The organism is Rhodobacter sp. 4.3.4 (genome assembly GCF_058724655.1).
On the sequence record NZ_CM178967.1, the window covers coordinates 1,468,165 to 1,521,310 of the forward strand.

64 protein-coding genes and 3 tRNA genes (1 of these 67 cut by a window edge) are annotated in these 53,146 nt (G+C 66.1%); 27 read left to right on the forward strand and 40 right to left on the reverse strand.

Translation table 11 applies throughout. The features are described from left to right. Positions 1-60 precede the first annotated feature (60 nt). Together AC4PTB_RS07075 and AC4PTB_RS07080 are read left to right on the forward strand one after the other, a co-directional pair. On the forward strand, positions 61-1,140 hold the full coding sequence (locus AC4PTB_RS07075; protein WP_492192323.1) for an ABC transporter ATP-binding protein: 1,080 nt from the start codon (positions 61-63) through the stop codon (positions 1,138-1,140). Between the two features lie 169 nt (positions 1,141-1,309). Beyond that, the gene (locus AC4PTB_RS07080) at positions 1,310-3,214 is read left to right on the forward strand and encodes an FkbM family methyltransferase (RefSeq protein ID WP_492192324.1); all 1,905 of its coding nucleotides are present in this window, start codon (positions 1,310-1,312) and stop codon (positions 3,212-3,214) included. 386 nt (positions 3,215-3,600) lie between these two features. Here the strand turns inward: AC4PTB_RS07080 and AC4PTB_RS07085 are convergent, their stop codons facing one another. Next, positions 3,601-4,020 carry a VOC family protein gene (locus tag AC4PTB_RS07085; RefSeq protein ID WP_492192325.1) on the reverse strand — a complete coding sequence of 140 codons (420 nt, stop codon included), beginning with the start codon at positions 4,018-4,020 and terminating at the stop codon, positions 3,601-3,603. 300 nt (positions 4,021-4,320) lie between these two features. Here AC4PTB_RS07085 and AC4PTB_RS07090 point away from each other — a divergent pair, with 300 nt between their 5' ends. After that, positions 4,321-4,677, forward strand: coding sequence for a hypothetical protein (locus AC4PTB_RS07090; RefSeq protein ID WP_492192326.1), 357 nt, complete (start codon positions 4,321-4,323; stop codon positions 4,675-4,677). A gap of 37 nt (positions 4,678-4,714) precedes the next feature. Beyond that, complete coding sequence (locus tag AC4PTB_RS07095; RefSeq protein ID WP_492192327.1) at positions 4,715-5,179, forward strand: DUF411 domain-containing protein; 465 nt, start codon at positions 4,715-4,717, stop codon at positions 5,177-5,179. 398 nt (positions 5,180-5,577) lie between these two features. On the opposite strand, the gene AC4PTB_RS07100 is transcribed toward AC4PTB_RS07095, so the two are convergent. Beyond that, positions 5,578-6,582, reverse strand: a complete 1,005-nt coding sequence (locus tag AC4PTB_RS07100) for a ParA family protein (protein ID WP_492192328.1) — start codon at positions 6,580-6,582, stop codon at positions 5,578-5,580. A gap of 463 nt (positions 6,583-7,045) precedes the next feature. Here AC4PTB_RS07100 and AC4PTB_RS07105 point away from each other — a divergent pair, with 463 nt between their 5' ends. Beyond that, complete coding sequence (locus AC4PTB_RS07105) at positions 7,046-7,423, forward strand: hypothetical protein (protein WP_492192329.1); 378 nt, start codon at positions 7,046-7,048, stop codon at positions 7,421-7,423. Positions 7,424-7,944: 521 nt separating this feature from the next. Beyond that, the gene (locus AC4PTB_RS07110; RefSeq protein WP_492192330.1) at positions 7,945-10,026 is read left to right on the forward strand and encodes a hypothetical protein; all 2,082 of its coding nucleotides are present in this window, start codon (positions 7,945-7,947) and stop codon (positions 10,024-10,026) included. A 41-nt stretch (positions 10,027-10,067) separates the two neighbouring features. On the opposite strand, the gene AC4PTB_RS07115 is transcribed toward AC4PTB_RS07110, so the two are convergent. Next, a tRNA-Ile gene (locus AC4PTB_RS07115) sits at positions 10,068-10,137 on the reverse strand. Between the two features lie 403 nt (positions 10,138-10,540). After that, the gene (locus AC4PTB_RS07120) at positions 10,541-10,795 is read right to left on the reverse strand and encodes a HigA family addiction module antitoxin (RefSeq protein WP_492192331.1); all 255 of its coding nucleotides are present in this window, start codon (positions 10,793-10,795) and stop codon (positions 10,541-10,543) included. Positions 10,796-11,177: 382 nt separating this feature from the next. Here AC4PTB_RS07120 and AC4PTB_RS07125 point away from each other — a divergent pair, with 382 nt between their 5' ends. Both AC4PTB_RS07125 and AC4PTB_RS07130 read left to right on the forward strand, forming a co-directional pair. After that, the gene (locus tag AC4PTB_RS07125; RefSeq protein WP_492192332.1) at positions 11,178-11,399 is read left to right on the forward strand and encodes a hypothetical protein; all 222 of its coding nucleotides are present in this window, start codon (positions 11,178-11,180) and stop codon (positions 11,397-11,399) included. Next, entirely contained in the window at positions 11,399-11,815 is a 417-nt protein-coding gene (locus AC4PTB_RS07130; RefSeq protein ID WP_492192333.1) for a type II toxin-antitoxin system death-on-curing family toxin, read from the forward strand. Before AC4PTB_RS07125 ends, AC4PTB_RS07130 begins: the two co-directional genes overlap by 1 nt. 157 nt (positions 11,816-11,972) lie before the next feature. On the opposite strand, the gene AC4PTB_RS07135 is transcribed toward AC4PTB_RS07130, so the two are convergent. The 29 genes from AC4PTB_RS07135 to AC4PTB_RS07275 form a co-directional block, all read right to left on the reverse strand. After that, on the reverse strand, positions 11,973-12,770 hold the full coding sequence (locus AC4PTB_RS07135; RefSeq protein ID WP_241772243.1) for a DNA adenine methylase: 798 nt from the start codon (positions 12,768-12,770) through the stop codon (positions 11,973-11,975). A 180-nt stretch (positions 12,771-12,950) separates the two neighbouring features. Further along, entirely contained in the window at positions 12,951-13,298 is a 348-nt protein-coding gene (locus tag AC4PTB_RS07140; RefSeq protein ID WP_492192334.1) for a hypothetical protein, read from the reverse strand. Positions 13,299-13,316: 18 nt separating this feature from the next. Then, complete coding sequence (locus AC4PTB_RS07145; RefSeq protein ID WP_492192335.1) at positions 13,317-13,991, reverse strand: NlpC/P60 family protein; 675 nt, start codon at positions 13,989-13,991, stop codon at positions 13,317-13,319. A gap of 1 nt (position 13,992) precedes the next feature. After that, positions 13,993-14,313 (reverse strand): phage holin family protein, encoded by a 321-nt coding sequence (locus tag AC4PTB_RS07150; RefSeq protein WP_492192336.1) that lies wholly within the window; start codon positions 14,311-14,313, stop codon positions 13,993-13,995. A gap of 61 nt (positions 14,314-14,374) precedes the next feature. Further along, entirely contained in the window at positions 14,375-14,866 is a 492-nt protein-coding gene (locus AC4PTB_RS07155; protein ID WP_492192337.1) for a DUF4376 domain-containing protein, read from the reverse strand. A 7-nt stretch (positions 14,867-14,873) separates the two neighbouring features. Continuing rightward, complete coding sequence (locus AC4PTB_RS07160; protein ID WP_492192338.1) at positions 14,874-15,863, reverse strand: pyocin knob domain-containing protein; 990 nt, start codon at positions 15,861-15,863, stop codon at positions 14,874-14,876. After that, positions 15,863-16,801, reverse strand: coding sequence for a hypothetical protein (locus AC4PTB_RS07165; protein WP_492190249.1), 939 nt, complete (start codon positions 16,799-16,801; stop codon positions 15,863-15,865). Before AC4PTB_RS07165 ends, AC4PTB_RS07160 begins: the two co-directional genes overlap by 1 nt. After that, entirely contained in the window at positions 16,798-19,674 is a 2,877-nt protein-coding gene (locus AC4PTB_RS07170; protein WP_492190248.1) for a hypothetical protein, read from the reverse strand. Before AC4PTB_RS07170 ends, AC4PTB_RS07165 begins: the two co-directional genes overlap by 4 nt. Before the next feature lie 49 nt (positions 19,675-19,723). Then, positions 19,724-19,951 carry a hypothetical protein gene (locus tag AC4PTB_RS07175; RefSeq protein ID WP_492190247.1) on the reverse strand — a complete coding sequence of 76 codons (228 nt, stop codon included), beginning with the start codon at positions 19,949-19,951 and terminating at the stop codon, positions 19,724-19,726. 77 nt (positions 19,952-20,028) lie between these two features. Beyond that, positions 20,029-20,385 (reverse strand): hypothetical protein, encoded by a 357-nt coding sequence (locus AC4PTB_RS07180; protein ID WP_492192600.1) that lies wholly within the window; start codon positions 20,383-20,385, stop codon positions 20,029-20,031. Between the two features lie 5 nt (positions 20,386-20,390). Next, positions 20,391-20,831, reverse strand: a complete 441-nt coding sequence (locus AC4PTB_RS07185) for a phage tail protein (protein ID WP_492190246.1) — start codon at positions 20,829-20,831, stop codon at positions 20,391-20,393. 10 nt (positions 20,832-20,841) lie between these two features. After that, positions 20,842-21,222 carry a DUF3168 domain-containing protein gene (locus AC4PTB_RS07190; RefSeq protein WP_492190245.1) on the reverse strand — a complete coding sequence of 127 codons (381 nt, stop codon included), beginning with the start codon at positions 21,220-21,222 and terminating at the stop codon, positions 20,842-20,844. Positions 21,223-21,225: 3 nt separating this feature from the next. Beyond that, on the reverse strand, positions 21,226-21,375 hold the full coding sequence (locus AC4PTB_RS07195; RefSeq protein WP_013067714.1) for a hypothetical protein: 150 nt from the start codon (positions 21,373-21,375) through the stop codon (positions 21,226-21,228). Continuing rightward, positions 21,375-21,878 carry an HK97-gp10 family putative phage morphogenesis protein gene (locus AC4PTB_RS07200; RefSeq protein ID WP_492190244.1) on the reverse strand — a complete coding sequence of 168 codons (504 nt, stop codon included), beginning with the start codon at positions 21,876-21,878 and terminating at the stop codon, positions 21,375-21,377. The genes AC4PTB_RS07195 and AC4PTB_RS07200 overlap by 1 nt, the downstream gene beginning before the upstream one ends. After that, entirely contained in the window at positions 21,875-22,210 is a 336-nt protein-coding gene (locus AC4PTB_RS07205) for a phage head closure protein (RefSeq protein WP_492190243.1), read from the reverse strand. Before AC4PTB_RS07205 ends, AC4PTB_RS07200 begins: the two co-directional genes overlap by 4 nt. 2 nt (positions 22,211-22,212) lie before the next feature. Next, a complete protein-coding gene (locus tag AC4PTB_RS07210) occupies positions 22,213-22,794 on the reverse strand; it encodes a head-tail connector protein (protein ID WP_492190242.1) in 582 nt (193 codons plus the stop codon). Continuing rightward, a complete protein-coding gene (locus tag AC4PTB_RS07215; RefSeq protein WP_492190241.1) occupies positions 22,794-23,300 on the reverse strand; it encodes a hypothetical protein in 507 nt (168 codons plus the stop codon). The genes AC4PTB_RS07210 and AC4PTB_RS07215 overlap by 1 nt, the downstream gene beginning before the upstream one ends. A 55-nt stretch (positions 23,301-23,355) precedes the next feature. Next, positions 23,356-24,681, reverse strand: a complete 1,326-nt coding sequence (locus tag AC4PTB_RS07220; protein ID WP_492192339.1) for a phage major capsid protein — start codon at positions 24,679-24,681, stop codon at positions 23,356-23,358. Between the two features lie 143 nt (positions 24,682-24,824). Then, positions 24,825-25,733, reverse strand: coding sequence for a S49 family peptidase (locus AC4PTB_RS07225; RefSeq protein ID WP_492192340.1), 909 nt, complete (start codon positions 25,731-25,733; stop codon positions 24,825-24,827). 3 nt (positions 25,734-25,736) lie between these two features. Then, positions 25,737-27,041, reverse strand: coding sequence for a phage portal protein (locus AC4PTB_RS07230; protein WP_492192341.1), 1,305 nt, complete (start codon positions 27,039-27,041; stop codon positions 25,737-25,739). Continuing rightward, positions 27,038-28,711 (reverse strand): terminase large subunit, encoded by a 1,674-nt coding sequence (locus AC4PTB_RS07235; RefSeq protein ID WP_492192342.1) that lies wholly within the window; start codon positions 28,709-28,711, stop codon positions 27,038-27,040. Before AC4PTB_RS07235 ends, AC4PTB_RS07230 begins: the two co-directional genes overlap by 4 nt. Continuing rightward, complete coding sequence (locus AC4PTB_RS07240; RefSeq protein ID WP_492192343.1) at positions 28,695-29,135, reverse strand: phage terminase small subunit P27 family; 441 nt, start codon at positions 29,133-29,135, stop codon at positions 28,695-28,697. Before AC4PTB_RS07240 ends, AC4PTB_RS07235 begins: the two co-directional genes overlap by 17 nt. Before the next feature lie 124 nt (positions 29,136-29,259). Further along, on the reverse strand, positions 29,260-29,634 hold the full coding sequence (locus tag AC4PTB_RS07245) for an HNH endonuclease (protein WP_492192344.1): 375 nt from the start codon (positions 29,632-29,634) through the stop codon (positions 29,260-29,262). 95 nt (positions 29,635-29,729) lie between these two features. Next, positions 29,730-30,641, reverse strand: coding sequence for a hypothetical protein (locus AC4PTB_RS07250; protein WP_492192345.1), 912 nt, complete (start codon positions 30,639-30,641; stop codon positions 29,730-29,732). Beyond that, positions 30,638-31,249: a hypothetical protein gene (locus tag AC4PTB_RS07255; protein ID WP_492192346.1), complete on the reverse strand. Its 612-nt coding sequence runs from the start codon at positions 31,247-31,249 to the stop codon at positions 30,638-30,640. The genes AC4PTB_RS07250 and AC4PTB_RS07255 overlap by 4 nt, the downstream gene beginning before the upstream one ends. A 173-nt stretch (positions 31,250-31,422) precedes the next feature. Further along, positions 31,423-32,088, reverse strand: a complete 666-nt coding sequence (locus tag AC4PTB_RS07260) for a hypothetical protein (protein WP_492192347.1) — start codon at positions 32,086-32,088, stop codon at positions 31,423-31,425. Between the two features lie 111 nt (positions 32,089-32,199). Further along, entirely contained in the window at positions 32,200-32,562 is a 363-nt protein-coding gene (locus tag AC4PTB_RS07265; RefSeq protein WP_492192348.1) for a hypothetical protein, read from the reverse strand. Continuing rightward, a complete protein-coding gene (locus AC4PTB_RS07270) occupies positions 32,559-33,005 on the reverse strand; it encodes a hypothetical protein (protein ID WP_492190230.1) in 447 nt (148 codons plus the stop codon). Before AC4PTB_RS07270 ends, AC4PTB_RS07265 begins: the two co-directional genes overlap by 4 nt. Further along, a complete protein-coding gene (locus tag AC4PTB_RS07275) occupies positions 33,002-33,271 on the reverse strand; it encodes a hypothetical protein (protein ID WP_492192349.1) in 270 nt (89 codons plus the stop codon). The genes AC4PTB_RS07270 and AC4PTB_RS07275 overlap by 4 nt, the downstream gene beginning before the upstream one ends. Positions 33,272-33,358: 87 nt before the next feature. Between AC4PTB_RS07275 and AC4PTB_RS07280 the strand changes: the two genes are divergently transcribed. From AC4PTB_RS07280 to AC4PTB_RS07325, 10 genes are all read left to right on the forward strand, one after another. Next, positions 33,359-34,033: a S24 family peptidase gene (locus AC4PTB_RS07280; protein ID WP_492192350.1), complete on the forward strand. Its 675-nt coding sequence runs from the start codon at positions 33,359-33,361 to the stop codon at positions 34,031-34,033. A 264-nt stretch (positions 34,034-34,297) separates the two neighbouring features. Next, positions 34,298-34,516: a hypothetical protein gene (locus tag AC4PTB_RS07285; RefSeq protein ID WP_492190228.1), complete on the forward strand. Its 219-nt coding sequence runs from the start codon at positions 34,298-34,300 to the stop codon at positions 34,514-34,516. Positions 34,517-34,603: 87 nt separating this feature from the next. Beyond that, positions 34,604-34,879 (forward strand): DUF2312 domain-containing protein, encoded by a 276-nt coding sequence (locus AC4PTB_RS07290; RefSeq protein WP_492192351.1) that lies wholly within the window; start codon positions 34,604-34,606, stop codon positions 34,877-34,879. Positions 34,880-34,964: 85 nt separating this feature from the next. Beyond that, on the forward strand, positions 34,965-35,234 hold the full coding sequence (locus AC4PTB_RS07295) for a hypothetical protein (protein ID WP_492192352.1): 270 nt from the start codon (positions 34,965-34,967) through the stop codon (positions 35,232-35,234). Between the two features lie 10 nt (positions 35,235-35,244). After that, complete coding sequence (locus AC4PTB_RS07300) at positions 35,245-35,451, forward strand: hypothetical protein (RefSeq protein WP_492192353.1); 207 nt, start codon at positions 35,245-35,247, stop codon at positions 35,449-35,451. A gap of 53 nt (positions 35,452-35,504) precedes the next feature. After that, positions 35,505-35,699, forward strand: coding sequence for a hypothetical protein (locus tag AC4PTB_RS07305; RefSeq protein ID WP_492192354.1), 195 nt, complete (start codon positions 35,505-35,507; stop codon positions 35,697-35,699). Further along, entirely contained in the window at positions 35,699-36,418 is a 720-nt protein-coding gene (locus AC4PTB_RS07310) for a hypothetical protein (RefSeq protein WP_492192601.1), read from the forward strand. Before AC4PTB_RS07305 ends, AC4PTB_RS07310 begins: the two co-directional genes overlap by 1 nt. Next, on the forward strand, positions 36,411-37,472 hold the full coding sequence (locus tag AC4PTB_RS07315) for a DUF5131 family protein (protein WP_492192355.1): 1,062 nt from the start codon (positions 36,411-36,413) through the stop codon (positions 37,470-37,472). Before AC4PTB_RS07310 ends, AC4PTB_RS07315 begins: the two co-directional genes overlap by 8 nt. Beyond that, positions 37,465-37,698 (forward strand): helix-turn-helix domain-containing protein, encoded by a 234-nt coding sequence (locus tag AC4PTB_RS07320; RefSeq protein WP_492192356.1) that lies wholly within the window; start codon positions 37,465-37,467, stop codon positions 37,696-37,698. The genes AC4PTB_RS07315 and AC4PTB_RS07320 overlap by 8 nt, the downstream gene beginning before the upstream one ends. After that, positions 37,668-38,765, forward strand: a complete 1,098-nt coding sequence (locus tag AC4PTB_RS07325; protein ID WP_492192357.1) for a tyrosine-type recombinase/integrase — start codon at positions 37,668-37,670, stop codon at positions 38,763-38,765. Before AC4PTB_RS07320 ends, AC4PTB_RS07325 begins: the two co-directional genes overlap by 31 nt. A gap of 26 nt (positions 38,766-38,791) precedes the next feature. Here the strand turns inward: AC4PTB_RS07325 and AC4PTB_RS07330 are convergent. The 6 genes from AC4PTB_RS07330 to AC4PTB_RS07355 form a co-directional block, all read right to left on the reverse strand. Further along, positions 38,792-38,867: transfer RNA gene (locus tag AC4PTB_RS07330), tRNA-Ile, on the reverse strand. A 39-nt stretch (positions 38,868-38,906) separates the two neighbouring features. Continuing rightward, complete coding sequence (locus AC4PTB_RS07335; protein ID WP_492192358.1) at positions 38,907-40,004, reverse strand: threonine aldolase family protein; 1,098 nt, start codon at positions 40,002-40,004, stop codon at positions 38,907-38,909. Next, positions 40,005-40,454, reverse strand: coding sequence for a YcgN family cysteine cluster protein (locus AC4PTB_RS07340; RefSeq protein WP_492192359.1), 450 nt, complete (start codon positions 40,452-40,454; stop codon positions 40,005-40,007). Positions 40,455-40,496: 42 nt separating this feature from the next. Further along, positions 40,497-41,420, reverse strand: a complete 924-nt coding sequence (locus AC4PTB_RS07345) for a bifunctional riboflavin kinase/FAD synthetase (protein WP_492192360.1) — start codon at positions 41,418-41,420, stop codon at positions 40,497-40,499. A 40-nt stretch (positions 41,421-41,460) separates the two neighbouring features. Next, positions 41,461-41,901 (reverse strand): MaoC family dehydratase, encoded by a 441-nt coding sequence (locus AC4PTB_RS07350; RefSeq protein ID WP_492192361.1) that lies wholly within the window; start codon positions 41,899-41,901, stop codon positions 41,461-41,463. A 121-nt stretch (positions 41,902-42,022) separates the two neighbouring features. Next, entirely contained in the window at positions 42,023-42,901 is an 879-nt protein-coding gene (locus AC4PTB_RS07355; RefSeq protein ID WP_492192362.1) for a TIGR01459 family HAD-type hydrolase, read from the reverse strand. Positions 42,902-43,215: 314 nt separating this feature from the next. Between AC4PTB_RS07355 and parE the strand changes: the two genes are divergently transcribed. The 9 genes from parE to AC4PTB_RS07400 all read left to right on the forward strand — a co-directional run bounded on the left by parE (position 43,216) and on the right by AC4PTB_RS07400 (position 52,708). Continuing rightward, positions 43,216-45,174 carry a DNA topoisomerase IV subunit B gene (gene parE, locus AC4PTB_RS07360; protein ID WP_492192363.1) on the forward strand — a complete coding sequence of 653 codons (1,959 nt, stop codon included), beginning with the start codon at positions 43,216-43,218 and terminating at the stop codon, positions 45,172-45,174. Between the two features lie 154 nt (positions 45,175-45,328). Further along, positions 45,329-45,604, forward strand: coding sequence for a BrnT family toxin (locus AC4PTB_RS07365; protein WP_492192364.1), 276 nt, complete (start codon positions 45,329-45,331; stop codon positions 45,602-45,604). Further along, positions 45,567-45,860 (forward strand): hypothetical protein, encoded by a 294-nt coding sequence (locus tag AC4PTB_RS07370; RefSeq protein WP_492192365.1) that lies wholly within the window; start codon positions 45,567-45,569, stop codon positions 45,858-45,860. Before AC4PTB_RS07365 ends, AC4PTB_RS07370 begins: the two co-directional genes overlap by 38 nt. Positions 45,861-46,147: 287 nt before the next feature. Next, complete coding sequence (locus AC4PTB_RS07375) at positions 46,148-46,474, forward strand: hypothetical protein (RefSeq protein ID WP_492192366.1); 327 nt, start codon at positions 46,148-46,150, stop codon at positions 46,472-46,474. A gap of 32 nt (positions 46,475-46,506) precedes the next feature. Then, positions 46,507-46,902, forward strand: a complete 396-nt coding sequence (locus tag AC4PTB_RS07380) for an SET domain-containing protein-lysine N-methyltransferase (RefSeq protein WP_492192367.1) — start codon at positions 46,507-46,509, stop codon at positions 46,900-46,902. Next, positions 46,902-49,058 (forward strand): putative bifunctional diguanylate cyclase/phosphodiesterase, encoded by a 2,157-nt coding sequence (locus AC4PTB_RS07385; protein ID WP_492192368.1) that lies wholly within the window; start codon positions 46,902-46,904, stop codon positions 49,056-49,058. The genes AC4PTB_RS07380 and AC4PTB_RS07385 overlap by 1 nt, the downstream gene beginning before the upstream one ends. Before the next feature lie 123 nt (positions 49,059-49,181). Then, entirely contained in the window at positions 49,182-50,429 is a 1,248-nt protein-coding gene (locus tag AC4PTB_RS07390; protein ID WP_492192369.1) for a PAS domain-containing protein, read from the forward strand. A gap of 131 nt (positions 50,430-50,560) precedes the next feature. Beyond that, positions 50,561-52,600 carry an ASKHA domain-containing protein gene (locus tag AC4PTB_RS07395; RefSeq protein WP_492192370.1) on the forward strand — a complete coding sequence of 680 codons (2,040 nt, stop codon included), beginning with the start codon at positions 50,561-50,563 and terminating at the stop codon, positions 52,598-52,600. Between the two features lie 34 nt (positions 52,601-52,634). Next, a tRNA-Gly gene (locus AC4PTB_RS07400) sits at positions 52,635-52,708 on the forward strand. Between the two features lie 86 nt (positions 52,709-52,794). On the opposite strand, the gene arsJ is transcribed toward AC4PTB_RS07400, so the two are convergent. After that, positions 52,795-53,146, reverse strand: partial view of an organoarsenical effux MFS transporter ArsJ gene (gene arsJ / locus AC4PTB_RS07405; RefSeq protein WP_492192371.1) — the final stretch only. It continues 914 nt past the right edge of the window; only the last 352 of its 1,266 coding nucleotides appear in the window; its start codon lies off the right edge, out of view; its stop codon occupies positions 52,795-52,797.

The following is a 53,146-nucleotide window of genomic DNA, read 5'->3' on the forward strand; positions in this document are numbered from 1 at the left end:
GCACGGGCAAATCTGTCGGCGCAGGATGGATTTTTGGGCGCGGTTTCCTAGATTGGGGCGATGACAGCTGCACCCCTTTCCCCGCCCGCCCCCTGGCTTCGTCTTGATCGCGTCAGTCGCCGCTTCGGTGCGGTGACGGCGCTGGCGGAGATTTCCTTCAGCCTCGGGGCCGGGGAAATCCTGTGCCTGCTGGGCGCGTCGGGCTGCGGCAAGTCCACGCTGCTGCGCCTGATCGCCGGGGTCGAGCGCCCCGACAGTGGCGAGATCACCCTGGCGGGGCGGCTGCTGGCGGGGCCGGGGCGGTTCGTCGAACCCGAGGCCCGCGGCATCGGCTTCATGTTTCAGGATTACGCGCTGTTTCCGCATCTGAGCGTGGCGGACAACGTGGCCTTCGGGCTGCGCGGGGCGCCCTCTGCCGAGGTCAAGGCCCGGGTGGCCGAGGTTCTGGCGGTGGCGGGCGTGGCGGGGCTTGCCGCGCGCTATCCGCACCAGCTGTCGGGCGGGGAAAGCCAGCGCGTGGCGCTGGCGCGGGCGCTGGCGCCCCGGCCCGGGCTTTTGCTGATGGACGAGCCGTTTTCCAACCTGGATCAGGGGCTGCGCGACAGCGTCCGGGCCGAGACGCTGGCGCTTTTGCGCCAGCTTGGCGTGGCGGCGATCCTTGTCACCCATGATCCGGCCGAGGCGCTGGCGGTGGCCGATCATCTGGCGGTGATGCATGCGGGCAAGATCGAGGCTCTGGCCGATCCGCGCAGCCTGTATCACGCGCCGCCAACGCTTTACGCCGCGCGCTTTCTGGGGCCGGGCAGCACCCTGCCGGGGCGGGTGGCGGGCGGCGCGCTGCCGACGCCGCTGGGCCGGTTTGCCGCGCCGGGGCTGGCCGAGGGGCAGGCGGCGGTGGCCTTCTTCCGCCCGCAGGCGCTGGTTCTGTGCGATCTGTCCGAGGGGGCGGCGGCGCGGATCGACCGGGCCGAGTTTCTGGGCGCGCAGGAGCGGCTGGTCCTGCGGCTGGAAACGGGCGGGGCGGAGCTGCGGCTGGATCTGCCCTCGGCACGCCATCCGCAGCGCCCGCAGCGGGTCGGTCTGCGGCTTGACCCGGCCGCGGTGCAGGTCTTTGCCGTCGCGCCGGGGGACGTTTTCTGACCCGCCGGGGCGGGGCCGCCCGGCCCGGCTTCCGGCGGCGGCCGCGTTTTCCGCGCAGCCGCCGCGCGTTTTCACTTGATCCCGTGGCCGGAACGCAGGAGGGTCGCCGGACCGCCCCTGCCTTCCTGTTCAACCCGGGTTTCTCTCTTTCATGACGATCGCAAACGACTTGACACCCCCCCCCGCGCGACCGGGTCCGCTGGCGGTGATCGCCTGCCAGCGTAACGAGGCGATGTGGCTGCTCGAATGGGTGGCCTTCCAGCATGCCGCGGGGTTCGATCGCGTCTTCGTCGTCTCGAACGATTGCAGCGACGGTTCGGACCGGATGCTGGACCGGCTGGCCGAGATGGGCGAGGTCGTGCATCTGCGCCAGCAGACCCAGCCCGGCGAAGCGCCGCAGGTGACCGGCTGCGCGCTGGCGCTGGCGCATCCGCAGATGGCCGATGTCGACTGGGCGTTTCACTGCGATATCGATGAATTTCTCAATGTGACCTGCGGCGCGGGCCGGGTGGCCGATCTGATCGGGACGGTGCTGCAGGCCGGTCCCACCGATTGCATCGCCGTGAACTGGCGCATGTTCGGCTCGGCCGGGCGACGCAGCTGGGACGGCGGCGCGGTTCTGCCAAGCTTCACCCTGACCGAGGCGGAGCTGCGCAAGGGCCGCACGATGCAGAAATGCCTGTTCCGTCCCGATGTTTTCGCGGCGGTGCATTGCCACATGCCCAAGCATCCGCGCAAGGCGGAGCCGGTTCTGCGCAGCAGCGCCGGGGTGGAAATGCCCAATGCGCCGTTGTTCGTGCCGGCGCAGATGCGGCATCTGACCGCCACGCCCGAGATGTTCGGCTGGGAGAATGCGACGCTCAATCACTATGCGATCCGCGCGCAGGATGTGTTCCTGCTCAAGAACCTGCGCGGCGACGGGATGAGCCTGACGCATCAGAAATACCGTCTGGGCTCGCCGTTCTGGGCCTTCGCCGAGCGGGCCGAGATCGAGGACCGCACGATCTTGCGGCATTGGCCCGAGGTGGCGGCGCGGCTGGAGCGCTATCGCGCCGACCCGGAGATCCGCGCGCTCGAGGCCGAGGCGCTGGCCGCGCACGCCCGGCTGCGGGCAGAGATCCTGGACCAGCAAGGCCGGTTCGGCTGGCACGATCCCGCGCCGGTGCTGCCGGTGCAGAAGCTGCGCGGGGCGCATCTGCCCGATACCGCCGCGGCGATGCGGTTCCTGCTGGCGCATCTGCCGCGCGAGCGTCGTACGGTGGTGCTCGATGTCGGCGCCAACCCGATCGCCCCGCCGCCCTATCGGGCGCTTCTGGCGCTGCAGGGCTGCGACGTGATCGGTTTCGAGCCGCAGCCCGAGGCCTTCGCGGCGCTGCAGGCCAAGCCCTCGCCGCGGGAGCGGTATTTCCCCCATGCGGTGGGCGACGGGACGGTGCAGGAGCTGAAGATCTTCCGGTTCAGCGGCATGACATCGGTGTTCGAGCCCTATCTTCCCTCGATCGCGCTCTTGGGCAAGCCGCGGATGGGCCGGGTGATCGAGCGGGTCGAGCTGCCGACGGTGGCGCTGGACGCGCTGCCCGAGATCGGCCGGATCGATCTGCTCAAGATCGACATTCAGGGCGGCGAGCTGGCGGTGTTTCAGGGCGCGCGCCAGACGCTTGCGCAGGCGGTCGCGGTGATCGTCGAGCTGCGTCACCTGCGGCTTTACGAGGGCGAGCCGATGGCGGCCGGGGTCGATCAGGAGCTGCGCGCGCAGGGCTTCGTGCTGCACAAGTTCCTGTTCAACAAGTCGATGCCGGTTGCCAATTCGCAGCTGGCGCGGCTGTCGCGCGCGGCCAGCGCCGATCAGCTGGTCGATGGCGATGCGGTCTATCTGCGCGACCTGAGCACCCTCGGCGCGATTGACGACGAGGGTCTGGTGCAGCTGGCCATTCTGGCCGCCTCGGTCTTTGACAGCCACACCATTGCTCTGGCCTGCCTTGATGCGCTGGCGGCAAGGGGGCGGGTTCCGGCAACCCTGGCGCAGAGCTATGTCGACCAACTGCCCGCCCGCCTGCGCAGCGATCCGGCGTAAGCCGGTGGCGGTTGGCGGTCAGGTTCTGCCCGGGACCGAGGGGACGCTGAACCCGCGGGCGGCATAAGGGCCGGTTATACCCTCGCAAGACAGGGCGCCGCTTGGCGCCCCGCCGAATGCTTGTTGCCGCGCGCGACAGACGCGACGGCGTTCGGGTCGCGGTATGAGGCGCCCAAGGCGTGGGTCGCCCAGGCGCTCACGACGCCGACCAAACCGGAGGCCAACGCCTGGAGGGACCGCAATAATCAAGTGCGATCAGCGCCTTAAGCTGTATCAGCGTGGTTTGTCGGGGCTATGAAAATCAATAGCTTGCAGGGCAGTTTGTATCACCCGTTTCCGCGTGTGGCCCGGTCTCGCGCCGCTGTCGGATGCCTGACCGACGTGGCCTAGAAGGCGATGGTGACCGAGGGCGCGCTGCGCTGCGCCGCGCCCTGATAGACCGCCTCGATGTTGTTGCCATCCGGGTCCAGCACGAAGGCGGCATAATAACCCGGATGATAGGCCCGGATGCCGGGAGCGCCATTGTCGCGCCCGCCATGCGCCAAGGCCGCGCGGTAGAACGCGTCAACCGTTTCGCGGTCCTGCGCCTGAAAGGCCAGATGATGCCGCCCCGTCAGCGCGCCCGAAGCGGCCGGGCTGTCGGCGGAAGACACGACAAGCTCGTCGGCGATGAAGTAGCCGTTCCCGGTGCTCAGAACCGGGATCCCCAGGACGGACAACACCGCCGTATAGAAGTTTTCGCTTGCGGGCAGGTCGCGCACGACAAGCTGAATGTGATCGATCAGGCGGCCACGGTGCAGTTGCATTGCTTTGCATCCTTTTCAGTGCAGGCTCGGGACGAAGCTAGGCACAATTCCGAAGGATCGGTAAGGGCTGGACCGCCCCTTGCGACGTTTCGGTCCAGCGCCAGCGCCGATGATCCGCGCGCGGCAGGCCGATCGGCGGCAGGAAGTCTTGCCCACATTCGCCCGGTCAGCACCGGCGCGGGATCCGGGGCTGACCGTGATGCCGCAGCGTCATGGCGGAAGGGAACCGGGATTGCCGCCACGCATCGCTCCTGAAATCGTCACCTGACAACAGCCTCGCCCCGTGCCATGCATGCGCCCATGCGGATTCTTTGCGCCCTGCTTCGCCTCAGCCTGATCGCCGTCTTTCTGGCGGCGCTTGGCACGGCTGCGCCCGTGGTCGCCGCGCCGGACGCCTGTCCGCATCCCGGCGCCGATTGCGCGCAGGACAGGGGCGCGGGCCATCATGCGATGGTCCCCGATGCGAAACCGTCGCCCAAGACCACCACTTTCGCGCCGGAAGGCTGCCTGCAGCATTGTCTGGGCGCCTCGCTGACGCCCGAACCGATGCAGCCCGCCGCAAGGGCCGAGCGCATCTCGGGCCTCGTTCCGCCTGCGGTTCCGTTGCGGCTGGCGCTGCTTTCCCCCGAACCGGAGGGGCCGCCGCCCCGCCTCTGATCTTCGCCACGTTCCCATTCCTGAACCGGAGATCATCATGACCAAACTTTCCCGCCGCACCGTTCTGGCCCTTGTCGCCGGGTGCCTTGCCAGCGCACCGCTGCGCGCCGCCGCGCCAGTGGCGATCACTGTCGTCAAGGACCCCGATTGCGGCTGCTGCGAGGCCTGGATCGATATTCTGCGCGCCGACGGCTTTGCCGTGACGACACAGGTGATCGACTATGACGCGCTGCAGGCGCTCAAGGGGCAAAGCGGCATCCCCGAGCCGATGCGCTCGTGTCACACCGCCCGGGTCGAGGGCTATGTGATCGAGGGCCACGTTCCCCCCGCCGACATCCGCCGATTGCTGGCCGAGCGCCCCGCGGCGCTGGGGCTGGCGGTGCCCGGCATGCCGCTTGGCGCTCCCGGCATGGGCCCCGAGGATCAGCGCGAGGCCTATGACGTGCATCTGATCACGGCGGACGGGCAAAACCGGATCTTTGCCCATTACGACGCGGCCTGAACGCGACCCTGTGCGGCGCCCTGCGGGTCTGACATTCCGGCGGGGCGCCCGATTTTGCGGGCCGGATGAGACCTGGTGCGCGATGATCGAACGGCCCAGTCTGGGCGAAACGGCGCGCGTCTGGGCGCGGATCGCGGCGTTGTCCTCTCGCGGACCGGCGGGGGGGGGAGCGCGGACGTATCGGCCCTTTGCGGACCTTCATGGGAGGCGCAGCAGATGTCCGGTTTCACGTCTTGACGGCCAGTCGGGCCAGGCACAGCATACAGCCGCACTCGCGACCCGCCTACGCTACGCGATGGCTCTAGGAATTGGCACCTACAGGCCTATGCACTCACTCGCGTACTCAACTCGGCGCAGCATCTGTACTGCGCCGAGCTATGGGGTAGACGGAATCTCTTCTATTGGAATTCCGGGTCTATTACCGCCTCCATGGTCTGCACAATATCCATAAAGAGCTTCGCACTATCTTTTGCCTTTGTGATATGGGCGCCATTTAGCCCATCCTTCCCTGTGCAGTAGAAAATTGGCTTCTTTGCATCCATTGAGTATGGAATTAGGCTATGTAGATTCTGAATTTTCCCGAGTTCAAAGTCGTCATCCCCCCAATCTATGACCTGATCTATCTCTGCGAGCTTATCGATGATATTTCTTTTGATGGCAGGAAATAGCTCGCTGCCATATATCTCCCACCCTTTTGTCATTCCTGTCGGATTTGACCTAACGTTATGTTGCTGAACTACATAACCAAGGTATCTGGGTCTCCCGCTAGGGATAGAAAAACTCATACCCTCGCAGCTCTGATGAATTTGATCCCATCCAGAGCGCCATGCCCGCAGTTTGCGCCCTAAATTCTCAGTGCCTTGCAGGGAAAACAAGTCTGGAGCAACTGGGGTGATGAAGTAGTCAGCGGATGCTAGAACGGCACGATTCAAAGCGCCGAGATTCGGCCCAAGGTCGATTAGAACGATGTCCGCTTTTACCTTGCTTGCAGCATTGATGATATATCTATGAATAGCAGACTGAGCCCTAACCGCCGCTTCGCTGCCGCCTCGCGCTGCGTTCCACGTATCGCCAAGCGTGTCCTCAAAGTCACTTAGACGTAAGTCTCCAGGAACTATGTATAGGTCGCCTTTGCAGTTTACCACCTTTGAAGGCCCGCGATCACGGACATCACCCAAGCCTTGATAGACTGGCATGATATTGGCGAATATGCTGTTACCATCCGGATTCCAGGATCGCTTAATTTCTCGATCGGTAAGGCTATAGGCTGTCAGATTGCACTGACTATCACAATCTACCATCAAGACGCTCTTTCCACGCTGAGATAGCAAGTGTGCCACATGATACATATAGGTCGTCTTTCCGACGCCGCCTTTGTTGTTGAAAATTGCGATAATCTTCAAGCGATTCATCCCTTCATCGAATTGATTTCGATCAATAGTTAGAGACTTTTTGCGCCAAGTTGCAAGGAGGATTTTTCATCGTTGCACCGGCATAGTCTAACTTGGCAGATGGAGCTAGTTTGCTGAGGTACAGATGAGCTGCCAGATAGCTGTGATCGGTGCCAGACTGACGTTCACGCCGTTAGCCTGATTGCCGCTTTGTGCGGCCTTGGCCATACATCCGATGCACGGCGAAAGTCCGCTTTCCGCCCTCCGCGACGACGAATCGATCGACGTGCTCGGCCCTGATCCGCCGGTCGCATCATTGAGCGCTGCGCTCCAAACCAGCCGTTCCGGTACGGCGCAGCGATGGGGCCGAGCAATCCATTGAACACGGGAGTGCTCGGCGCAGCATGATGTGCTACGCTCGCGCGAAAAGCGGGGAGTGGCCCCGAGTGGGTCAATTCAACAACAAGTGTTTCAGATGCAAAAATGGTCCGACGCCGTAGATATAATCACAAAGATCGCTGCCCTTTTGGTTGTGGTAGGTGCCATAGCGCTACCATCGATCAGGATTCTCGACTGCAAGATGGGCGGCGGAGAAGAGTTAAGCGCATTATTGGGCCTCGCGGCGGCCTTTGCGCTTTTGATTGTGGCTTTCATTGGCGTTTGGAGGCTTTCGGACCTCATCGCTGAGAGCCTGTCATTGAATGCAAGCATCCGCGCCAAAACCATTATATCCCTTATAATCGTCTTGCTCGGTTATGGAGCAATAGGCTCAGTTGGCAATTTTGCGCTTTCTGAATGGGCTTCGGCTTCTAGGGCCTGCCCAAACGCGGAAACGCAAGGCGATCAGCAGTGATTTTGGAGATAAATTCCCCTGGACGGAATAAGTCGACCAGGGCTATCAGGCTAAACCGAGGGGATCATCATTGGCCGCTTTCCGCCCTCTGTGATGGCGACGAACCGATCAACGTCCCTGGCCCGAGGCCGCCGGTCGCATCATTAAGTGCCGTGCTCCGAAGCAGCCATTCATGCGCACCGTAGCGAGGGGCCGGGCGGTCCAAGGCTGTCGGTCGTGCGGCGGACAGCGCAAAGCCTGTCGCCGTAGCACAGAGCGGCGGAGTTGCTACTGCACTCCCGAGTTGGCAGCCGTTCGGGAAGGCGTCGCTAAAAAGTTTCCTTATGCCGCCGTGATTGTGGCAGGCTACAATGAAGGCTTCGGAGCACGATACGAGCGTGAGACCTTTGCTGCTTACAAAACTGCTTTCTCCGATGGAGGGCATTGAGTAATTGACCGAACAAGGCTTATGCTGAGAATGAAATTTGGAACTGACATGGTGCAGCGCGCGAAGAGTAGCCCTTTTAGGGATGGGAGTGGGGATGGCTGGTGAGGAACACGTATTTCCGCGCGATTCGCAGGAGATATTCGCGGATTTGCGCATTCTCGCAACCTCAGATGGGGCAATTCATGGAATTTCAGAGCTAATATATCGTGATTGGGTCTATACAATCGACACGAAAGACCGAACGGTGGTAGCTGATCCTGATCACCGCTGGTCGACTGCTCGCCTAAATAAGCCGGAATTGATGCTTCTACTAGGATTAGCTGTCCAGTCTGATTCTGATCGAACATATACTATGCTCGGCGACGTCTCAGTTTTCATGTCGGAGGCTGATCGCCTTCTTCGGGAGCTTCACGACCGGATTATGGACGACGTAGCGGCTGAGTTGCAGAAAAATCAACTTGATGCTGATAGTTCCCTTGAAGCGGTAGGCCCGATGGCTCAAGAATCCATCTATTATTCCGCAGAAAGCTTTTATCTCCATCAATTCCCATTATTTATTCGGCAAAGATACCGGTCAGACCGTGACTGGCTTTTGAGAGAAAAGGGCGTCTCCATTCTCCCAATGTTAGAAATAATTCAGTTTATCTCGGATTGGACTAATCGACAGATGACAGCGGTTGGCCATCGCCGCAAATCTGGCGCCGCCCTGAATAGCGATGACTTGACACAGAGCCTCATGATCCCGATCATCGAGCTTCGACGGAAGTTTAAGGGCAAGGCAGAGGCGTTCGTCCGATTGTTCTCGATCAATTTGACCGGGGCCAACCAGGGCTTCACCGATCCTTTCTCGCTCAACGAAACCATGCTTCGCCCGCTCGTTTGCATAGGTGAGTTATTGTATGTTCCCAATCAGTATCGGCTCTTCGAAGCACTTTATGAGAGCCCTTTCTACTGGATGATGCAGGACAAGAATTATATGGAGGTCGCCAAGAAAAACCGCGGCGAGTTCCTTGAAACTACTACGGGATACCTCCTTCGATCTGTATTCGGTCAAGAGAACGTCCATGAAAACGTGACCCTGTACAAAAGTGGAAGGAGGGACAAGGCGGGTGAGATTGACATCCTCGTCACTTACGGAGAGTTCGTGTTGGTCGTTCAGGCAAAATCGAAGAGGATCACGATGCAGGCTCGGGCCGGTGATATGGCTGCCTTGCGCCGTGATTTTCATAATGCGATCCAAGCTCCCTATGGCCAAGCGCTGACCTGTGCGCGGTTGATTAGGGAAGGCGCCTCCTGCGTTCGGCCCGACGGAAGAAAAATCGAGGTGCGCCGAGTAAACCGATTGTTCCCTATGGTAGTGCTGAGCGATCCATTCCCTTCAGTAACATTGCTGGCCCACCACCTTCTCGAACGCGAGCAAGAGATCGCACCTGTCATCTGGGATCTTGGGGTGTTGGATTGCGCATCCCGAGTTTTTCCTGACCCGGTAGACATGATCTTCTACCTGAAGAGCCGATCGGATTTTTATGACCAAGTTTTGTCGGAAAGCGAGCACTGCTTCATGGGGTTCCACCTAACACACAAGCTCGCCTTGCCAGATGAATTTCAACGTATGGTCATCGAAAGGGATTTTGCGCAGCCGGTCGACGACTTCATGATGCCCTTCGATGTCGGGGTAGCTGGAATTCGCCCGGCGGGGATACTTGAGCGCTTCGATGTGCCGATTGTGACGGATCTTCTGAGAGAGCTGAAGTTAAGGGGGCCAGAAACCGCCGCAGTAGTCGTTGACCTATACGACTTTTCAAGTGCAATGCTTAATGACCTTGCCGCATACATAATTAAAATGCGAGAGGAGGTCGCTGCGGGAAAGGCGCTCAAGGCACTTTCAATCCCGACCAAGGTCGGTGGGCTGAGTTACGTTATCGTTGACCATATGAGTGACCATTCACGCTCGGCCGCAATCGCTATCGGCAGAAGGCACAAGTACGAAACCCGAAGCTCGTACTGGTACGTCATCGTTGATTGTATTCAAACCCCCAACCCTATCGATGAGCTTGGGTGCCTTGTCTGGGAGTGGCAAGAAGATCAAGACGAGCAGGTCTTTTCAGGCCACGTTTCAAACTGTTTTCGGTCAAAACGCTCGTTTATAACGGTAGGTGATGCTTCGAAAGCCTGATGAGCCTTATATGGCGAAGGGTGCCCGAAGGCACCCTTCTAATCTCCCGGCAGGACTCGAACCCGCGACCCCCGGTTTATTAGACCGGCGCTCTATCCAGCTGAGCTACGAAAGCACATGACCCCTAACTGGTAATCCGAAGCCAAGACATCAAGGGCAATTGGAAAAATTTCTCTTTTCTCCTGTGGCGCTGCGGCATTTCTATACTGCCAGCTGAAATTATGGCCGGTTTTGGTCAGCGTGGATCTTTTGCGCAACGCTCCCTTTGCGACGCGGAAGGGACGCTTTCCTGCGCGTCGCGTCGATCCCCATGGAGCCAGTGAACGGCGGCTATCGCAGGTTTCTGCAGTTGCAATGCCGCGCCCTCACATGCCGCTCCCCGCCCTCTGCGTCGGTGCGATCCCATGCACCGCGCCCCGATGACTGAGGGCCAAGGGCTGCGATTGCCTCTTCTGCGATTCGTTCGAACGGCCGCGCCGTTGATCGTCCATCCTGCCCGCGGGGGCTCCGGGGCTCAGGTCGCCTGCATCGGCTGAATGAAAGAAACGTCAACAGTCTTGCGCGCGCGATCAAGGTCATAGGCGCGTTGCAGGTTCATCCAGAATTCGGCGGTGTTGCCGAAGAACCTGGACAGGCGCAGCGCGGTATCTGCGGTCAGCGCCGTTTCCCCCTTCACAAGCCGTTCAATCCGGGTGCGCGGGACACCGAGCTTCTTGGCAAGCGCGCCCGTGCTCAGATCGAGAGCGGAGAGGAACAGCTCGTCCAGCACTGCACCGGGGTGCGATGGGTTCGCTAGCGTGATCACCTTTGTTCCCCCTTCACTGGTCGTCCACAATCTCGACCTCTGCCGGGCCGGTTTCGGTTGCCTCAATGTGAGGCACCCTTTCACCGGTTGAAAAGTAAAGACAAAAATTACTTGGCGCCATCCTGCGTGGACTTACCCCCGCCGGTCCTGTTTGTGAGGAGGGGCAAGCCTGAAGGCGCCCCGGTCTCTCGCAGCTTCCAGGGTCATTGGCGCAAATGCTGTCAACCGCGCGTTCGTGCGGATCTAGCTGCGACATGGTTGTCAACTGCTTCTTTACAACTTACATTCAACTAGTCCTTGAGACAGGAACTCAACTGATCCTTCGTCCAGGATTCGCGAGGAAGCTATGTCGTTCATGATGATGAACTCCTTCTGCCCGGTCTGTGGTCGTTGCCACGGGCACGTCGCGCATGAGTCGGCAGAGCACCTTCGCGTTTCTTCTCTGATCGCAGCGAACAACAACTTCAAGTTTGAAGCCGAACCGGCGGTTCGCAAGCGCATGACAGCTCGTGAGGCTATGGCGATCACGAAGGTTCGCTACAAAGAGACTCTTGATTATTTGGCCTGATGCTTCGGTTCGAGCCGCTGCCCGATCCTGAGGACACGATATTCCTCACACGGGAAGATGTCGATTTCTTCCATGAGGAAGTTCTCCTGGCAGAACAGATTCGAGGCTACAAACGTCTTGACGATCTGCTTGGAGCGATAGGTCGGCCCCAAAGCGCCTTCCATTATGAGAGCGGTTGCGATCTGGTTCGGGTCGCAGCCTATTATTGGCATGGGATTTCGACCAGTCATGGCTATATTGATGGCAACAAACGAACGGGCTTTTCTAGTGCAAACAACTTTTTGTTGATGAATGGCGTGCTGTTCGAAGCGCCAGATTTGAGCCTTGGGCCTTTGGTGGAGTACCTCTTCAAGAAAGAGCGGTTCAGGCTGGACGTGCTCGAAGATATACTTCGTCGTCACTGTCATTGGGCATGATATAACGCAGCCGTGCCGCCTCTTCTCTCGCCGCGTATCTAACCGCGCTCGCGGGCCGAGGTGCGCTTCACATCGTGGCGGCGCTTTCGGGCGCGGTCGTCGCGTTCAGACGGCGCAGGCCCTCGCGTTCAAGGGCCCACGCCTTTCCCTTCCCTCGCTACCTCCCATTCCCGCGGATCAGCAGCTCGGCCGCGGGGATGCTTTGGCCTTTCCCGGCGATCGAATAGGTGGTGCGGACCGGCTCGATCTCTGCCCAAGAGAAAATCTCGCGGATCTCGGGCACGTCGTTGATCGAGAGCAGGAACCGCCCCTTGAGGCCGCGCAGCCCATCCGCCAAGCGCTGGAAATCGTCGCGGCTGAACAGATCCTTGCCGTAATCGCTCTCGCAGCCCCAATAGGGCGGGTCGAGGTAAAACAGCGTCTCGGGCGCGTCATAGCGCTGGATGAAGGCGCCGAAATCCAGGCATTCGATCACCACGCCCGAGAGGCGCGCGTGCAGATCCTCCAGCATCGGTTCCAGCGTCAGCAGGTTGAAGCGGCCGGGCCGATCGCGGCTGACGCCGAAGTTGCGGCCGCTGACCTTGCCGCCGAACGCGGTGCGCTGGAGGTAGAGGAACCGCGCGGCGCGTTCGAGATCGGTGAGGGTGTCCGGCCGGGTCGCAAGCAGGCGCTCGAACTCGCTGCGGACCGTCAGCTGGAAGCGCAGGATTTCGAGGAACTGCGGATAATGCCGCTGCAGGATCCGGAACAGGTTCGCAATGTCGCGGCCCGCATCATTGATCACCTCGGCCCGCGGGCGGGCGCGGCGGCGCAGGAAGATCCCGCCCATGCCCACGAAGGGCTCACAATAGGTCCGGCAGGGGGTTTCGTCGAGGATCGTGCAGATCCGTTTCGCCAGGTTGCGTTTGCCGCCGAGCCAGGGTGCCGCAGGGGCAACCGGCGCGACGGGAATCATGGACTCCATCATCTGAGTATGTTCCAAGGGCCCTCCCTCGCGAGGGGGGAGCGGCCATGAGCTTGTGCTGGTCGACGGGGGTGCTTAGCGGTTTCCCCGTGTCGGAGGGGGTTGGCGCCCCCTCTGGCCTCCCAAGAGGCCAAAACGTCACTCGTTACAGAAATGTCCCGGCGGGCGGTCTCACCGGCTCAGGGCCGCGATCTTGGCCGCGGCGAGGTTTTTCAACACGCCATCGCGCGGCGCGAGGGCGCGGATGGCATCGGGGACCGAGGTCTGGGCATAGGCGACCGCATCCCGGGCGAGGAGGTCGAGATCGCGGCCGTCTTGCTGTCGCCCGCGCCGGGTCAGGGCGAGCTGCGCGCCGGTCATCAGCGCCTGATGCAAGGCCTCGCGCTGTGCGGCCTCGATCTCGATGCCCCAGCGCGCGCGCAGTTTTGCCGCCGCCCAGCCGATCAGCGCGGTGGTGATCGTGGCGAGGATCGGCAGCACGATCTGCGCGAGGATCGTGGCAAGAAGGGTGTCGGTCATCGGGGTCTCCCTTGTCGTTCAGGCTTCGTTGCTGGAGAGGTCGAGGCCCGCGGTGGTGAGGCGGACCGGTCGCCCGGTGACGGGCACGCCCGCGGGCCAGCGCGCGGCGAGCAGGCGCGTTTTTGCGATCCGGGTGATGGTGACGGCATCGGATTGGTTGCCGCCGAGGACGTGATAGGCGGTTGCATCCTCGCCGCGGTAAAAGCCGACATGGCCCTGCCAGCCGGAGGGGGCGCCGCGCCAGAAGACCAGCACCGCGCCGAAGACCGGCGCGACGGGATCGCCAAAGCGGCCCCAGGCGCGGGCGGCAAGCGGGGTGTCGGGCAGGATCACCCCGGGCAGCGCCGCGCGCAGGCAGCTTGCCACGAAGGCGCCGCACCAGGGCACGGCGCGCGGGTCTATGGCCTTGGCCGCCGTATCGAGCCAGTCGCGCAGCTGCGCCGTGTCGCGCCGCTCGTGCAGGCCCTGCAGCCGCAGCGCCTCGGCAATCCAGGGAATGTCGGGGCAGGGCGCCTTTGCGCCCATCAGCGCCGCGATGACCGGCCCGAAATCGCGCCCGGTCGCGAGCCCGCGGCTGCGCCCGAAGGCGAGGAGCGCGGCTTTCGTTTTCGGCCCGCAAAGCCCGTCGATCGGCCCCGGCTCAAAGCCGAGTGCCCGGAGCCGCATCTGCGCGGCCCGCCAGTCTGTCGTCATCTCACGACTCCTTGTTGTGGAAGAAGACCCGGGTCAGCGCCACCTGGGCGCCGCGCGGGCCGAGATAGGCGAGCGAGGCGACGACGCCGGTGGTGACGGTCCGCCCGAGCTCGAAATAGGCCGCCACCGCCTCGCCGATGATCGCCATGCCGACCGCGACGGGCAGCTCCCAGAGCAGCTCGCGGCTCAGGAACCGGCGCCTGCGCGCCCGCACCTCGGTCGAATGCCACATCAGCCGCCCGGCCAGCGCCGCCGCCATCGTGGTGACGGCACCGCCCCAGATGGCATCGACGAGCTCGACCAAACCCCTCGCATCGCTCATGATTCTGCCCTTTCGAGGCTTGCCGCCCGGCGGGCGGTGACGGTGACGGCGCCCGAAGGCATCAGAAGGTGAGGGCGACCGCGGCCGGGTCGGCGGCGGCGCGGATCTGCGCGGCCAGATCGGCTTCGCGGTCGAAACAGGCCTGCACATGGGCGCGCACGGCCAGCGCGAGGGCGATGATCTGCGGCGCGGTCAGCTCGACGAATGCGCCCGTCGCAAGCTTCCAGCGCACGGTTGCCTCCGGCTCGAGCCGGGCGGCCAGCGCCGCGGCGGTGAGGCGGCTCTGGCTCAGATCGTCGGTCTGGACGTGCAGGCCGTCGACCTCGATGCCGCGGGCGATGGCGGCGTCACGGGCGGCCGTGAGCGCGGCGAGGGCTTGAGCGACTGCCGTGCTGCGGTCCACCGGGATTTCGGAGGCGTCAACGATTTCGTAGGGCGCTCCGCTCGGAACGTCCTTGGCCGCGATCTGCTCGATGGTCAGGCCGCAGCCGAGAAACGGGATGATGACGCACGAACTGCCGTTCTGGTCTTTGAAGATGATGCGCTTTTCCATTTTTACCTCAGCGGAAGATGGCGATGTCGACTTGCTGGAAATCAACCAGCGCGAGGGTGGTCGACGGGCCAGTGACGATACGAACCTGAGTTGTGGTCTTGAGGTCGGGGGCACTGTTGAAACCACCGCGCAAACCGACGCCGCCCTTTGTGCCATCTGTCGCCATCGGATTGCTCGAGACGACCGCGTAATTCGCATCGGGCATCGCGGTCGCGAAGTTCACGGTGTAGTCGCCGGTGCCGTTTTTGGTGATCGACGAGACGTTCCCCGCCGCACGGATTGCCCCGGTGGTGCCGTTGAAGTTGACCCAAGCCCGACAGGCGTAGGTCGGGGCATCGCCGCTGGCGTTCAGCACGCCCGTCCTGATCTCGCTGTCCGAGCCGTAAAGCCGCACCCAGGGCCTCCAGCCATTCGAAGCGCGCCAGCGCATCCACGAGAAGGTATTGTCCGCGCTGCCCAGATGCCCCCAGACCATCTGCACGCCGACACTGCCGGACAGGATTGTCAGCACATAGCCGGAGTTATCCGCCATGGGCGCGTTTGCGGCCCCGGGCGCAAATCTGGCCCAGCCCGAGACGGTGATCGCGTTCAGATCCGTCACCGCCTCGGCCAGGGTGGTGACCGCGCCAAGGCCGAGCGTCGCGCGCTGCGCGGCTGCGTCCGCGCCGCTGGCCAGCGCCAGACCGGCGGCGCTGGCATTGGCCAGGATCGCCTTTCCGGCGCCTGAGGCTGTCAGGAACTCCAGCGCCGTCGCGCCCGCATTGACGGCCATCACCTTGCCGCCATTGCCTTTCAGCGCAAGCCCGGTCCCGGCGCCCGCCGCGAGGGCCGCGGCCAGCGCCGCATCGGCCTGGGCCTCGGCATGATCGCCGAGCGCGTCGAGATAGTCGGCGAAGGTCTTCCAGAACAGGAGCGAGGCTTCCATGCGCGCGCTGAAGGTCTCCGGGTTGGAGCGCAGCGGCGGCGGCGGCACGATCGGTTTGGCGGGTTTTGCCATCAGACGATTCCTTGTACTTCGATGGAGATCAGCGACCAGGCGTCGGTTTGATAGGCCGCGCGGTAGCTGCGATAGAATCCGTAGTTGATTGCCGCCTTGCGGGGATCGGCCGAGCCGATCCAGACCGCGGCGGTGCCACCGCGCAGGCTGCGCATGCGGGCGTCAAAGCCGAGCAGCTGGGCGTTGGGCAGGCAGGTCTCGAAGGTGCTGAGCCGGGTGGCGGCGCGGCGCACGGTGGTCAGATCGCCGTAGTCATCCTGTTTGACATAGGAGAAATCGACCCCCTGAAACCCGGTGCCGCCGATCACCGGGCGTCCGAGCGACCAGACCGGCCCGAGGAGGAACTGCCCGACGCTGACCTGTCCGCCGCGGCGGCTGGCCTCGAGGGTGATTTGCGCCGCGGCATAGGGCGGCAGATCGGTGAGGACGAATTCGGAGAGCTCGGTGATCGGCGCGACGTAGTAGCTGAGCCCGTCGCTGACGATGGTTTCGTCCTGCATGGCGATCGTGGTCTGGTAGACCACCGCCCCGGCATCGGTCATCGTCACGCGGATCTCGGCGGCGCTGATGCCAAAGCCCGCGACGCCGCCCACCGCCACGCCCGGGGCCAGCGTGACACGGATGATCTCGGCGGCGGTGGCCAGAACCGAGGGTTTGCCGTCGAAGAGCCGCCAGCGGTTGGTGGCGCCGATCACCTGCCAGAAGACCGGATCGGGGTCGTCGATCAGCGGATCGGCCAGCGCGAGCTGTTCGAGGTCGGGATCATGGCCGGTGTTGTCGCCTTGCAGGGCGCGATAGACGGTATGCGTGGCGGGGCTGATGACGAAGGCGCCGCGGGGATAGGTCGTCTGCGCGCTCCAGGGGGCGAAATCCGTCTCCGGGATCGAGCAGGAGAGGAGCATCGCATCGGTGACGGCGATCGGGTTGAGGATCTTCATCTTGCGGGGTCCAGGCTCATGCGTTCCTGCACGGCCAGAAGCCGGGCGGTGAGGCGGGCATTGTTGATGTCGCCTTCGCGGATCGCGCGCACCACCTCGGCCAGCAGCCCCTGCACGGTGGCATCGGTGCCGGTCAGGCGGCGGCGCTGGCCCTCCGAGGTTGCGGCATAAAGCGCCTCGGCGCCGCTGCGATAAAGCGACTGGGTGTCGAGATCCTTCAGCGCCGCGGTCAGCGCCTGGGCCTGATCGGTGATCTCGGCCATGGCCGGGGCCAGCTGGATCAGCTTTGCGGCCAGATCCTTGTCGCCCTTGGCGAAGGCGGTGTCGATCAGCTGCCGGAAGGCCTGACGCGAGCCGGGCAGGGCGTCGATCCCGAGCCCCGCCAGCGCCTGCGACAGCTCCTTGCGCGCCTGGGCGAGGCGTTCGGAGGGGCTGTAGAACCCGGCATAATAGGCGCTGACGGCCTCGGACATGGCGTCAAGGCCGCCGAAGGCCTGGGCCCATTTCGAGGCCGCATCGGCGCCCGCCAGCGAGGTGCTGTAGGCGGTCTTGCCAAGCCGGTCGAGCCAGGCATTGGCCATGGCCAGCGCCGAGGAAAGCCGGGTCAGGGTCTCGCCTGCGCTCTCGCCCCGGCGCGCGAAGGCCGAGGTGAAGGCCGCGAGGTTGCCGCTGAACCCTTCGCCCGCGGCCAGGATCATCCGCGCCAGCTCGTCGGACAGCTGCGTGAACCCCGCCTTGATCGCCTCTTGCGCCTCGCTTTCGGAAAGCCCGTGGGTGGAGATTTTGATCTGCGTGGCAAAGCCCTTGAGCGCGTCGCGCCCGGCAATGCCGAGCCTGTCGGCCATGTCCGCGACACCGCGCACGATCCCGGCCACGGCGGCCTCGATCGGGTCGGCAATCGCCGCACCGGCTTCGGCGAAGGTCTCGCGGGTCTTCTTCGAGAGCCCCCAGAACCGCGATGTCCTGGTCTTGCTGAAGGTCTCGACCAGCGTGTCCATGTCGGTGACGGTCAGCCGCAGCCCGGCGTCAAGCTGGGTGACCTTCTTGCGGAAGAACGAGAAGACCACGCCCACCCCGGCGAGGATCGGCAGCGTCGCGCCGATGGCGGCGCCGAAAGCCCCGAGGCTGGTGGTGGCGGTGCTGGTGACCGCGGAGAGATAGGTGCCCGCGGCGCCAAGGCCGCCACCGCCGCCGAAGAGCGCGTTGACCAGCCCCGCCGCGCCCGAGCCGATCGAGCCCAGAAAGCTGCCCGCCGTGCCCAGAAGGCCGAGAGACCCCGCAAAGCCGCCCGCCGCCGCCCCGGAGACGGCCGCCCCCGCCGCCCCCGTTGCGGCGCCGCCGCTGACGCCAAGGCCGAGCGAGAGCGTGATCCGGTTTTTGAGAAACAGCCCCACGACCTGCTTGAGCGCGTCCCGGGCGAGGTTGACCAGACCCTTGAAGCCGCCCTGAAACCCGTCGAGCATCCAGTCCACCGCGCCTTCGACCGAAGAGCGCAAGCCGTCCCGCAGCGTATCGGCGAACTCCTGCGCCGCCTTTTGCGCCTCGGTCAGGCCTTTCTTGACCTTCTTTCCGGCGCCGGACCCGGCCCCCCCGAGACCTGTCAGCGCGGTCTCGGCCCCGGTGGCGGCCGTGGCCACCTCCTGCGCGGCCGAGGCGGCGTCAAGCGCCTCGTAGCGCATCTGCTTGAGCGCGTTATAGGCGTCCGGGCCGACGCCTTGCAGGCTGGTGCCGAAGAGATCGTTGAACCCCTCGGCGATGTCCCAGGTGAAGGTGGCGAAGGCGAGGGCCATCTCTTCCAGCGCCTCGAAGAACTTCGCCTTGAGCTTGTACCAGGCGGCGGCAAAGCCCCCGGCCTTGCGCACCGCATCGAGGATGGCGAGGCCGAGCTCGCCCATGGCGACGACCAGAACGCCGACGCCGGTGGCGGCGATCGCGGTGCGCAGCCCGGCCATGGAGACCGACAGCGCCATCGTGGCCAGACGCGCGGCGAGCGCGGCGGCCTGCCAGGCGATCAGCCCGGCGGTGAAGGCGGCGGCATAGGCGGTCAGATGCGGCAGCGCCGCCATCAGCCCGTCGATCACGCCGCGCAGAAACCCGCCCTCGCGCATGGAATTGACGAAGGCGCGCGCCATCGCCTCGACCGCCGGGGCGAGATCGGCGGCAATGCGGTTGCGCGTGGCTTCCAGGACGACCGAAATGTCGTCAAGCGCCCGCTGCGCCGCGCGCAGCGCTTTGACCGCATCTGTCCCGAGCACGGCGCCAAAGCTGGAGGCGCTCTCGCCGAGGCGTGCCATTTCCGCGCCATTGGCGCGCAAAAGCGGCAGCAGCAGCGTGGAATCGTCGGCGATGGCCTCCATGTAAAAGGTCATTTCCGCCTGCGAGAGGCCGGCCTTTTCGAGGCTCGACACATAAAGCTGCAAGGCCTGCGGCCCCGAGAGATCGCGGAAGGCCTGTGCGGTCACGCCGACGCGGGGCGCGATCTTTTCGAAGAAATCCGCCATCTCGCCGCCGCCGGTGGAGAGATAATCCCCCACCTTGTCATTCACGTCCTTGAGGATATCGGCGAGCTTTTCCTGTTCGATGCCGACCGTCCGCGCCCCGAAGGACCATTGCTGCAGCTCCTGCGCCGAGGCGCCCGCAACCTGCGACAGGCGGGTGATCTCCTGCGCGGAGCGCGCGGCCGAGGTGACGATCGCGGCCAGGGCCGGGCCGCCGATCGCCGCGCCGATGGCGGAGATCGCGGCCGAGGCGGCCGTGGCCGCGCCCTTGAGCGTGCCAAGCGAGGCCGTTGATCTGGCAACGCCCTTTTGGAAGCTGGCGCTGTCGAGGCCGAGATTGACGCGCAGCGCGCCGATCACTGCGGAGGCAGACATGGGCATTCCCCGAAAAGACAGGGCCGCCCGAAGGCGGCCGGGTTTGGGATCAGGGCCGGGGGCGCAGCGCCATGGCGATCAGCGCACCCCGGACCCGTTCATGATCCAGCTCGCGCGCGCCCTGCGGGGGCGCGGCGGCGGCATCGTCCGGCCGGAACTCCGGCAGGTTTTGCGGATCGTGGAAGGCGAAGGCCACGAGCCCGGCCAACTGGTGATTGAGGGCGCGGGCGGCCTCAATCCCGGCGCGCTGCCGCGTGGCGGCGCCGCGCAGGATCATCACCGCCTCGCGCGGGGTCAGATCCCAGAAGCCCGGATAATCCTGCCCCGCCTCAAGCCAGGCGCGCAGCAGCGCGCTCAGGGGGTCCGTTTCTTCCGGCCCGCCCCGTTTCCCCCGGTCTCTCCGGCATCCGCCCCCGGAGCGCCCGCCTGCGGGAAGGCGGCGCGGATCGCCTCGCCCAGCAGCCGCGCCGCTTCGGTCTGGCCGATCTCATCCATCAGATCGCCCGCCGCCTCTTCGGTGAGGCCCTCATGCGAGAGCGCCGCCCAGACCATGCGGCGGATGCGCCGGGTGTCGCCGGGGCTCTGTTCCAGCGCGGCCATCGCCTCGAGCAGGGTCTCGCCCGCGGCGTCCTGATAGCGGACAAGGGCGTTGGTGGAGAGCCGGAAATACCGGTCCCCGGCGAAGGGCACCGCGCCGCGCAAGCTGTTCATGCCGGTCATGCCTTCGTCCCCTTGGTCCAGATCACGTCGCCGGTGGTGCGGATGCTGATCGTCATGGCGATCAGGCCGGTCACGTCGTTGCCCTCGACCTGCGGGGTCGGGAAGCCGCGGAACTGGAAGACATCGCCGGTCTTCTGGCCGGGGGCGGGCTTGAGGGTGGTGCGGTAAAAGACCGGCTCATCGCGGGCGGAATCGGCGATCTGCTGTTCGTAGCCCGCGGCGGTGTAGCCGCAGGGCAGCGAGATCTCGCCCGCGTCGCGCATGCCGCGGACGTATTCCTTGAAGCCGTTCGGGCTGTCGAGCGAGGTGGCATCGATGTAATCGGTGCTCGGCGCGGGGATGGCGATGCCCTTGCATTCGGGGATCGCCGCCCAGGCGACGCCATCGGTGGAGCGCTCGACGGTTGCCCCGTAAGCGATGATCTGTTTGCTGGCCATGCGGCCCTCCTCAGCTGGTGTAAACCGTGATGAAATCGAGCGAGACCCGGAACGGGGCCTCGCTGTCGTGTGAATCGCGCGTGCCCGCGTGAAAGACCCCCTGAAACCCGCCGCCGCTGTAGCCATCGAGGGCGGCGCGCACGGCGCGGGAAAGGCGCTTGGCTGCGCCATAGCTCTCGCCGTAGCAATCGACCTGGACCCGGCCGCGGGAGACGCCATCGGGGCCGGACAGGAGCAGCCCGCCGGTGTCGGAGATCGTCCAGAGCACGAGGCGCGGGCAGGCCGTGTCCAGCGGGTTGGCGCCGAAATCGATCCGGTCGCCAGCCAGCGCCGTGACCGCGTCCGAGGCCAAGAGGGCGGCGCGAAAGCTGTCTTCAAAGCTCTCTTCCATGGATCAGAAGATCCTGTAGCTGTGACGCGGCAGCGCGGCGCCGAGCGGCTTGCGCGCCACCAGTTCGACCCCGACCAGCCGGTAGCCATGCTGCGCGGCGAGATCGGCCAGCAGCTTCACCACATCATCGGGATGCGCCTTTTCCTGTTCCATCAGCCTTTCTCCTTTGCGGCCGCCCGCCTGGCCGCCTTTTCGATCTCGACCCAGAGCGTCTTGCCCAGCCGATCGAGGGTGGGTCTGCCCTCGGCCTCCCAGGCGGGGCGCAGGAAGGGGCGGGGTGCGGTGCCGGGGTGCTGCGTTCCGGCGAACTGACCGCGGTTGCGGTGCGGCTTGGTGCCGAATTCCACCAGATGGGCGTGATTGCCCGCCAGTTTGTAATCGGGGCCGAGGAACATCTCGACCGCGGCCTTTCCCTCGGCCTGCAGCTTGCGGTTTGCCCGCTGCTGGCGCTTGCTCAGCTTGGTGCTGATGCTGATCGAGCGCTTCAGTTTGCCGGTCGGCCCCTCGGGGGCGAGCGCCGCGGCCAGATCCACCACCGGCCGGGCGGCGGTCTTCAGCGCGCGGCGCATCACCGCTTTCGCCGTGGCGGTCTTTTCGATCTGCGCCAGCGCCTGTTCGAGCTCGCGGAACCCTTCCAGCTTCACCGTGCCGGTCATACTGCCTCCTTTCGGTTTGGGACCGCCGCAAGGGAAAGCTCGATCAGCCCGGCGCCCGGGGCGCAGATCCCGCGGATCTCCCAAAGCTGGCCGCGCGCCCGCACCCGGTCCGCGGCGGTGATCTGGCGGGCGAGGCGAGAGGCGCGCAGGCGCAACCTTGCACCGCGCCGCGTCCCGATCTGCCCGGCCGCGGCGGCTTCCTCGCCCAGGCTCTCGCGCAGGCTAGCCCAGAGGGTCGCCAGCTCTTCCCAGCCGGTGAAGGTTCGGCTCAGCCCGTCATCGCCGAGCCGCGGCCGCAGGATCGTTGCCCTTGTGTCAAGGCGCTCGCCCATTCTCAGCCCCCCGAAAACACGCGCGGGCGCAGATAGCGGGCGTGCCGGAGCATCGCGCGCGCGCCGAAGGACAGCGCGCCGGGGCTTGCCGCCTCGCCCGCGATGGTGATCCCGGCCTCGTGCCATTCCCGCGCGATCAGCACGATCGCCTGGCGCAGCGGCAGGAGCGCGGGATTTCCGGGATCGGCGCCGACCGTGGCGGTGACGGTGACGGGGCAGGGGGCGGCGATGGACGGCAGCGCGCCCGCGGCAAAGTCGAGCCGCGGCTCGTCATGGGCGAGGCGCAGCCGCCAGCGCCCCGGGTCAAGCGCCTGCGCGCCCGTTTCGGTCTCGACCACGACTTGCGCCACCGACAGCACCGGCGCGCAGGGAAACCACCAGCGCCGCAGGCCGGGCACGGCCTCCAGCGTGATCTCCACCTCGCGCGGGCCGAGTGGGCGGTTCGTGGCCTGTTCGACCAGGCTTTGCGCCGCCGCCAGACAGGCGGCGAGGGCGGCATCGTCCTCGCTCCCCTCGTCCATATGGGTGGCGCGCTTGAACTCCGCCACGCTGACCGCGGCCGGGACCGCTCCCAGAACGCGCATCAGCCCGCGCGCCCCTGCACCGGCGGGGCGCCGTCTTCGGCGTCATCGTCAAGGTCTTCGCCTGCGCCGTCGTCATGATCGACGAGCACGAACTCCGGCTCGGCCGCGTCGTCGTCGATCCCGTCATCGGGGCCTTCCGCGCCGGGATCGGCGGCGGGCTCTTCCGCGTCGCAGGCCTCTTCTTCGGCCGGATCATCCCCGGCCGCCGTCCCTGCGGCGAGCGGCACCGCCTTGCCCCGGGCCACCAGCGCCGCGGCCTCAAGCGGATCGAAGCCCGCCACATCGCCCGCATGATAGGGCGGCGCGGCGGCGAGGAAGGTCAGCACCACGCGCTGGGGGGCTTCCCGCCCGGCGGCCGGGTCGGGCGCCAGCGGCGCGGCTTTCACCGCCTCGGCCGCGCCGCTGGCGATCAGCGCGCGCGCGACGGGGGCCTCGAACCCGGCAATCTCGCCGGTGTTGTAGGGCGCGGAGCCCCGCAGAAATCTTACCGTGACCAGCCTGGCCATGTGTCATTCCTTTCCGGTCAGAAGGCGGGCCGCGACCGGGCGCGGCCCGGGGGGATCACAGCGCCCAGCCGATGCCCTGCAGCCCGGCGATCGCCACCTCATGTTCGGGGGCAAAGTCATGCTCGGCGATGGCGCGCATCAGCGTCTGGTCATTGGCAAAGGCCGATTGCATCTCGCCATTGGCGTCGAGATAGGCGGCCTCGGTCGATTGCGCGATCCGCAACAGGCCGCTTTCGCCGATCACCAGATAGGAGAAATCGGCAAACATCACCTCGGTCTCGTTCGCCCCGGCGCCGAGGTTGTTGGGCAGCTGGGTGGTGGTGTGGATCGGAAATCCCATCAGCTCGCCGCGCGCGTCGATCGAGGGATAGAGCGCATTGCCATGCATGTCCTTCAGCGCGGCAAGGAAGTTCTTCGCCCCCGGGCGCATGATCCAGCCCGGCGTGACCATCAGGATATTGGCATCCTCGACCAGCGAGACGAGCTTGCGCAGCGCCTTGTCGATCGCCAGCGCGTCGGTGCCCGCCACCGCGCCCAGCCAATGCCCCGCCGGGATCCAGTTGCGCGCGCCCTTGGGCGCCTCGTTCGTGCCGTCGCCGCGCAGGAAGGCCAGATCCTCGCGCGCGCCCATCACCTTGAGCAGATCATCGCGCACGAGCGCGCCCATCTGCAGCGAGGAATAGGAGAGCAGCGAATTCGAGATCGGCACCAGCGCGCGCAGCTTCTTGAAGCTCTGGTCGACGGCATCGAAGCTCGGGGCGCTGGCGCGCGGCGCCACGGTCTCGCCGCCATAGCCCGCACTCGCGCTGCCCGCCTGACGCGCCTTGCGCAGCTGCCCCGCGGGCATCGGCACCACCCGCGCCCCGGCGCGGCGCATCACCACCCGCGGGCGCAGCATCCCGATCAGATCCGCGGCCAGCGGGCGCGGCACCGTCACGCCGCCCGCGGTCACTTCGGTCGCGTTGAGCGCGGCCGCGACCTGGCCAAAGCCCGCCCGGTCCAGCTGGGCGACGGCGCGGCCCAGATCGCCCTTGTGCGCAGCGAGCGCGCCGACGATCAGCCCGACCTCGATGCCCTTGTGCGCGGGGTCTTTCGGCACCGCCGCCGCGCCCGCCCCAAGGTTCGCGCCCGGGGTCGCGCCCGGATCGGTGTCGCCCGGCCCCGCGGCGGCGGCCTGCGCGGCTTCCACCGCCTCGGCGCGCTTCACTTGTTTGTCGGCGGCCTCGAACGCGCCCTGCGCCGCCAAAAAGGCGGTTTCCGCCGCGCTGATCGCCGCCGCATCGGGCGTCTCGGCTGCTTCCAGCGCGGCCAGCGCTTCGGCCTTTTCGGCCATGCCATCCGCCGCCGCCTTTCGCGCGCGGCGCAGATCATCGATCGTCATCGTTCTTCCTTTCCGGGATCAAACTTTCCGGGATCAAAGGCCGCGGCGCCGGGCGCGCAGCCACATTCCCCGCCGCCACCGCGCGCGGGGTCACACCGGCCGGGGCCGGGATGTCTCAGAGACGGGCTTGCGCCCGGGATGTCTTAAAGACGGGCCTTCGCCCGGGCCGCCGCGGCCAGCGCCCGCGCCCCCCGCGCCATCCCCTTGCGGGGGGCGGGGGCATGGGCGGCCCGCATCCGGGCATAAAAGGCGGCGCGGGTCTCGATCCGGTCGGCGAGCCCACGCGCCAGCGCCTCGGCGGGGTCAAAGACCGCGCCGCCATCGGCCGGATCGTCGCTGACCGAAAGCCGCGCGGCGAGATCTTCGGGCGCGATGCCGCGCCCTTCCGCCACCGCCGCGTGAAACCGTGCCTCGGTCTGATCAAGGCTGCGGCGGATCTCGGCCTTGCCGTCCTCGGTCGCCGGATCGGGCCATTTTGCCCGGGCATGGCGCGAGGTGAAATCGAAGAGCTGCACCCCCGAGGCGGCCCCCGGCGCGACATTGGCCGCCGCCGTCACCGCCACCCCGATCGATCCCACTGCCGCGCCGGGCGTCATCACCAGCTCGCGCGCCTGGCTGGCCAGCCAATAGCCCGCCGAGGCGGCGAGCGGCGCGGCCAGCGCATGGACGGGCTTCACGGCCGCCAGATCGCGCAGCGCCGTCACCGCATCCCCGATGCCAAGCGTATAGCCGCCGGGCGTGTCGAACTCGACCACCACCGCCGCCACCGCCTCATCGGCGGCAAGCTCGGCGCAGGCCTCGGTGATGCCGCGATAGGTCGCCCAGCCCAGATAGCGTTCCAGAAGCTCCGAATTCGGCGTCAGCAGGCCGCGCACCGGCATCACCGCAAGGCCGCGCTCGCGCGTGTAGCGCGTCAGATCGCCCGCCAGGACCTGCGGCCCTGTTGCCGCCGCCGCGGGCCAGGCCGTTGCCAGAAGCTCGGCGGCCCGCGCCGTGTCCAGCGCCATCAGCCCGCCGCCCGCGGCCAGCACCTCCCGAACCGTTCTGCCCATCTCTCAGCCTTCCTTCCCGGTTGCGCCGTCGTCCTTGCGGGTCATGTTCGGCGGCGGATAAAGCACGTCGCCGCCCGCGATCGGGTCCTTGCCCTCGATCGCGCGCCCTTCGTTGGGCGTCAGGATCGGCCCGCCCACCGCCTTGGTGATCGCCTCGTAGCGTTCCTTCGTCGTCGCCATCAGCAGCGCGTCATACTGGTGGCGCAGGAACAGCCCGGCGCGGCGCTCGGCCTCGCTGAGCAGCCCCTGGCCCAGACCCGTTTCAAGGAACTTGCCCCAATGCGTCAGGCATTCGGCCTTGTAATCCAGCGCCTGCTGCTCGCCGTTCGCCTTCACCCCGTATTCGAGCATCTGCAGCTTGGCGGGCGGCACCCGGTAGAGCGCCGCGATCTGTTCGCGGTCGAACTTCTGCGAGGCCAGCAGCTCCAGATCCGCCGCCGAGAGGCCAAGCGACTTGATGTCGTCGCTTTGTCCGATGATCAGCACGCCCTCGTCGGCATCCTCGGCCATCGCCGCCTTGAGCCGCGCCCGCGCGCGCTGCCAGGTCTCGTCATCGGCGCCGAAATCCTCGAGCTTCGCCACCGCCTTGAAGCCCTTGCCGCCCGCCAGCCGCGCCGCCGCCTCCTGACGCGCAAGGGCAATGCCCAGTGTCTCGGCCGCCACCTCGATCGGGCTGCGCCCGGTCCAGCCGTCCTCGGCCATGTAGCGCAGATGCGCCATCACCCGCCCCGAAACGCGGCGGTGTACCTGCGCGCCGTCCTCAAACTCGTAATAGCGTTCGCGCCCGGTGCGCAGCACGGTGCAGTGATCGGGCCGGATCGCCTCGATCAGCGTCACCTCGCCCGCGCCGTCGCGCGGCGCAAAGGCAAAGCCGCGGCCGCGCAGGGTGAAGGCATAGCCGATGGCAAAGCGCATCACATGGGCGGGCACGCCGGGCGCGGCCTCGGCATTGAGCAGGTGATCAAGCGGATGCTCGCGCAGCCGGACCTCGCGCCCGCTGCCGTCGCGCTGAAACACACCTAGCGGCAGCTTTGCCAGATCGCCCGCGATCACCGTGCAGGCGGCCACCACGGTCGCATGCTTTTGCGCCAGATCGGGGGTCACCCGCGGCAGGCTGCGCACCCGGCTTGCCCCCGCGATCCCGAACTCGCGCCAGCCCGCATCGTGCGAGACGGGCAGGGCGGCCGCGCCCGCCGTCGCCCGCCCCAAGGCCAGTCCGGTCAGCGCCGGTTCGATCCGCGCCGCGGCAGGCGGCATGGCAGGCGACGTGGCACGGGCACCCAGGCCCAGAAGACCGCGCAGGTTCATAATGTCTCCACCCCTCTTGCTTGCTTGCGCCTGCGCTCGCCCGCGGCGGCGCGTCCCACCGCCATGATCATCGCCACCGCGGCATCGATCCGCCCGGTCGAGCGTTTCTTGTTCGGCTTGATGTTCTCGGCCGCATCCTCGTCGCGATGCACGTTGCCCACCTGCCAGGCGAGCACCGGATTGCCGCCGTGGCGGATGCGGTTTTGCGCCACCAGTTCCTCGACCCGCTTCATCGGGTTTGACATGCTGGCAAAGCCCTGCCGGTGCTCGACCATCGGCAGGCGTTGCTTTGCCAGCCGGTCGGCCATGTACTTCATCCCCCAGGGATCATAGGCGATCTCCTGCACCGCGAATTTTTTGGCGATCCAGCCGATCCGCGCCTCGATCTGCGCCTCGTCGATCGAGCCGCCGGTATGCACCTCCAGCCAGCCCTGGTCGCGCCAGGCGACATATTCCCGTTTCTCCTTTTGCGCCCGCACGATGAAGCCCTTCGGCCCGGCAGGCAGGAAGGTGTAGGCGATCAGGTAGATCAGCCCGTCGAGCGGCACCGCGACGACAATCGCCGTGGTGTCGATCTTGTTCGACAGGTCCACCCCCACCCAGGCATCGCGGCCGTAAAGCATGCGGGGATCGAAAGGCGCATCGGCCGCGCCCTGATCCCAGCTCTCGCGCGCGATCCACATCTGTTCGCCCTCGGTCCAGAGGTTGCAGTGGAAGCGCTTGAAGTTCGGCATCGAGGCGGCGATCGCCGCCGCTTTCGAGGCCGCCTCGTGCATCTTCTCGATCGGCTTCGACACGCCGAGGTTCGGATTGCCCATCGGCCAGAAGGCCGGATCGAGCGGGTCGCAATCGGCGGGCGGCTCGGCGACGAAGCCGAAAAAGGCGTCGTCCGTGATCGCGCCGCGCAGCACGCCCTCGGCATAGTTGCGCAGCTCGCCGCAGAGCGAATGGCGGTCATGGCCCGCGGTGGTGATCACCCAGTCGATCGGCTGCGCCCGCGCGATCATCGACTCGACGATGGTCTCGGCCAGTTCGCGGTCGGTCCAGCGGTGCATCTCGTCGCGCGCCAGAAAGCTCGGGTTGATCCCGTCGCTGGAATCGCCGTCGCGCGACAGGCATTTGATCACCCCGTCCACCCGCGGCGTGACGATCTCGTGGCGCATCGGCGCCATAAACTCGCGCAGGATCGGCGAGCGCCTGATGATCCGCCCCACCTCCTTGAACAGAAGCCCCGCCTGATCGCGCGTCGTCGCCGCGCAAAAGCCCTGCGGCGCCGCCTCGCCGTCCAGAAGCTGGGTGAACAGCATCGGTACCGCGGTATCGGTGGTCTTGCCGTTCTTCTTGCCGACCTGGTGATAGGTCGAGCGGAACCGGCGCAGCCCCGTGCCCTCGCGCTTCCAGCCAAAGACCGAGCCATGGCGGAACACCTGCCAGGGCTGCAGCTCCAGCGGCTTGCCCGCCATCGGGCCGACCGTATGTTGCAGCATCCGCGCGAAATTGACGATCCGGTCGGCGGCGGCGCAGTCGAAGTAAAGCCCGCGTTCGGCGCCGGTGTCGAGATCGCGCAGATGGCGCGCGCAGGCCAGCCGCACCAGCTCGCCCGCCACCATCCGCCCCTCCATCACATCGGTCGCATAGCGCGAGACCGGGTGATCAAGCGGATGGCGCATTCACCGCCCGCATCAGATCCTCGAAGAGATCGCCCTGGCTCGCCGCGCCGAGCCGCTTCTCGTCGATCGGCGACAGCCCGAAAAGCGCGCCGAGCCGGATCATCCCTTCGAGCGCGGATTTGCGCAGATGCACCTCGGGGCGGGTGCGCTTCTGGTTGCCGTTGCGTCCCGCGCCGGTCTCATAGGTCACGCCATTCTCGCCGATATCGCGCGTCATCGCGATATAGACCGCGACCTCCTCGCAATAGCCCGCGAAGAGCTCGTGATAATGCGGCTCCAGCCGCTTGAGCCGGATCAGCTGCGGGGCCAGCCGCAGCCAGACTTCGCGCGCATCCGCGCTCATGAAGTCGGGCGGCGCCGGACTGGCCTCGTCTTCGCCCTTCATCGGGGTGACGATCCTCAGATTGCCTTTCGCGCCGCGCATGCCGCCCTCGTGTTCCTTTCTTCCAAGTGGGTTTTTGATCCCAATTTCCCGGCCGCGAAAACGAACCTCCTCCCGCCGGTGCGGAGGGAAGGGGGCCGAATTCCGGATACCCCCCGGGGGAGGCTCAGTCCGCGCCGTGCCAGATCTCGCGCGCGGTCTTGCGCGAATGGCAGCGCTTGCACAGCGGCTGCCAGTTCGTCCGGTCCCAGAACTTCTGCGCATCGCCCTTGTGGCGGGTGATGTGATCGACCTCGCGCGCGGCTTCGATCACGCCCAGTTCGGCGCAATCGGCGCAAAGCGGATGCGCCGCCAGAAAGGCCGCCGCCGCCCGCTTCCAGCGCGGATCCTGATAAAGCGTGTGCCAGCGCGTGGCTTCGGCCGAGCGCGCGGCTTTGGCCTTGCGTTCCCTGTCACGGGCGAGATGTTCGGGGCAACGCGAGCCGCCGGGCAGGGCCAGCGCCTCGCAGCCCGGCGCCGAACACAGCTTCCTGATCGCCATGCCGTCCCCGGAAAATGAAAACGCCCGCAAGGCCGGTCAGCCTTCGGGCGCAATTCGAGATCATGCAAAACCCATACGCATTCGCGATTTAACGGTCAAGCGCAAAGTCGCATCCTTTCCAGCGCCGCCGCCAGCGCCTTGCGCAGGACTTCGATGTTCTGCCCGCTCTTCGCCCAGCCATGCGCCAGCAGCACATCGCCGAGGCTCTGGCCCTGCAGGCAGAAACCATCGACCAGCGCCCGGTCCGCGATGGTGCGCGCGCCGCCCTCTTCGGCGCGTTTCGAGGGCCGCACCCGGCGCACCGAAAGCGCCGCGCCGGGGCCGATCAGCGCCCGCATCCGCGCCAGCCGCACCGCCGCCTGGGCGTGCCGTTCGATCCAGTCGAGCCCGCCCGCGCCGCCGCCGCCGAGCCGCCCTTCGAGGCTGGAGCATTTGACCCCGCCCGCCGAGACGAATTCGGCCAGCGCCGCATAGCTGCGCCCCGCCAGAACCTGCCCGGGCGAGAACGGCGCCGCCTGACCGCGCCGCTGCGCCGCCCGTTCCATCTTGTCGAAGAGATCGGCCCGCCGCACCGCATCGCGGCCGCGATAGCCCGCCGGTTCCGCCGCGAAGCCCTCCGCGCCCTTCGGCACCATCGCGACCGGCTGAAACCGCAGCGCGGCGCCCCGCGCGGGCGCGGCCGCGATCTCCGGCCCGCAGCTTTGCGGCGCTGCCGCCCGCGCCATCACGCAGGCCTGCGCCAGCGCCTGCATCCGCGTCACCGACAGCACCACCTCCAGCGGGCCGCCCGCGCCGCCCCGCCGCGCCCAAAGCTCGCTGCGCTCCACCGCTTTCGTCGTCAGCGCCCAGTCAAGCACCTCGACCCAGAAACGGAACTGCGCCCGATCGCGCGCGGCCAGCGCCCGGATCGCCGCGGGATCGGCCGTGCCCGTCAGATGGCGCACCGCCAGATCCGCCAGAACCTTCGCGGGAACGACCCGTCCCCCGGGAAATGTCATCAGGCTCATGCCGCGCGATCCTCTGCGTCCGAACTCTTCATCATCGCTTCCGCCAGCGCCAGATCGGCGTGATAGGCTTCCAGCCAGGCGTGATCCTCGCGGCGCAGGCTGCTGCCGCGTTCCAGCATCTGGCGCAGCCCGGCGCGGCGGCGGGCATTGTCGGCGGCCTCTTCGCGCAGCTTCGAGATCATGTAGCGCCCGGGCGGCGGGCCGAGCCGCCGGGCCATCCGCATCAGCTCGACCAGATAGCCGCCGTCGCGCGCCTCGCGCCCCGCCGCCGAGCGCAGCAACGAGGCGACGTAATCGCTTCTTTGCGGCGGCGGCTGCTCCAGCCCATAGGCCCAGCTCAGCAAGAGCGCCGGTTCCGGCCAGACCCCGCGCGCCTGTTTGAGCGCCATCTCGCACAGGCCCCGCAGGTTCTGTCGGCTCATGTAAGACAGCCTGCGCGCGATCATCGCCTGATCGCGGGCATGGTCCTCGGCCGTCACCTTGCGGCTGCGCCGCAGCCCGGCCATCGGCCCGAGCAACTCGGCGCGCACACGCGCCTCGCTCCGGCCCCCGTCCGGCCGTTCACCGTCGGGGCGCTCCCCGTCCTGTTCCTTGTCCTGCCCTGTCATCGTCCCTGCTCCTTTCTCAGCACTTATCCACATATCCACAGGTTCGCCCGTTCGGGTCTGTCTGAGGATCGGCCTCTATCCCTTTCAATGTCTTGTCCTTTTCTCTGTCGTGCAGGACAGTCCGAGAGTGTCTGAGACTGTCTTGACACTGTCTTTCGGACAATCTTGGACAGTTATTGCCGTTCCGATCTGGCCCGCATGGTCAGCGCCAGCATGTGATCCGACCAGGCCGCCAGCGCCCGCTCGACCCATGCCGAGGACCGGTACTCGCAGCCCTGGCTCACCAGCCATTCATCCATGAACAGCAGCGCCGCGTCGTTCTTGGCCAGATCCGCCGCATAGCCGGAGATCGTGATCCGCAGCCGCTGGCGGCGCTTGGCGGCATTGGCCGCCTCGTTCTTCGCGCGGTTGTCTTCCTTGCGCGCGATCGCTTCGGTCAGGGTGCGCAGCACCATCGGATGCATCAACCGGATCTCGCCGCCATCGCAGCGGCAGCGTTCCCAGCGGTGCAGGGGGCCGTAGGGCAGGCTGCACAGCGCCCGCATATGCACCGGATCGACCATCACCAGCCGCGCCAGAATATCGGTGTCGATCGGCAGCGTGCCGACCGGCGACTGGTCATAGGAGATGAAGATCAGATCGAGATAAAGCGCCCGGCATTCGGCCGTGCCGCGCAAGCGCATGTCGGAGTTCAGCCAGCGCCGCCGCTCCCATGGCACGAAATAATGGCTGTCGAGCCGGTCTTCGTTCGACAGCGGATAGTCGCGGATCTCCTCGGCGCCCACCGGCTTGAAGATCGTGGCGCGCTGTGCCCCGGCCCCATGGAATGCCTCAACCATCGCAGATCCTCCCCGCATTCAGAACTGCCCCGCCGACAGGCGACAGCATCACCTCGCCCTGTGCCCGCGGCCCGCTGATCAGCTTCATGCCCATCGTGCCGCCTCCCGTCCTCAGAACGCCCGCGCGAGCAGGTCATCGACCTCGCCCGCCTCGGGCGGCACATCGACCCCGGCAAAGGCCACCGCCAGCGCCGCCCAGGGCGCGCAGCCGATCCGGTCCAGAAAATGCAGCATGCGCAGGCTCGGCACCGCCAGCAGCACCAGCGCGCCGCCCTCGGGCGGTGCCTGCACCAGCCGCACCAGCCCCGCGGCGTCGCAAAACCGCTCGACCGCGTCGATCTCGCCATCGCCCAAAAGCGCCAGCCGGTCGCGCATCAGCCCCAGAAACCGCGCCATCCGCCCGGTCTCGATCCGCAGCGCCATCCGCGCCGTGCCGCTGGCGCCATCGATCACCACCGCCGGGGCGCCGCTCATGGCCGCCCCCGCGCCGCCGGGTCATGGGCCAGCGGCTCCAGCAGCTCGATCAGCCGCGCCGCCAGCGGGCGCATCTGCGCCGCCTCGCGGTGATCGACGTAACCGTCTGCCACCGCTTCGGAAATCTGCATCACCAGCTCGCCCAGCGAGGCCGCCACCCGCAGATGCTCGGGGTCGCCCGGGTTCGCCTCATGCGCCATCTGCCCGCAGGCCGCCAGAATGTCGCTGGTGAAGGACGGCCCCAGCACCGAGCAGATCGACAACAGCGCGTTCAGCTGCGGCGTCGCCCCCTGCACATAGCTCTCCAGCGTCCGCGTCGGGATGCCCGTCGCATCCGACAGCGCCGGAAACGAGAACCGCCGCCCCCGCCCGACCCGCAGCCGCAGCGCATCCTCGATCCGCCGCGCCGCATCTTCTTGCGAGATCAAAGTGCCGTTTCTCATGGGAGAGGTCCCTCCGCACCGTCAGGATGCCGCGTATCGGTCAAGGAATTTTGGAGTGGAGGCGTTTCATTGGCGGAAGGCCAGTTTTCGTCGAACCAGCGCATTGCCTCGTTGAACCTGCGCAGGGTGATGTCTGCACCGCGCCTGATGGCGGTCAGCTTCTTGCTGTCGCCAAATACGCGATGCGAGACGGTGCTGTCGTGATGAACACCAGCGGCCTCTTTGTAAGCATCAGCCCGAGCGAGAAGTGTTTCGATAGTTTGCATGCCGCGCATAATGCGGTCATTTTACCGCCTTGTAAACGGTCATCTTACCGCTACGCGGATTCCAGTACCTGCGGTAATTTTTACCGCATGGACATGGGGGACGTTCTCGCGCGCATTGCCAAGAGGGCAAACGAATTGGGACTCTCGGAAGCGGGACTCTCAAAGGCCGCCGGTTTGTCGAAAGATGGAATTCGCAACTGGCGCCGTCGCTTCGAGGCTGGCGACGAAGTCGCGGGCGCAAACGTCAGCTCCATCAGCAAGGTTGCCACCGCGCTCGGGGTATCGGAGCTGTGGCTTCTGCACGGCATTGAAGACGCCCAGTCCATCCGTCCCGTCGTCTCCACCATCGCGGTCGCTGGTCGGGTTGGCGCTGGCGCGAAGGTCGATCTGGTTGATGCCTATTGCAAGGGGGACGGCCTCTACCACGTTATCTGCCCGCCGCAGATCAACCCGCATGGGATCGTTGCGGTCGAGGTCGCGGGGACGAGCATGATCCCGACCTATGAGCCTGGTTCCGTTCTGTTTTACAGCCGTGATGCAGTCGGCGTGCCGGTCGAGGCCATCGGCAGGATCTGCGTCTGTGAAGACGAGAGCGGCCGGGCATGGGTCAAGCATATCAAGGTGGGCGCCGAAGAGGGCACCTTCAGCCTGATATCCCTGAACCCCGAGGCTGAGAACATGCACGGCGTACGTCTCAAATGGGCGGCTCCGGTGCGCTTCAGTCTGCCGCGCGAGTATGTGCGGCGCAGCCATCATGCTTGATTGATCCGCTCCGCGCGCCTTTGCGAGGCGCCGTCCTTCCGGGTTTCGTTCGTCATGCGCCTCTCTGGCCCCGCTTCGGCGGGGCTTTTTGCTGTTCTGGCCCTGGTGCTGCGCGCCATCTGCTGAAGTTGGCGACGGCGGTCCAATTACCGCTTATCTATTGACAGCGGTAAAACTACCGCCTAGCTTTCCCGCATCGCCCACCGAAGACCCCGCAAGGCAGATCGTGGGCCAGACAGCCATCACCACACACAGGAGGCAGTGATGCGGCGCGACGAACCCAGATTTTTGCGACTGCGCGACGGGCTTGCCACGTCGCATCACCCCTCTCTCTCGCTTTCCGCCTATGCGGCGATCCTCGCGGCCACGCTGCTCTTTGGCCATCTTGGCCTGCGCACCGCGCTGAACCTCACCCTCGCGCTCGAACCGCACATCTGCCACCCGGCCCTTGCGGCGGCGCCCCTCTATCCCGAGTGCCGCTGACTCCCGGCCGGGCAACTGGCCCGGGCGTTCAAGCGACACCGCGCCCGGGCCCTTTTTCCAGGACACAGGATGCTGGACCAGACCCCGATGAAAGAGACGGCCGCCGATCGCGCGGTGCGCGATCGCGCCTATGCCGTCGCCGCCGACGAGCTGCGCCAGTTTATCGAGCAATACGAGCAGCTTGATGCTGAAAAGAAGGACATCAGCGCGCAGCAGAAGGACATTATGGCCGATGCCAAGGGGCGCGGCTATGACACCAGGGTGATCCGGAAGATCATCGCCCTGCGCAAACGCGACAAGAACGATCTGGCCGAGGAAGAGGCGATCCTCGAGCTCTACAAAACCGCCCTCGGCATGATCTGAGATCCCGTGCGCTGACCCGCACGGGCAAGGCTGCGGCGCGTCATCCCCCCTCCACGCGCCGCAGCCCCCAACACGCGAGCCCCCCATGACCTTTCCTGTCCGCGTCGAAGTCATCGACCCAGAGCTTGACGAAGTGATCCGCGACACCGGCCGGTGCGAGATCGACTATCACAGCCCCGCCGGTCGCGGCTGGCTGCAGGGGCAGATCATGTCCCGCCTGCTGAGCGGCCTTGCGCTGAAAATCACGCCGCTGGCCCGCCCGCGGCCCGTGCCTGCGTCGTTGCGAAGGCCGTCTGACCCTCCGGTGACCGCCCCCGCGCGGGGCGGCATCCCGAGAGACAGGAGAGAGAACTAAGGAGGCACACATGAACCAAGACGCACCGCTCGCGCATCTTCAACACCACCGCCCAGCTGTCGCGGCGGTGATGCGCGACAAAACCGGCATCCCGAATGCATCGGATCGAGAGCTTCACGCCGCCAGAGATGCAGGCCTGATTCGCTTTGAAAACTCGACCGGGCACGGCGTCTGGCGGGTGACCCCACTCGGGGCAGACCTGATGACCGATTACTGACCGGCCTTCTCCGCCCCCGCGCGGGGCGGCATCCCGAGAGACAGGAGCGAAATATGACCATCATCGGGGCAATTCTTGTTTTTGTGTCCGTCTTTGGCATCCTTGCCATCAGGCGGGTGATCATCGCCGATCCGGAAAACGGCGGACCCGATCGGGTGACGGACGGGCTCAGCGTCTTGTTGCCAGCCTATGCCTGCTGTGCGCTTGGCTCTTTGGGCGCGTGGCTCATTTGCGCGGCATGGCAATGATGCGCGTTCTGATCGGCTGCGAAACCTCAGGCGTGATGCGCCGCGCATTCTCGGCCCGAGGGCATGATGCCTGGAGCGTCGATCTGCTCCCCAGCGAGGATGGCAGCAACCGGCACATTGTCGGCGACCTGCGCGACTATCTGGCGGACGGCTGGGATCTGCTCGCCGTGATGCACCCGCCTTGCACGCGGCTGTGCAACAGTGGCGTCAGGTGGCTGCACGAGCCCTCGAAGCGCCTGCCGGAGACCTATGCCGCGGCGGAGCGGGAGGCCTATCTGCACATGAGTCGTGAGGAGCGGCTCGCCTTCCTGTGGGCCGACCTCGACCGCGGGGCTGCACTGTTTGCGACCTGCTGGCAGGCGCCGGTGCCGCGCGTGGCTGTCGAGAACCCGGTGATGAACCCGCACGCGCGCGAACGCCTGCCCGCGGATCTGCCGCGCCCGCAGATCGTCCAGCCGTGGTGGTTCGGTGATCCGTTCTTCAAGGCCACCGGCTTTTATCTGCGCGGCCTGCCGCCCCTCGTTCCGACGAACAAGCTGGTGCCGCCGCGCAAAGCCGAAGAGCCGGAGCGGCACGCGAAATGGTCCGCGATCCACCGCGCCAGCCCCGGGCCGGATCGCTGGAAGATCCGCAGCCGCACCTTCCAGGGCCTCGCCGAGGCCTGCGCCGATCAATGGGGCGGCTTCGTCGATCAGCAACAGGAGGCCACCCATGGCTGACAAAACCCTCATCGGCTGGACCGACGCCACCTGGAACATCATCACCGGCTGCAGCATGGTCAGCGCGGGCTGCACCAACTGCTACGCGATGGGGCTGGCGGGATCGCGCCTGCGCCATCACCCCAGCCGCGCCGGGCTGACCCGCGAAACTGGCGGGCGGTCTGTCTGGACGGGCGACGTGCGGTTCAACGAGGGCTGGCTCGACCAGCCCTTTCGCTGGCGCGCGCCGCGCCGGATCTTTGTCTGCGCGCATGGCGATCTGTTTCACGAGGCCGTGCCGGATGATTGGATTGACCGGGTGTTTGCGGTGATGGGAGAGTGCCGCCAGCACACCTTCCAGGTTCTGACCAAGCGACCGGAGCGGATGAGGGACTATCTCGACGAACGCCGCAAAGGAAGGCCGTTGATGCCATCGATCGGCGGCGGGCTCTTGGGGTACCATCCCTTCAACTGTGAAGTGATGCCGCCGGAGAACATCTGGCTCGGCACCTCGATCGAGGATCAGGCCACCGCAGATGCGCGGATCCCGCATCTTCTCGCCACGCCCGCCGCCGCGCGGTTCGTCTCGGCCGAGCCGCTGCTGGGGGCGCTGGATCTGCGCATCACGCAGGCTCGCGGATCGTCTCGCGTTCTGAACGCGCTAACCGGAACGTCGTTTTCCGAAACAAGTCTCTCGGGGCTTCCTCGGGGACCTGGCCTTGACCTTGTAATAGTCGGCGGCGAGAGCGGCCCGCGCGCCCGGCCCATGCACCCCGATTGGGTGCGCAGCCTGCGCGACCAGTGCGTAAGCGCGGGCGTGGCGTTCTACTTCAAGCAATGGGGTGAGTGGATGTTTCAATCGCCCGAAGGCCGGGCGACAGGATTTTATCGGGTCGGCAAGAAGGCCGCTGGCCGCCTGCTCGACGGGCGCACCTGGGACGAAAGGCCGGGGGCACGGGCTTGCCAGGATGCCCGGCAGGCGCGGAGTTCGGACGAGCCGCCTGCAGGTGCGCCGTCGCGGATTCCCGACGCAACCGGGCGTGGCCAGCCTAGCACGGGGGCGGCGGATGGGTAAACACGAACCGCATTTCGTGCCCCGCCTGTTGCCCGCGCCTGAGGCGGCGCATTACCTTGGCGTCTCCGAAAGCACCTTGCGATTGCTTGAAATCCCGCGCCGAAAGCTGGGGGCGAAACGTCTTTACGACCGCTTCGACCTTGACGCCTTCGCCTCGGCGCTGCCCATTGAGGGCGAGAGCGAAGGGGAAACGGTATGCGATCACCTGTTTGGGGTGTCCAGTTGAAGGGGGTCCGGCGCCAGCGTCGCGGCGAGCGCGTGGTGAAATACCACCGCGCCAGCGGCATCCGCTTGCCGGATCTGCCCGAGACGCACCCGGATTTCGTCGCCGCCTGGGCGGCGGCCGAGGCCAGCCTGACCGGCCCCGCCGCGCTTGCACGCAAGGCGCCGGTCGCAGCGGGAACGCTTGCCGCCGCGATCCGTGCCGAAAAAGCCAGCCGTCCGTTTGCCGAGCTGTCGAGCCTGTATCAGTCGATCCTGCGCAGGGACTTCGACGCGATGGAGGCCGCCTATGGCACGGCACCGCTCAAGGGGCTGCGGTCGCGCCATATCGAGGCCGATCTCGACAAGCTTTCCGCCGATGCTGCGAACAAGCGCCTCAAGGCGTGGCGGCGGGTGATGGGCGGCGCCCGGCGACGCGGCGAGATCGAGTCCGACCCGTCGATCGGCGTTAAACGCATCAAGGTCAAGACCGAGGGCTTTCCCGCCTGGACACAGGACGAGGTCGAAAAGTTCCGCGCCCGCTGGCCGATCGGCACCGTGCAGCGCGCCTGTTTCGAGCTGGTCTGCTGGACCGGCGCGCGGACGAATGACGCGGTGCGCCTTGGCCCGCGCAACATCGACCACGGCGGCGTGCTGAGCTACCGGCAGAGCAAGACCGCCAATCCGGCGATGGTGCCCTGGTCCAATCCGCTGCCGGGCTATGCCGCGGCCTGGGCGGCCGAGCGCGAGACCGTCAAGGCGGCGCTGGCCTGTCTCTCGGGTGGTTTCACCTTCCTTGAGGCGAATGGGCGGGTGCGATCGGTGAAGGGTCTTGGCAACGTGATCAGCGAGGCCGCGCGCCTGGCCGGGGTCGAAAAATCCGCCCACGGCCTGCGCAAATACCGCCTCACCGCGATCGCGGAATCGGGCGGATCGGCGCATGCGATCATGGCATGGGGCGGCCATCAGACGCTGGTCGAGGCCGAGCATTACACCCGTGCGGCGGATCGTCGGCGACTCGTCATGGGTGTGGAACAAGACGGGAACGTTGTATCACCCCGCAGCCCTGATACAAAAACGGCAAAAAAGTGAATAACTTCAATGCCGTTTTGGGGATGTGGTAGGCCTGGAGGGACTCGAACCCCCAACCAAGGCGTTATGAGCGCCCGGCTCTGACCATTGAGCTACAGGCCCGTAGCTTGTGCAATGCTCTAGGCGGGACGGCCGGGGCGGTCAAGCACCGGAATGGGGCAGGGGCGCCCCCTCCGCACCGGCCAAAGCGTGGCGCAGATAGGCGAGGAAGCTGTCGATCTCGGCCTCGGTCGTGGCCCAGCTCGTCACCATCCGCGCCGCCAGCGGTTCCGCGCCGGGGCCGTCAAGCGACTGGTCGAAGGGCCAGAAATAATAGGACGCCCCCGCCGCCTGCGCGGCACGATGGCTCGCGCGGGGGAAGGCGGCGAAGACCTCGTTCGCCTGCGTCGGATGGGTCAGCGCGGCCCCGGGCAGCGCGGCAATGCCCGCCGAGAGCCGCGCCGCCATCGCATTCGCCTGCCGGGCAAGGCGCAGCCACAGATCGCCGTCCAGATAGGCCGCCATCTGCGCCGCCAGGAAACGGTGTTTCGAAAACAGATGCCCGCCGCGCTTGCGGCGCAGCTCGAACTCCCAGGCGCGGGCGGGATCGAAGATCACCACCGCCTCGACGCCCATGCAGCCGTTCTTGGTGCCGCCAAAGCTCAGCACATCGACCCCGGCCTTCCAAGTGATCTCGGCCGGGGTGCAGCCCAGGCTGACCAGCGCATTGGCAAACCGCGCCCCGTCCATGTGCACCGGCAGCTTGTAATCGCGCGCCACGGCACTCAGCGCGGCCACCTCGGCGGGGGTGTAGATCGTGCCCGCTTCGGTCGCATTGGTCAGCGAGACCATGCCGCGCTGCACATTGTGCACGCCCGCCCGCGCGGTATGCGCAATCGCGGCGCGCAGCCCCGAAGGCTCCATCTTCGCATGCGGGCCATCGACTAGCACCAGCTTGGAGCCGCCGGTGTAGAATTCGGGGGCGCCGCATTCGTCTTCCTCGATATGGGCGTTGCGGTGGCAGAAGATCGCCCCCCAGGGCTGGGTCAGCACGGCGCAGGAGAGCGCATTCGCCGCCGTGCCGGTCGCCACCAGATAGACCGCCGCCTGCGGCGCCTCGAAAATCTCGCGCAGATGCTCGACCACCACGCCGCTCAGCGGATCGGCGCCATAGGAGGGCACATGGCCCGCATTCGCCGCCGCCAGAGCCGCCATGATCTCGGGCGCGACGCCCGCGGTATTGTCCGACGCAAACTGCATTCACAGATCCTCGATGATGTAGTCCTGCCAGTCTTCCTCCGGCACCTCGGCCTCGGAGACGGTCCAGCCGCGCACCGATTGCCCCGCTGCATGCACCGTCTCGGGATCGCCCGAAATCAGATAATGCCAGGGTTCCAGCGGCTTGTCCGCATAGCGCAGCCGATAGGCGCAGGTCTCGGGCATCCAATAGGCGCTTTTCTTCAGCGATTTCGGCGTCAGCCGCACGCATTCGGGCACGAATTGATGCCGGATCTCGTAGTTGCGGCAGCGGCAGCTTTCGCCATCGAGCAGACGACAGGCGACGCGGGTGAATTCCAGCTCGCCGGTGTCTTCATATTCAAGCTTGTTGAGACAGCATTTGCCGCAGCCGTCGCAAAGCGCCTCCCATTCGGCGGGGGTCAGCTTGGCCAGCGGCAGGGTCCAGAACTGGGGGCGCAGATCACTACTCATCGCGCGAAAGGTGACTTGGATTTGGGCATTTGGGAAGTCACTTCAGGCTGTGCGCAGGATCTGGCGCGCGGTGTCGCAATCCTGCGCCATCTGCTGCATCAGCGCGGGCAGGCCGTCGAATTTCATTTCCGGGCGCAGATAATCGACCAGCGCAACGGAAAGATGCTGGCCGTAAAGATCGCCCTCAAAATCAAACAGGAAGGTCTCCAGATTGGGGGCGTTTTCGCCAAACATCGGCCGCACCCCAAGGCTGGCCGCGCCAAGGTAAGCCCCCGCCTGCGGCCCGGTCAGCACATCGACCTTGACCGCATAGACGCCGAGCTTGGGCAGATGCAGCCGCGCCACCGACATGTTCGCGGTCGGAAAGCCAAGCTCGCGGCCGCGCTTGTCGCCATGCATCACCTCGCCCTCGATCCGGTGCAGGTGACCCAGCATCTTCGCCGCGTCGCGCACCCGCCCCTCGGCCAGCGCCTTGCGGATATTGGTCGAGGAGACCTCCATCCCGTCGATGTGCAAAAGCGGCGCCACCGTCACGTCAAAGCCGAAGCGGCGGCCCAGCGCGATCAGATCGGTCGTGCCCGCCGCGCGGCCCTTGCCGAAGCGGAAATCGCCGCCCACCGTGACATGAGCGGTGCCCAGCCCCTCGGCCAGCACCTTGCGCGCGAAGGTCTCGGGGTCCATCCCCGCCAGCTCGGGGCCGAAGGGCAGCTGGTAAAGCCGCGTCACCCCCAGTTTCGCCAGCCGGTGTTCGCGCGCTTCGGCATTCATCAGCCGGAACGGCGCGGCCTCGGGGGCAAAGACTTCGCGCGGGTGGGGTTCAAAGGTGATGATGCCCAAAGGCTCGCGGCCGCGGGCCAGGTCGATCACCGATTGATGCCCCAGATGCACCCCGTCGAAATTGCCCATCGCCACCGAGGCGCCGCGCGCCTCGGGGGGAAGCCCCGTCCAGTGGGTATAGGTCTGCATGCCCGGTCTTGTCCCGCCTCCGGCGAGGCCGCCGGTCGTGTCAGTTCTTGCAGGCGGGCGCCAGAACCTGCGCTTCGCCCTCGATCACCACCGTATCGCCCACGCGGCAGCGGGTTTCAAGGGTCACGCGACGCTTCACCGGATCGATCGCCGCCACCGTGACCTCGGCGGTGACGACATCACCCGGCCGCACCGGGGCGCGGAATTTCAGCGACTGGCCCAGATAGATCGTGCCATGCCCCGGCAGCTGCTCGCCGATCACCGCCGAAATCAGCCCGGCCGAGAGCATCCCATGCGCGATCCGGCCCTTGAACATCGTGCCCTCGGCGAAGGCCTGATCGAGATGCACCGGGTTGCGGTCGGTCGAGACCTCGGCGAAGAGTTCGATGTCGCGGTCGGTGATTTCCTTGGTCAGGCTGCGCATCATGCCGACCTCGAGCTCGTCGATGCAGATCGTGCCGCGGGAAATGGGATCGGTCATGGGGGCGCTCCGGCTTGGGGTCATGCTGCGCCGCCGCTTAGCATGGCCGCCCCGACCATGCAAGCGCAGCGAAACTTATGAACCCAAGGGGTGGCGCGGGCGCAAGATAGTTGCTGAGGGCTCAGCGCAGCCGCCCGATCGTATAGCGCGGGTCCTGCTGGCGGGCATCAAGCCAGGCCCGGAGCAGATCCGGGTTCGGATTTTCGACATCGGCGCCGAACTGCTCGGCGGCAAGCCCGCCCGAGACGAAAAGCACGTCGAGGTTCTCGCCCATCGCGCCCGCGACATCGGTGTTGATGCCATCGCCCACCGCCAGCACGCGGCTGTCATCGGTCAGGCCGAATTCCGCCATGCGGCGCCGGGCCATGTCGTAAATCGGCGGATGCGGCTTGCCGAAATAAAGCGCCCGCCCGCCCATGTCCTCGTAAAGCGCGGCAAGCGCGCCGGCGCAATAGATCCGGGTCTCGCCCATGTCCACCACCACATCGGGATTGGCGCAAAGCATCGGCAGGCCGCGGGTCTTGGCCGCAAGGAAGCGGGCGCGGTAGTCTTCGGGCACTTCGTTCAGCTCGTCGAAGGGGCCGGTGCAGACGATGCCCTCGGCCTGATCGAAGGGGACCAGCTCGATATGGCTGCGGCCCTGCCATTCCGGCGGGATTTCGGTGAAGAAGCCGTCGTCCTTTTGCGGCCCGAGGTGCCAGAGCCTGCGCCCGACCGCGCCCGCGAACATCGCATCCTGCGCCGCATCGCCCGAGGTGACGATCGCATCCCAGGCCTCGCGCGGGACGCCCATGCGGTCCAGCCCCTCGGCGACGAAGCGGGCCGGGCGCGGCGCGTTGGTGATCAGGATCACCCGCCCGCCCTGACCGCGGAAGCCTTGCAGCGCGGCGACGGCGGCGGGAAAGGGGGCGACGCCATTGTGCACGCAGCCCCAGAGATCGCACAGAAGCACGTCGTAACGGGCAGAGACTTCGGCGAGCGACTGGAGGATGCGGGTCATGGGGCGGCCTTTCGAAACGGTTTGGTCATCGATGCGGCCAACTTATGACACGGGTGCGACAGAATGACAAAGGGGCACGCGCGGTTGCGGCGCGCGGCGCGGCCGCCCGGGGCAGGGGGGCGCTGCCCCCCTCTTGGCCTTCGGCCAATTCACCCCCCGGGATATTTGAGGCAAGATGAAAGAGCCTGATTTCATCTTGCCTCAAATATCCCGGGGGAGTCCCGGAACGGGACGGGGGCAGAGCCCCCTTCTTGCCCCGGGTGGCCAAGCTGCGGTATCTGTGCATCTCAAGAACACCAATGAAAGCGAGCACCATGTCCGGCGATCTTCTGTCCTCGACCCCGAGCGAGACCTATGACGCGTCCTCGATCGAGGTGCTCGAAGGGCTGGAGCCGGTGCGCAAGCGGCCGGGCATGTATATCGGCGGCACCGATGAGCGCGCGCTGCATCACATGGTGGCGGAAATTCTCGACAACGCCATGGACGAGGCGGTGGCGGGCCATGCGACGCGGATCGAAGTCGAGGTGAACGCCGACGGCTCGGTCACCGTGCGCGACAACGGCCGCGGGATTCCGGTTGATCCGCATCCGAAATTTCCCGGCAAATCGGCGCTGGAGGTGATCCTCTGCACACTGCATGCGGGGGGCAAGTTCTCCAACAAGGCCTATTCGACCTCGGGCGGTCTGAACGGGGTGGGCTCGTCGGTGGTGAATGCGCTCTCCGATCTGATGGTGGTGCAGGTCGCGCGCAACAAGGAGCTGTACGAGCAACGCTTTTCGCGCGGCGTGCCGCAGGGGCCGGTGGTGAAGCTGGGCGCGGCGCCCAACCGGCGCGGCACCACCGTGACCTTTCACCCCGACCCGGAGATCTTCGGTTCGCTGAGCCTGAAACCGGCGCGGCTCTTCAAGATGACGCGCTCGAAGGCCTATCTGTTTTCCGGCGTGGAAATCCGCTGGAAGACGGCGATTGCCGATGGCGACACGCCCACCGAAGCGACCTTCCATTTCCCGAACGGGCTGGCCGATTTTCTGGCCGAAAGCCTGACCGGCGCCTCGACCTATTCCGACAGGCCCTTCGCGGGCCGCGTCAGTTTCGAGGAGAAATACAACATCCCCGGATCGGTCGAATGGGCGATCAACTGGACGCCGGTGCGCGATGGCTTCATCCACAGCTATTGCAATACCGTGCCCACCCCCGAGGGCGGCACGCATGAGGCCGGGTTTTGGGCGGCGATCCTGAAAGGCATCCGCGCCTATGGCGAGCGGATCAACAACAAGAAAGCGGCGCAGATCACCCGCGAGGACATGTTGACGGGCGGCTGCGCGCTGATTTCCATCTTCATCCGCGAGCCGTCTTTCGTCGGCCAGACCAAGGACCGGCTGAGCACGGAAGAGGCCGCGCGCTGGGTGGAAAACGCGGTGCGCGATTATTTCGACACCTGGCTGACCACCGACACCAAGGCGGCGGGGGCGATCCTTGATTTCCTTGTCCTGCGGGCCGAGGAGCGGCTGCGGCGCAAGGCGGAAAAGGAGACCTCGCGCAAATCGGCGACGAAGAAGCTGCGTCTGCCCGGGAAGCTCGTCGATTGCTCGGCCACGAACCGCGAGGGGACGGAACTGTTCATCGTCGAGGGTGACTCGGCGGGCGGCTCGGCCAAGATGGCGCGGGACCGGACGACGCAGGCGCTGTTGCCCTTGCGCGGCAAGATCCTGAACGTGCTGGGGGCGGCCAGTTCCAAGCTGGGCCAGAACCAGGAGATCAACGATCTGGCGCAGGCCTTGGGGGTGGGGCTGGGCAGCAAGTTCCGTGTCGATGACCTGCGCTATGACAAGATCATCATCATGACCGACGCCGATGTCGATGGCGCCCATATCGCCTCGCTGCTGATGACCTTTTTCTTCACCCAGATGCGGGGGCTGATCGACAAGGGGCATCTTTATCTGGCCTGCCCGCCGCTTTACCGCCTCACGCAGGGGGCGAAGCGGATCTATGTCGCCGATGACGCGGAAAAAGAGCTCTGGCTGGCCAAGGGGCTGGGCGGGCGCGGCAAGATCGACGTGCAGCGCTTCAAGGGTCTGGGCGAGATGGACGCCAAGGATCTGAAGGACACGACGATGAACCCGGCGACGCGCAAGCTGATACGGGTGACGATCGACGATGAATTCGCCGGCGAAACCGCCGATCTGGTGGAGCGGCTGATGGGGAAAAAGCCCGAGCTGCGGTTCCAGTACATCACTGAGAACGCGCGGTTTGTTGAGGAACTGGATGTGTGAACTGTAGTGACTTGATATGTGTACGCGAAATGTGTACACATATCTTGTAGCCAAAGAATGCTACCGGTAGGAAAATAGATCAGAAAAACTTCCCTATCACGTAGGAGGACTCAAAAATGCTCGATAAAGCTCAGCAGCAACAAACGAGGCCTCTATGGACTTCGAATACGATGACGACAAACGTCGCAAGAACATCGAGAAACACGGGATCGACCTGCTTTACGGCGCGTTGATCTTCAACGGACCCACGGTTGAAAGCGCGGATACGCGGCAAGACTATGGCGAGGACCGCATCACGGCGATCGGCCTTGTCGGCGATCTTTGCATCGTGACCGTCTACGTTCAGCGTGGTGATGTGATCAGGCTCATCTCGACGCGCAAAGGAGGCCGTCGTGACCGACGCAAATACGAAAAAGCTGTCTCTGGCTGAAATTGCCGCAATGCAGGCTGGGGGGCAGCTTCATCTTTCCCCTGATGCCCCCGAGGTGGATTTGCCCGCGGCTTTCTGGGAAAACGCCAAGGTGGTCGAGCGGGAACCGCGCAAGTCGGTTCATCTGCGTCTTGACCCGGAAGTTTATCGCTACTTTCAGGAAGCGGGCGAGGGCAAGGGGCACATCAAGCGGATGCAGGACGTTCTGGCCGCTTATGTCCGCGCGCAAAAGGCCGCCGGGCATCCGTCGCGCTGACAGCGCGCGCAGGACCGGCGCAGCCTGACCAGGGCGGATGGACTCGTGCCGCCATCCCCGAATCGCCTTAGGGTTGCGCCGTGGGCAAGGTGTCATCTTTTGACAGAATCCGGTTCGCCCGGGCCAAAATCGTAGCTTCCCGCCCCGAAACCGGAGGTTTTTTGCGAAACTGCGCAAAATTTGAGTCAATTTGCGGGCTTTCGCCGCCCGCGTTCAGATTTCGAAAACCATCTTAACCATAACATGGACGCGTCTTCGACAGGCCACACGATCAGGAGTGCCACGCGATGCGATCCTATCTCATTCTGGCCGCCATCGTCGTCTTGACGATTGTCGGCGATTACGCGCTCAAATCCGCAAGCCTGCGCGCCGTGCCGCATGGCTCGCCCTGGTTTCTGGCCGGGGCGGCACTTTACGCGCTGACCGCGCTGGGCTGGATGTGGCTCATGCAGGGCCAGAGCCTGGCGCAGATCGCGGTGCTTTACAGCTCTGCCACCATCCTGCTCCTGACCGGCGTCGGTGTCGTCTGTTTCGGAGAAACCCTCTCGATGCGGCAGATCGCAGGCATCGGCGCGGCACTTTTCTCGGTCGTGCTGATGCAGGCCGAAGCCTGAAGACCCCCTTCCGATACCAGACGAGTGATCCCATGCTTCTTGTAACCCACTATGTCACCCGCAGCGACATCCACGGCCTTGGCGTCTTTACCCGGGTGCCGATCCGCGCCGGCGCCACGGTCTGGCGCCATGATCCGATGTTTGATGTGGACATACCCGCCGCCACGCTGGCACTCTTTCCCGAAGACCTGGCGCAGACGGTTCTGCACCACGCGGAATATCTGCCGCATCTCGGGGTGTTCCGCCTTGGAAATGATGGCGACATGTTCATGAACCACAGCGACGACCCCAGCCTGATCGACCGCGGCGCCGAGATGATCGCCGCCCGCGATCTGGCCGCGGGCAGCGAGCTGACCTGCGACTATGCGCAGGTCCGTGTGCTGGGCTTTGAACATTGCGCGCTGCCGCCGCTGGAGGCGGCTGCCTGATGAGTGGCAACACCCTGCCGCGGCAGATCGTGGTCCTGGTGACCGCGGTTCTGCTCGCGGTGCTGGCGGTGTTGTGGATGTCGCTTGTCTCGGTGCGCGGCCGGATGGATGATGGCGCCGCCGCGGAATCGGTGCAACGCGTCGCCGGGCGGGTGCAGACCCTGCTGGAACAGGTGTCTATTCTGGCAAGCGACTACCACAACTGGACAGACCTTTACATCGATGCGCAAGAGCTGGCGATCGACCGGCTTGCCTCGAATTACGGCATCTCGGCGCATCGCGACGAGGTGTTCCAGTTCGCCGAGCTGTTCGACGGTCCGTTCGCGGCGCCGCTGTCCTGGCATGCCGGGGCCGGGCTTGCGCCGCAACAGGGGTTTCTGACCGAAGAGACGCGGCAGATCCTGCGCCAGACCGTGCCCGCGCTCGACCCGTCGCGTCGCGAAACGCAGGATTATTTCGAGATCCGCGACGGCCAGCCGGTGATGTTCTCCAGCTCCTATCTGCTGCCCGAAGACCCGGCGCTTCTGGCGCGGGTGGCGCCGCGCAGCGCCGCCATCGCCACCATCGGCAAGGTCATGGCGCCGCAGCGGCTGCGCGACATGGAAGACGAGTTCTCGATCACCGGGCTTGTCGTGACGCAGACCCCGCCCGCGGCGGCCGCGGCGATTTCGGTCGCGCTGCCGGGGGTGGATGGCAAGCCCGTGGCCTGGCTGCGCTGGACCCCGCCGCAGCCGGGCACGCTGTTGTTCTGGAAGATGTTTCCGATCATGGCGGGGATCAGCTTCCTGTGCGTGGTGATCTCTGGTGCCGCGGCGCTTTTGTTGCGCGCGAAGGCGGCGGTGCTGATCGAGCGCGAGGCGATTTCCTTTGACCGCGCCCGGATCGATGCGCTGACCGGCCTGCCCAACCGCTTCGCGATGCGCGAGCATCTCGACATTCTGCGGGCGCAAAGCGGCGTCGATTGTGCGGTTCTGGCAATCGATCTGGTGCGCTTCAAGCTGATCAACGACACCGTCGGGCATCTGGGCGGCGACGCCTTTCTGGTCGAATTCGCCGCGCGGCTGCGCACCATCGCCGACGAGACCGCCTTTCTGGCCCGCTATGGCGGTGACGAATTCTTCGTGGTGTTTTCCGCAAGCGCCGGGCTGGAGCAGATCGTTGCCGAAAAATGCCGTCAGATCAGCACTTTGTCCGAAAGGCCCATCCTGTGCAACGGGGTCAGTTTCGAGGTCATGACCTCGAAGGGGCTGGCCTTCGAGGATCGGCGCGGCATGGAACAGGAAGAGCTTCTGCGCCGTGCCGACCGGGCGATGTATTCCGCCAAGCAGCGCGAGACGCCGGAGGTGGTGCGCTATGACAAGCGCATGGAAAGCGAGGATATCGATCACAAGCGGATCGAAAGGGAATTGCGCCGCGCCCTGAGCACGGGCGAGGGGCTGCAGATGCATTACCAGCCGATTGTTCCGGCAAGCCTTGGCGCCGCGCCGATCCGCTATGAGGCGCTGGCGCGCTGGACCTCGCCCGAACTGGGTGTGGTGGCGCCCGACCGCTTCATCAAGGTGGCCGAGGCGAGCGGGCTGATCATGCCGCTGGGCTGGCGGCTGCTGGATCTGGTCTGCGCCGACATGCAGCATCTGGATCAGGCGCGGGTCAGCATCAACGTCTCGCCCGCGCAGCTGATGCGCCGCGGCTTTGCCGGAAAATTCACCTCTGTCGTGCTGGCGCATGGCATCGCGCCCTGGCGGATCGAGATCGAGGTGACCGAGCAGATCGTGGTGCGCGACGATGCCACGATCGAGCAGGAGCTGATCGCGCTGAGCCACAACGGCTTCACCCTGGCGCTGGATGATTTCGGCACCGGCTTCGCCTCGATCGGCTATCTGACGCAGATGCCCTTTGACGTGCTGAAGATCGACCGCTCTTTCGTGCGCTCGATCGAGGACGGCCAGCAGGGGATGCGGATGGTGCGCTCGATCGTCGGTCTGGCGCGGGCGATGGAGCTGTCGATCGTCGCCGAGGGGGTCGAGAGCGAGGCCGAGGCGGTGCTTTTGCGCCGGATCGGCGCCGATTTCCTGCAGGGCTATCATTTCGGCCGCCCGGCGCCGGTTTCGGCCTGGACCCGGCCCGGCGCGGGATCGCCGCCCGATCCATCCTGAGATGCGGCCGTCCGGCCCGGGCCGCTGCGGCGGTTGCGAAAATGTGTGCCGCCAATGCCGAAAATAAAGCTCCCGGTAACGCCGTCCCGGGTAGACTGCGACATCTTGAACCGGAGAAGTCCCGTGACCTTGCAGAATGATCCGTCGCGTCATCCCGAAGGGGCGGTGGATTTCGGTTTTGACGAGCTGTTCTTTTCGCGCACTGACAAGCGCGGCGTCATTCTGGCGGGCAATGACGTGTTCCAGCGCGTTTCGGGCTATGGCTGGGCGGATCTTCTGGGGGCGCCGCACAAGATCATCCGCCATCCCGACACGCCGCGCGCGGTGTTCCGCATCCTGTGGGATGCGCTGGGCAACGGCCATCCGATGGGGGGATATGTCAAGAACCGGGCCCGCAACGGCGATCACTACTGGGTCTTCGCGGTGATCCTGCCGATGCAGGGGGGCTATCTGTCGGTGCGGCTCAAACCCTCGTCGCCGCTGTTCGACAAGGTTCGGACGCTTTACGCCGATCTTGGCCGCCGCGAACGGGACGAGGGGCTTGATCCCGAGGCCAGCGCCCGGATGCTGTGGCAGGCGGTGACCGAAGCGGGCTTCACCAGCTACACCACCTTCATGGCCAGTGCGCTGGGCCAGGAACTTGCCGCCCGCGACATCGGCATGCGCCGCCCGGTCAATCCGCGCACGCAACGGCTGATCGATCTGAACGTCGCGCTGGAACAGGTGACGCAGGAGCAGCGCAAATTGCTGCGCAGCTTCGAATCGCTGCAATCGATCCCGAACAACATGCGCCTTGTCGCCTCGCGGCTGGAACCCTCGGGCGGGCCGGTCTCGGCGATTTCCGAAAACTACCGCGCCTCCTCGCTGGTGATCTCGGAGCGGCTGCGCAGCTTCGTCACCGGCCGCGACAACCTCTGCGACCGGGTCTCGCGGCAGGCGGCGCGGGCGCTGTTCCTGCTCGGGGCGGATCGCGTGCTTGGCGAGATGATCGGCAGCTTCCGCCACGCCGGGCCGGTCGCGGGGATCGACTGGGCGGCCGAGGGGGCGGGGCTGGAGCGGCTGCGCGACAGCGGGCGCGAAGACAGCCGCATGGCGCTGAAAAGCGCGGTCGAGCATGCCGAGGAACTGACCCGGTCCAGCTCGGAAATCCGCCGTCTGATGCTGGGTCTCGACACGATCCGGGTGATGGGGCGGGTGGAATGTGGCCGGTTGCGCGCCAATGGCGGCGGGCTGGCGGCGACGATCGATCAGCTCGATCTGTTCCACGCCGAAATCAAGACCCGGCTCGAAACCATCCTGCGTCTGTCCGAGGAGATCGGCTCTGCGATGAGCCGCTTTGCCAGCACCGAATTCGGCACCGCCAGCGGCTGAGCGCTGGCCCGCGCGGTGCGGACCGGCCGTTTTGCCCATCGCATGCCGCAAAGCCGCGACCTGCTGTCGCAGCCGGGCTTTGCCTTGCGCGCGGCCTGCCCTAGAACGAAGGGTGCAACAGGGAGAGCGCGATGAGTGACGACGCATTGGTGATTTTCACGCCCTCGGGCAAACGCGGTCGGGTGGCCCGGGGCACCCCGGTTCTTGCGGCGGCCCGCGCGCTGGGCGTCGATCTCGATTCCGTCTGCGGTGGCCGCGGCATCTGCTCGAAATGCCAGATCTCTCCGGGCTATGGCGATTTTCCCAAACATGGCGTCAGCGTCGGCGCCGAGGCGCTCAGCCCGCTCAACGCGGTCGAGGAGCGCTACGACCGCATCCGCGGCCTGAAACCGGGCCGGCGGCTGGGCTGTCAGGCCTGCGTGATGGGCGATGTGGTGATCGACGTGCCCGCCGAGAGCCAGGTGCACCGGCAGGTGATCCGCAAATCCGCCTCCGAGCGGGTGATGGAGATGGATCCGGCGACCCGGCCGCTTTACGTCGAAGTCGCCGAGCCCTCGATGCACGAGCCCGCAAGCGATTTCGAACGCCTTGCGGCGGCTTTGGAAAGCCAATGGCAGATCAATGGCTTGCAGGCCGATCTTGCGGTTTTGGCGCAGCTGCAGCCGGTCTTGCGCAAGGGCAATTGGCAGGTCACGGCGGCGGTGCAGGAGGCGGGCGACGGCACCCCGCCGCGGCTTGTTGCGCTGTTTCCGGGCCTGCGCGAGGCGCCGCTTTACGGCCTGGCGATCGACCTTGGCTCGACCACGATCGCGGGGCATCTGGTGGCGCTCGACGATGGCCGGGTGCTTGCTTCCTCGGGGCTGATGAACCCGCAGATCCGCTTTGGCGAGGATCTGATGAGCCGTGTGAGTTACGCGATGATGAACCCGGGCGGCGCGGCCGAGATGACGGCGGCGGTGCGGGGCGCGCTTGCCACGCTGGCCGAGGCGCTGGCGCTTGAGGCGGGGGTGGACCGCGCCGCCGTGGTCGAGGCGGTGATCGTTTGCAATCCGGTCATGCACCATCTTTTGCTCGGCCTCGATCCGGTCGAGCTGGGGCAGGCGCCTTTCGCGCTGGCCACGGGGCAGGGGCTGAGCCTCTCTGCCGCCGAGATCGGGCTGACGCCCATCGCCACCGGCGCCCGGGCCTATATCCTGCCCTTGATCGCGGGCCATGTCGGCGCCGATTGTGCCGCCGTGGCGCTGTCGGAGGCGCCCGAAACCCGCGAGGATCTGTCGCTGATCGTCGATGTCGGCACCAATGCCGAGATCCTTCTGGGCAACAGCACCCGGGTTCTGGCCTGTTCCTCGCCCACCGGCCCTGCCTTTGAAGGGGCGCAGATTTCGTCCGGGCAGCGCGCGGCCCCGGGCGCGATCGAGCGCATCGAGATCGATCCGGTGACGAAGGAGCCGCGCTTTCGCATCATCGGCAACGAATACTGGTCGGACGATCCGGCCTTCGGCACGCCGGCGATCACCGGCATCTGCGGCTCGGGCATCATCGAGGCGGTGGCGGAGATGCGGATCGCGGGGATTCTCGACGCCTCGGGGCTGATCGGCTCGGCCGGGCAGGTGGGCAGCGCGCGCTGCGTGGCGACGGGGCGGACGCAGGAATATGTGATCCATGACGCCAGCCCCGAGGGGCCGCGGATCACCGTCACCCAGGGCGATATCCGGGCGATTCAGCTTGCGAAATCCGCGCTTTACGCGGGCGCGCGGCTTTTGATGGACGAGATGGGGGTGGACCGGGTCGACCGGGTCGTTCTGGCCGGGGCCTTTGGCGCCCATATCAGTCCGAAACATGCGATGGTGCTGGGAATGATCCCCGATGTGGCGCTGGAGGCGGTTACTTCGGCGGGCAATGCGGCGGGGACCGGGGCGCGGATGGCGCTGTGTTCGGTGGCGGCGCGGCGCGGGATCGAGGCGCAGGTGCGCCGGATCGTGAAGATCGAGACCGCGATCGAGCCGCGGTTTCAGGAGCATTTCGTCGCGGCCAATGCGATCCCGCATGCGACCGACTCTTTCCCGCAGCTGAGCACGCTGGTGACGCTGCCCGAGGTCAATTTCAACGCGGGCGGTTCGGGCGAGGGCGGCGGCCGCCGTCGTCGTCGCGGCGGAACGCTGGGTGCTTGACGCGCCCGGCGGCATCGCTTATCTGAACGGCAACGCGGGTGTAGCTCAATGGTAGAGCCGCAGCTTCCCAAGCTGATGACGAGGGTTCGATTCCCTTCACCCGCTCCATCATCCCCGGATTTGCAAGAAAACGCTGCGGTTTGATCGCTGCCAGCGCTGACCTTTGTGGTTCGGCCCGCGGCGGCGGGCCAGAATCAGGATTGATCCGCGGGTGCTTCTGACCGCGCCAGTCTGCGCGCGGCCCACCAGCTGGCGGCCGCCATCGTGCCCGCGGTGGCCAGGCACAGCGCCAGCCCGCCGAATTGGTAGCTCAGCCCCGACAAAAGCGTGCCGATCAGCCGCCCCGCCGCATTGGCCATGTAGTAAAAACCGACATCCCGCGTGATCCGCCGCGCATCGCCAAAGGCGAGGATCAGATAGGAATGGACCGAGGAATTGACCGCGAAGACGAAGCCGAAGGCGAGCAACCCGATGAGCAGCGTTGCAGTCAACCACGGCGCGGGCGCGGGGGCGATCCCCACGGCGAGGCTCAGGGCGAAGGGGATC

Bases quoted from the DNA above. Each gene is read 5' to 3' on its own strand.
- AC4PTB_RS07075 (WP_492192323.1), top strand. From the start codon at position 61: ATGACAGCTGCACCCCTTTCCCCGCCCGCCCCCTGGCTTCGTCTTGAT.
- AC4PTB_RS07085 (WP_492192325.1), bottom strand. From the start codon at position 4,020: ATGCAACTGCACCGTGGCCGCCTGATCGATCACATTCAGCTTGTCGTG.
- AC4PTB_RS07090 (WP_492192326.1), top strand. From the start codon at position 4,321: ATGCGGATTCTTTGCGCCCTGCTTCGCCTCAGCCTGATCGCCGTCTTT.
- AC4PTB_RS07095 (WP_492192327.1), top strand. From the start codon at position 4,715: ATGACCAAACTTTCCCGCCGCACCGTTCTGGCCCTTGTCGCCGGGTGC.
- AC4PTB_RS07105 (WP_492192329.1), top strand. From the start codon at position 7,046: ATGCAAAAATGGTCCGACGCCGTAGATATAATCACAAAGATCGCTGCC.
- AC4PTB_RS07110 (WP_492192330.1), top strand. From the start codon at position 7,945: ATGGCTGGTGAGGAACACGTATTTCCGCGCGATTCGCAGGAGATATTC.
- AC4PTB_RS07125 (WP_492192332.1), top strand. From the start codon at position 11,178: ATGTCGTTCATGATGATGAACTCCTTCTGCCCGGTCTGTGGTCGTTGC.
- AC4PTB_RS07130 (WP_492192333.1), top strand. From the start codon at position 11,399: ATGCTTCGGTTCGAGCCGCTGCCCGATCCTGAGGACACGATATTCCTC.
- AC4PTB_RS07135 (WP_241772243.1), bottom strand. From the start codon at position 12,770: ATGATTCCCGTCGCGCCGGTTGCCCCTGCGGCACCCTGGCTCGGCGGC.
- AC4PTB_RS07140 (WP_492192334.1), bottom strand. From the start codon at position 13,298: ATGACCGACACCCTTCTTGCCACGATCCTCGCGCAGATCGTGCTGCCG.
- AC4PTB_RS07145 (WP_492192335.1), bottom strand. From the start codon at position 13,991: ATGACGACAGACTGGCGGGCCGCGCAGATGCGGCTCCGGGCACTCGGC.
- AC4PTB_RS07150 (WP_492192336.1), bottom strand. From the start codon at position 14,313: ATGAGCGATGCGAGGGGTTTGGTCGAGCTCGTCGATGCCATCTGGGGC.
- AC4PTB_RS07155 (WP_492192337.1), bottom strand. From the start codon at position 14,866: ATGGAAAAGCGCATCATCTTCAAAGACCAGAACGGCAGTTCGTGCGTC.
- AC4PTB_RS07160 (WP_492192338.1), bottom strand. From the start codon at position 15,863: ATGGCAAAACCCGCCAAACCGATCGTGCCGCCGCCGCCGCTGCGCTCC.
- AC4PTB_RS07165 (WP_492190249.1), bottom strand. From the start codon at position 16,801: ATGAAGATCCTCAACCCGATCGCCGTCACCGATGCGATGCTCCTCTCC.
- AC4PTB_RS07170 (WP_492190248.1), bottom strand. From the start codon at position 19,674: ATGTCTGCCTCCGCAGTGATCGGCGCGCTGCGCGTCAATCTCGGCCTC.
- AC4PTB_RS07175 (WP_492190247.1), bottom strand. From the start codon at position 19,951: ATGATCCTGCGCGGCGCCGCCACGCGGCAGCGCGCCGGGATTGAGGCC.
- AC4PTB_RS07180 (WP_492192600.1), bottom strand. From the start codon at position 20,385: ATGAACAGCTTGCGCGGCGCGGTGCCCTTCGCCGGGGACCGGTATTTC.
- AC4PTB_RS07185 (WP_492190246.1), bottom strand. From the start codon at position 20,831: ATGGCCAGCAAACAGATCATCGCTTACGGGGCAACCGTCGAGCGCTCC.
- AC4PTB_RS07190 (WP_492190245.1), bottom strand. From the start codon at position 21,222: ATGGAAGAGAGCTTTGAAGACAGCTTTCGCGCCGCCCTCTTGGCCTCG.
- AC4PTB_RS07195 (WP_013067714.1), bottom strand. From the start codon at position 21,375: ATGGAACAGGAAAAGGCGCATCCCGATGATGTGGTGAAGCTGCTGGCC.
- AC4PTB_RS07200 (WP_492190244.1), bottom strand. From the start codon at position 21,878: ATGACCGGCACGGTGAAGCTGGAAGGGTTCCGCGAGCTCGAACAGGCG.
- AC4PTB_RS07205 (WP_492190243.1), bottom strand. From the start codon at position 22,210: ATGGGCGAGCGCCTTGACACAAGGGCAACGATCCTGCGGCCGCGGCTC.
- AC4PTB_RS07210 (WP_492190242.1), bottom strand. From the start codon at position 22,794: ATGCGCGTTCTGGGAGCGGTCCCGGCCGCGGTCAGCGTGGCGGAGTTC.
- AC4PTB_RS07215 (WP_492190241.1), bottom strand. From the start codon at position 23,300: ATGGCCAGGCTGGTCACGGTAAGATTTCTGCGGGGCTCCGCGCCCTAC.
- AC4PTB_RS07220 (WP_492192339.1), bottom strand. From the start codon at position 24,681: ATGACGATCGATGATCTGCGCCGCGCGCGAAAGGCGGCGGCGGATGGC.
- AC4PTB_RS07225 (WP_492192340.1), bottom strand. From the start codon at position 25,733: ATGGGCAGAACGGTTCGGGAGGTGCTGGCCGCGGGCGGCGGGCTGATG.
- AC4PTB_RS07230 (WP_492192341.1), bottom strand. From the start codon at position 27,041: ATGAACCTGCGCGGTCTTCTGGGCCTGGGTGCCCGTGCCACGTCGCCT.
- AC4PTB_RS07235 (WP_492192342.1), bottom strand. From the start codon at position 28,711: ATGCGCCATCCGCTTGATCACCCGGTCTCGCGCTATGCGACCGATGTG.
- AC4PTB_RS07240 (WP_492192343.1), bottom strand. From the start codon at position 29,135: ATGCGCGGCGCGAAAGGCAATCTGAGGATCGTCACCCCGATGAAGGGC.
- AC4PTB_RS07245 (WP_492192344.1), bottom strand. From the start codon at position 29,634: ATGGCGATCAGGAAGCTGTGTTCGGCGCCGGGCTGCGAGGCGCTGGCC.
- AC4PTB_RS07250 (WP_492192345.1), bottom strand. From the start codon at position 30,641: ATGAGCCTGATGACATTTCCCGGGGGACGGGTCGTTCCCGCGAAGGTT.
- AC4PTB_RS07255 (WP_492192346.1), bottom strand. From the start codon at position 31,249: ATGACAGGGCAGGACAAGGAACAGGACGGGGAGCGCCCCGACGGTGAA.
- AC4PTB_RS07260 (WP_492192347.1), bottom strand. From the start codon at position 32,088: ATGGTTGAGGCATTCCATGGGGCCGGGGCACAGCGCGCCACGATCTTC.
- AC4PTB_RS07265 (WP_492192348.1), bottom strand. From the start codon at position 32,562: ATGAGCGGCGCCCCGGCGGTGGTGATCGATGGCGCCAGCGGCACGGCG.
- AC4PTB_RS07270 (WP_492190230.1), bottom strand. From the start codon at position 33,005: ATGAGAAACGGCACTTTGATCTCGCAAGAAGATGCGGCGCGGCGGATC.
- AC4PTB_RS07275 (WP_492192349.1), bottom strand. From the start codon at position 33,271: ATGCAAACTATCGAAACACTTCTCGCTCGGGCTGATGCTTACAAAGAG.
- AC4PTB_RS07280 (WP_492192350.1), top strand. From the start codon at position 33,359: ATGGACATGGGGGACGTTCTCGCGCGCATTGCCAAGAGGGCAAACGAA.
- AC4PTB_RS07285 (WP_492190228.1), top strand. From the start codon at position 34,298: ATGCGGCGCGACGAACCCAGATTTTTGCGACTGCGCGACGGGCTTGCC.
- AC4PTB_RS07290 (WP_492192351.1), top strand. From the start codon at position 34,604: ATGAAAGAGACGGCCGCCGATCGCGCGGTGCGCGATCGCGCCTATGCC.
- AC4PTB_RS07295 (WP_492192352.1), top strand. From the start codon at position 34,965: ATGACCTTTCCTGTCCGCGTCGAAGTCATCGACCCAGAGCTTGACGAA.
- AC4PTB_RS07300 (WP_492192353.1), top strand. From the start codon at position 35,245: ATGAACCAAGACGCACCGCTCGCGCATCTTCAACACCACCGCCCAGCT.
- AC4PTB_RS07305 (WP_492192354.1), top strand. From the start codon at position 35,505: ATGACCATCATCGGGGCAATTCTTGTTTTTGTGTCCGTCTTTGGCATC.
- AC4PTB_RS07310 (WP_492192601.1), top strand. From the start codon at position 35,699: ATGCGCGTTCTGATCGGCTGCGAAACCTCAGGCGTGATGCGCCGCGCA.
- AC4PTB_RS07315 (WP_492192355.1), top strand. From the start codon at position 36,411: ATGGCTGACAAAACCCTCATCGGCTGGACCGACGCCACCTGGAACATC.
- AC4PTB_RS07320 (WP_492192356.1), top strand. From the start codon at position 37,465: ATGGGTAAACACGAACCGCATTTCGTGCCCCGCCTGTTGCCCGCGCCT.
- AC4PTB_RS07325 (WP_492192357.1), top strand. From the start codon at position 37,668: ATGCGATCACCTGTTTGGGGTGTCCAGTTGAAGGGGGTCCGGCGCCAG.
- AC4PTB_RS07335 (WP_492192358.1), bottom strand. From the start codon at position 40,004: ATGCAGTTTGCGTCGGACAATACCGCGGGCGTCGCGCCCGAGATCATG.
- AC4PTB_RS07340 (WP_492192359.1), bottom strand. From the start codon at position 40,454: ATGAGTAGTGATCTGCGCCCCCAGTTCTGGACCCTGCCGCTGGCCAAG.
- AC4PTB_RS07345 (WP_492192360.1), bottom strand. From the start codon at position 41,420: ATGCAGACCTATACCCACTGGACGGGGCTTCCCCCCGAGGCGCGCGGC.
- AC4PTB_RS07350 (WP_492192361.1), bottom strand. From the start codon at position 41,901: ATGACCGATCCCATTTCCCGCGGCACGATCTGCATCGACGAGCTCGAG.
- AC4PTB_RS07355 (WP_492192362.1), bottom strand. From the start codon at position 42,901: ATGACCCGCATCCTCCAGTCGCTCGCCGAAGTCTCTGCCCGTTACGAC.
- parE (WP_492192363.1), top strand. From the start codon at position 43,216: ATGTCCGGCGATCTTCTGTCCTCGACCCCGAGCGAGACCTATGACGCG.
- AC4PTB_RS07365 (WP_492192364.1), top strand. From the start codon at position 45,329: ATGGACTTCGAATACGATGACGACAAACGTCGCAAGAACATCGAGAAA.
- AC4PTB_RS07375 (WP_492192366.1), top strand. From the start codon at position 46,148: ATGCGATCCTATCTCATTCTGGCCGCCATCGTCGTCTTGACGATTGTC.
- AC4PTB_RS07380 (WP_492192367.1), top strand. From the start codon at position 46,507: ATGCTTCTTGTAACCCACTATGTCACCCGCAGCGACATCCACGGCCTT.
- AC4PTB_RS07385 (WP_492192368.1), top strand. From the start codon at position 46,902: ATGAGTGGCAACACCCTGCCGCGGCAGATCGTGGTCCTGGTGACCGCG.
- AC4PTB_RS07395 (WP_492192370.1), top strand. From the start codon at position 50,561: ATGAGTGACGACGCATTGGTGATTTTCACGCCCTCGGGCAAACGCGGT.